This window comes from Massilia sp. MS-15, from assembly GCF_020176695.1.
In the GTDB taxonomy this organism is placed as follows: domain Bacteria; phylum Pseudomonadota; class Gammaproteobacteria; order Burkholderiales; family Burkholderiaceae_D; genus Telluria; species Telluria hydrophila.
The window spans coordinates 1-57,671 of record NZ_JAIWIA010000013.1 but is presented as its reverse complement, the minus strand read 5'-3'; the positions used below and the strand labels follow the sequence as shown (position 1 = coordinate 57,671).

Genomic DNA, 57,671 nt, shown 5'->3' with positions numbered 1-57,671 from the left:
GTCGACCTCGGCTGTACGCCCGGCAGCTGGGCCCAGTACACCCGGCGCAAGCTGGCCGGTGCGGACGGTGGCGGTATCCATGGCACCATCATCGGCCTGGACATGCTGCCGATGGAGCCGATCGCCGATGTCCAGTATATCCAGGGCGATTTTCGTGAAGAAGAGGTGCTGGACCAGCTCGACGTCCTGCTGCAGGGCCGCAAGGCCGACCTCGTCCTGTCGGACATGGCGCCCAACCTGTCGGGCATTCCGACGGCGGATGCGGCACGAATGGAACACTTGATCGATCTTGCCATTGAGTTTTCTCAACTTCACATGAAGCCGGGCGGCGCGCTGCTGGTTAAATGCTTTAAAGACATGGGATTTACCCAGATACTGGAAAAGTTTCGTACAGAATTCAAGGCAGTCAAGCAGGTCAAACCCAAGGCGAGCCGGGACAAATCGTCCGAGATCTTCCTGCTCGGGCGTGGCCTGAAGAATCCGGCGGCCTGAAAACGGAACGGAATGCGTCACGAAACCGCGATTTACCCTTGATATTCGGCGCGGCAACCGCACATCAGCCGCGTGAGGCGGGTCGCGCGCACCCTGCGTAGCCTGCCTGGCATTAAAAAATGGCATTTAAGCACTATTGCTTACGTTGCGTGGCGGCGTCGGCTTATTGCGGTTAAAATCGTCATACTGAATCAGTAGAGATGCGCTCGCATCGGAGGAGTTTTCGTGAATAATATGTTTTCCAAATCCGCCATCTGGGTGGTCGTTGCGCTGCTGTTGTTCATGCTGTTCAAGCAGTTCGACAACCACAGCGTCGCCGGCGGCAGCAAGACCATCGCTTATTCCGAGCTCCTCGACGAGGTAAAGGCACGTCGCATCAAGGACGTGGTGATCGAAGGCTCGAACATCACCGCCACCCGCCAGGACGACAGCAAGGTCCGCGCCACCGCGACCATCCTCGACCGCGGCCTGATCGGCGACCTGCGCGAGAACGGCGTGCGCTTCGACGTCAAGCCGCCCGAAGAGCCGGGTTTCCTGCAACAGGTCTTCATCTCCTGGTTCCCGATGCTGCTCCTGATCGGCGTGTGGGTGTTCTTCATGCGCCAGATGCAGGGCGGCGGCAAGGGCGGCGCTTTCTCCTTCGGCAAGTCGAAGGCGCGCATGCTCGATGAAACCAACAATACCGTCACCTTTGCCGACGTCGCCGGCTGTGACGAGGCGAAGGAAGAAGTCTCGGAAATCGTCGACTTCCTGAAAGACCCGACCAAGTTCCAGAAACTGGGCGGCCGCATTCCGCGCGGCGTGCTGATGGTCGGCCCTCCGGGTACCGGTAAGACCCTGCTGGCGCGCGCCATCGCCGGCGAAGCCAAGGTGCCGTTCTTCTCGATCTCCGGTTCCGACTTCGTCGAGATGTTCGTCGGCGTCGGTGCGTCGCGCGTGCGCGACATGTTTGAAAATGCCAAGAAGCATTCGCCTTGCATCATCTTCATCGACGAGATCGACGCCGTCGGCCGCCACCGCGGCGCCGGCATGGGCGGCGGCAACGACGAGCGTGAACAGACCCTGAACCAGCTGCTGGTCGAGATGGACGGCTTCGAGGCGCAGTCGGGCGTGATCGTGATCGCCGCCACCAACCGCGCCGACGTGCTCGATAAAGCGCTGCTGCGTCCGGGCCGCTTCGACCGCCAGGTGATGGTGGGCCTGCCGGACATCCGCGGCCGCGAGCAGATCCTGAACGTGCACATGCGCAAGGTGCCGATCGGTACCGATGTCAAGGCCGACATCCTGGCGCGCGGCACTCCAGGCTTCTCCGGTGCGGACCTGGCCAACCTGGTCAACGAGGCCGCACTGTTCGCGGCGCGCCGCAGCAAGCGCCTGGTCGAGATGATCGACTTCGAGGACGCCAAGGACAAGATCTACATGGGTCCTGAGCGCAAGTCGATGGTCATGCGCGAGGAAGAGCGCCGCAATACGGCCTACCACGAATCGGGCCACGCGGTGATCGCCAAGCTGCTCCCTAAAGCGGACCCCGTGCACAAGGTCACGATCATGCCGCGCGGCTATGCCCTCGGCCTGACCTGGCAGCTGCCGGAACATGACGCCTTGTCCGGTTACAAAGACAAGATGCTCGAAGAAATCTCGATCCTGTTCGGCGGCCGTATCGCCGAAGAGATCTTCGTCGGCCAGATGTCTACCGGCGCTTCGAACGACTTCGCCCGCGCCACCAAGCTGGCCCGTTCGATGGTGACCCGCTTCGGCATGTCCGAGAGCATGGGCGTGATGGTCTACGAAGACAGCGAGAACGAAGGTTTCTTCGGCGGCGCCACCAAGACCATCTCGGAGGCGACGCAGCAGAAGGTCGACGCCGAGATCCGCGCCATCCTCGACACCCAGTACGCCCTGGCGCGCCGCCTGCTCGAGGAAAACCGCGACAAGGTCGAGATGATGACCAAGGCGCTGCTCGACTGGGAAACCATCGATGCAGAGCAGATCAACGACATCATGGCCGGCCGCGAGCCGCGCCAGCCGAAGACCGGCCTGCTGACCAAGCGTAACCCGCCGAGCGACAGCGGCGACGGCGTGGCGCCGAACGCAACGGCACCGGCTTGATCAGCTGTCCTGCTTGAGCAAAAAGGCATCCCGACGGATGCCTTTTTCACGTTAACATTTCTCTCTCTGTCATGCCCAAGAATCTGCAGTGCGGCCAGTACAGCTTCGCGCTGGAAGGCCCAGGCGCTGACCATCCGCTCGTGATGGGCATCCTGAACGTTACCCCCGATTCGTTTTCCGACGGCGGCCGCTTCCAGGGCCTCGAGTTCGCGCTCGCACACGCCGAGGAAATGATCCGCGATGGCGCCGCCATGATCGACATCGGCGGTGAATCGACCCGTCCCGGCTCCCCAAGCGTGCCGGTGTCGGAAGAACTGGCGCGCGTCATGCCGACCCTGTATGCGCTGCGCACACTGGACGTGGCGCTGTCGGTCGATACCTGCAAGCCGGAAGTCATGCGCGAAGCGATCATCGCCGGGGCCGACATGATCAACGACATCAACGGTTTTCGCGCGCCTGGCGCCATCGAGGCGGTGCAGGATAGCGACTGCGGCCTGTGCGTGATGCACATGCAGGCCACGCCCCAGACCATGCAGCAGGCCCCGGGCTATGCCGACGTGGTGGGAGAGGTGATCGCCTTCCTGCACGAACGCGTGGACAGCCTGGTGCGTGCCGGCATCGCGCGCGAACGTCTCTGCATCGACCCAGGTTTTGGCTTCGGCAAGACGGTGGAACACAACTACGCGCTGCTGCGTCAGCTAGGGCGCATCGGCGCCGAGCTGGAGCTGCCGGTACTGGCCGGCCTGTCGCGCAAGTCGATGATTGGCGCCATCACTGGCCGTCCGGTCGAGGCCAGGGTGGCAGGCAGCCTGGGCGGGGCATTGGCTGCCGTGGCGCATGGCGCTAAAATTGTGCGTGTGCACGATGTAGCAGAAACGGTCGATGCGCTGAAGGTATGGCACGCCGGCACCCAAGATTATTCGAGAAAGTGAAGAAGAATGGCACGGAAATATTTCGGTACCGATGGAGTGCGCGGCCTGGTGGGTGAAGCACCGATTACCCCCGACTTTGTCATGCGCCTCGGCTATGCGGCCGGCACGGTGCTGGCCAAGGGGGGGAAATCGAGCAGCGGCCGTCCGGTCGTCCTGATCGGCAAGGACACCCGCATTTCGGGCTACATGCTGGAAGCCGCGCTGGAAGCTGGCTTCTCGGCCGCCGGCGTGGACGTGATGCTGGCCGGCCCGATGCCGACCCCGGCCATCGCCTACCTGACCCGCGCGCTGCGCCTGCAGGCCGGCGTGGTGATCTCGGCGTCGCACAATCCATTCCAGGATAACGGCATCAAGTTCTTCTCGGAGCACGGCACCAAGCTGCCGGATGCGGTCGAGCAGGAAATCGAAGACGCCATCGACCAGCCGATGGGCTGCGTGCACTCCGACAAGCTGGGCCGTGCGACGCGCCTGCGCGACGCCCAGGGCCGTTACATTGAATTTTGCAAGAGCACCTTCCCGAACGAACTGGATTTGCGCGGCCTGAAGATCGTGGTCGATAGCGCCCACGGCGCCGCCTACAACATCGCGCCCCACGTGTTCCACGAACTCGGCGCCGAAGTGGTGTCGATCGGCGCCCAGCCGGACGGGTTCAACATCAACGACGGTGTCGGTGCCACGGCGCCCAAGGCCCTGTCGGAAGCCGTGGTTGCCAACAAGGCCGACCTCGGCATTGCGCTGGATGGCGACGCCGACCGCCTGATCATGGTCGACGGTGCCGGGCGCGTCTATAACGGCGATGAACTGCTGTACCTGATGGTGCGGGACCGCATGGCGACCGGCCCGGTGGCGGGCGCTGTCGGCACCCTGATGACCAATATGGCGCTGGAAGTGGCGTTCAGGGAAATGGGCGTCGGCTTCGCCCGCGCCAAGGTCGGCGACCGCTACGTGCTGGAAGTGATGCAGGAACGCGGCTGGCTGTTCGGTGGCGAAAGCTCGGGCCACCTGCTGGCCCTGGACAAGCACACCACCGGCGACGGCATCGTCTCGGCCTTGCAGGTACTGTCGGCTCTGCGGCGCAGCAACAAGTCGCTGGCCGAATGCTGCAGCGACCTGAAGCTGTATCCGCAGACCCTGATCAACAAGCGCGTCACGCCCGGCTTCGACTGGACCAGCGACCAGGGCCTGGTGGCCGAGAAGGAAGCGGTCGAGCGCGAGCTGGGCGATAGCGGCCGGGTGCTGATCCGCGCCTCCGGTACCGAACCGTTGATCCGGGTGATGGTCGAAGCGAAGGAAGCCGCGGTGGCGGAAAGCATGGCGCGCCGCATCGCCGACAAGCTGGCGGCCTGAACACCGCTGCACGGACGCCGATTTGACGCCCACCGCTGGCGGGAGTATCATCGGTTCCACATCGGAGTGTAGCGCAGCCCGGTAGCGCACCTGGTTTGGGACCAGGGGGTCCAAGGTTCGAATCCTTGTACTCCGACCAAGGCTTCTTTAGCGGGCTGTCGTTCGACAGCCCGTTTCATTTGTGCGGACGCGCCACGCCTCCGCCTTCATCTGCCCATAGCTCAGTTGGATAGAGCATCAGCCTTCTAAGCTGAGGGTCGCTGGTTCGAACCCAGCTGGGCAGGCCATATTATTTCCTGTATATCAGCTCTGCCATCATGGCCTTCGGTGCAGTAAGATCATGCTCCCGGCCGGCTGACGCCCGACCCCTTGCCCCTGGATGATCGAACACGATGCTTTTCCTGACCGTTCCGTATGCCGAGAAAGATGAAGCCAAGGCGCTTGGCGCGCGCTGGAATCCCACCAGGCGCCGCTGGTATGTGCCCGACGGTGTCGCCACCGAGCCATTTGCGAGGTGGACAGGGCAGGGCGCTGCGGCAGGCACGGCGGCAGCCGGCCCAGCGCGCAGCGACGGCTACACGGGCAAGACCGTGGTGGGCACGAACTACCTGCTGCTCGAGCACGACTGCAACCCCTTCGAGCCTTGCGCGCGTTGCGGCGAGCAGCTCGCCGGCAGCGCCTGGCTGAAGGCGCGCCAGCAACTGGCCGTCCTGGTCTCCAGCCTGTAACGCGGCGCCGCCTCGGCGGCAAGCGGACGCCGTCCGCCGCGCTACCGTGTTAACGTTTCCGGCACGCGTTCCGCACCGGGAGGCGTATCTCCGGAGACCGCCCATGCCCTTCGTATGCCTGCTTCGTTCTCGATCCGCCAACCGCTTCCAGGCCGGCCTTTGCCTGCTTCTTGCGCTGCTGTGCGGCGGCGTCGCCAAGGCGCGCGCGCAGGCGCCAACGCCGCTGCCAACGGGCGAAACCTTCAGCCTGCAGCTCCCCGCGAATGCCGCGCAGGAACAGGATGCGCAAGCCGGCACGGTGCAGTTCATCGGCACGGCGACGGTCATCATCCGTTACCAGGGCTTCACCATCCTGACCGACCCGAATTTCCTGCACAAGGGCGATCATGTGCATCTCGGCTATGGGCTGACTTCCGAACGCAGGACCAATCCCGCCATCCGGTTCGAAGACCTGCCACCGATCGACCTGGTGCTGCTGTCGCACTTCCATGGCGACCACTTCGACCAGCTGGTGCAGGAAAGACTCAACCGCGCCACCCCGATCGTGAGCACCAAGGAGGCAGGCGAGCGGCTCAAGCGCCTTGGCTTCACGCGCACCTTCGGCATGAGCACCTGGGACCGTCTTGAAGTGAGGAAGGGCGGCGCCCGCCTGCGTATCACCGCCGCTCCGGGGCGCCATGGCCCGGCCGGGGTGGCGATCCTGCTGCCCACGGTGATGGGTTCGGTGCTCGACTTCGGCGCTAACCCGGATGTGCCGGATTACCGCACGTACATCAGTGGCGACACCCTGGTCTATGACGACATCCGCGCCATTGCGCAGCGCTTTCCGAACATCGACCTGGCCCTGCTGCATCTGGGCGGCACCCGCATCCTGGGCGTGTTGAAAGTCACGATGGACGGCAAGGACGGGGTGCGCATGATGCAGGTCGTGCGGCCGAAGAAGACGGTACCGATCCACTACAACGACTACGATGTGTTCAAGTCGCCGCTCGCGGACTTTGCCCGCGAAGTGAAGGCGGCTGGCCTGGAACAGGACGTGGTCTATCTCGCGCACGGCGACACCTATACCTTTGGACCTACCCAGCGCTAGCATGGCGTTCGCGACGGACCGGCCGCGCTGACGGGACGGGGCCGCCCAATCGTGCGCGCCTCGCCATACTGCTGAGTAAACGCTATGATGCCAGCCTGACAATACCCGTTCCCAGGCCACGGCATGCCACGAACGCACGACTCCAGTCCGAACGACATCCCGGCCCGGCGCGAGCGGCGGCTCGTTACCGGCATCATCGTTTCGGCACTGTTGCACGGCCTGCTGCTGTCACTGCAGTTCGGAATGCCGGGTGGCGACGGGGGCGCGGGCGGGGCGCTCCAGGTCCGTCTGGCACCACTCATGCCGGCGCCGCTGCCGGCTGCGCCAGCGGCCGTGCCTGACGCGGCCCCAGTACCGGCACCGGCACTCCCGACACCTGTCGTGTCGCCCCGGCCTCCGGCCTCCGGGATGCGCCTGCTCGATCCGCTCCCGCCACCTCCCGTGCTGGCGCAAGTGCCGCCGGCGCCGAAGCCGGGCACGAAGGACGCGCGGCCACGGCTGAAGAAACGCAGGACTCCGGCAACGACTCCCATGATCGCGTCGAACAGCGAGGAAGCGCCGTTCGCGGTGGCACCACCGCTGCCCGAGATCGAAGCCGGTAGCGATGCGGATGCCCTGGCGCGAGACACGGAGAGCAGGCCGGAAGCAGCCGAACGCGCGATCGCTGCCCACGAGGAGCAGGCAGCCAGGGAAGAGGCGGAGCAGGCGCTCCAGCTCCAGCGCGAAGCTGCGCGCCTGGCCGCCGCCGAGGAAGCGCAGCGCCAGCAGCGACAGGCACTGTTGCTGCGTGCGGCGGAAGAGCGGCTGGCAGCCGAGCGCGCCGAGCGCCAGCACCAGGCCGAGGAGCGTGAGCGGGCCGCACTGTCCCAGCGCGAAGCCGAGCGCCTGGCTGCGCAGGTGCGGGAGCAGGCCGCCGCAGAACAGCGCCTGGCCGCGCTGCGCGAGCGTGAACAGGCCCTGGCGCGCGAGGCGCAGCAGCGGGAGGCGCAACGGCTGGCTGCTGAACAGGCGAAACAGGCGGAAGAAGAAGCCGCACAAGCCGAGCGCCGCCTGGCACAAGCGCGCGAACGCCAGCATGCCGACGAGCTGAGGCAGCGCCAGGCCGCCGAAGAGGTGGCACGCCGCCTGGCCGAAGAGCGCGCCCGCGCGGAAGGCCTGGCGCGCGAGCTTGCCGAGCAGGAGGGGAGGCGCGCGGCCGCCGAACGGCTGCGCGCGCAGGCACTGCCGGGTGCGGGCAGTCCCGGGCCGGGCGGGCCGGGATCACAAGGCGCCGCGGGGGGCGGCGCGGGCGGAGCGCGCGGCCTGGCCGGCGCAGGCGAACCGGGAAGCGCCATGGCGAGCCGTGCACGCGAACTCCTGCGCGGGCTGACGCTGCCCAACATGGCGCCGCCGGCGCGTCCGGCCGATGCGGGCGGACGCCGGGTACTGGCCGATGGCGGCGAACGCGACGTGCCACTGCGCATGTACGTTGACAGCGTGCGCCAGAAACTGGAGCGTACCGCCATCCTGGGAGGCGCCCGGTTTTCAGCGCGCGAGGTGCGCATCGATCCGCTGGTCAGCCTGATCCTGCGCAGCGACGGCAGCGTGGACGATGTGACCATCGTGCGCTCAAGTGGGCGGGCCGACATGGACGACGCGGTGCGCCGCTTCGTCCAGCTCAATGCCCGCTATGCCGCCTTCCCGCCGAACGTCGCCGCACGCTTCGACATCATCGAAATTCGCCGTGTCTGGCGCTTCGCCGACGGCCTCAGATTGCTCGAAGAGATACGCTGAACGGCCATGGGCGCCGTTTGATCCGCTACAAAGCCAAGCCCGATGGACGCCGTACGCTGGACTGATCGTTCCAGTGAAGCGTCTTTTTTTGATAGGCAACAATCATGGCTTGGATTTGTTCTGATGCAACAGCCAGCTGGCTGCGCGACCTTGGCCTGCGCTGTTACACGCTGCTCTACCTGATCGCCTACCTGACCTGCTGCCTGATGCTGGGGGCGTGCACCGCCGGTGTCCAGCTTGCAGCCACTGGCACCGGGGCAGGGGGCGATGCGCCTCCCACCGAGATGATCACCGAACAACTGATCGAGAGCGAGCGCAGGCTGCAAGCCGCGCAGGCGCGGCAGGATCTGTCGCCGCTGATCGTGCCGCATCCGGCGCCGTACACCATTGGCCGGGGCGACGTGCTCTCCATCGTCGTCTGGGACCACCCGGAACTCGCCGGTGGCGGCATGACCGCAGCGGCCGCCATCGCCGATGGCGGAACGGTTGCGCCGAATGCCACCCCGCCCGGCTTCGCCGTGGACCACCTCGGACGCATCCAGTTCCCGCTCGTCGGCCTGCTGCCTGTCGAGGGGCTGACCGAGGAGCAGGCCAGGGCGATGCTCTCGAAGAAACTGGCGCGCTACCTCGCCCAACCCAGCGTGACGCTGCGCATCCAGGCGTTTCGCAGCAAGCGGGTCTACATCGATGGCGAGGTCAAGGCGCCGGGCCTGCAGGCGATCAACGACATCCCCATGACCCTGGTCGAGGCGCTGAACCGCGCTGGCGGCATGCTGCCCAGTGCAGACCAGAGCCGCATCGTTGTCGAGCGCGGCCACAGCCGCTACCTGATCAACTTGCGCGACCTGGTCCAGAAGGGTGTCAACCCCGGCGCCGTGCTGCTGGCCCATGGCGACGTCGTCCGGGTCCACTCGCGCGACGAAAGCAAGGTCTTCGTATCGGGCGAGGTGGTCACGCCGCGCGCGCTCACCATGCACAACGGGCGCCTGACGCTGAACGAGGCGCTGGGCGAAAGCGGGGGTGTCAGCCCGCTCAGCGGCGATGCGCGCCAGATCTACGTGGTGCGCAGGGCCGGGGAGCGTACCCGTGTGTTCCAGCTCGATGCACGCGTGAGCGGCGCGCTGGCGATGGCGGAGTCCTTCGAGCTGCGGCCCAAAGACGTGGTGTACGTGGCGGCCTCGCCGCTGGCGAACTGGAACCGCCACCTGAGCCTGCTGTTCCCCGGCGCGCTGACGTCCGCCGTCGGTGTGACGACCCGCCCATGAATGCCCATTCCTGAGCACCATTCGCCCCATACGATCCACGCACCCTGCGCGAGGCCCGCCACCATGAGCAATCCTGCCGATGCCCTTCCGTTGACCCATGTGCCGCACAGTCCTCCGGTGCTGTCGGTCCCCTTCGATCCGCGCCCGCCCGAGCCCTTGCCCGAAGAACCTACTGTCGACCTGAAAGGCTATTTCAATATCCTGTACGACAGCCGCTGGCTGATCGGCAGCATCACGGCTTTCATCACGGCGGTGGCGGTGCTGTATGCGTTGCTGGCTAAGCCCGTCTATGAAGCCAACCTCATGATCCACGTGGAAGAGGAAAGTCCGAACGCCTCGAAGAACATCCTCAGCGAAGCTTCCTCCCTGTTCGAAACCAAGAAGGCGGCGATCGCCGAAATGGAACTACTGCGTTCGCGCATGGTCGTGTCGCGCGCGGTCGACAACCTGCAGCTGTATATCGAAGTCCAGCCAAAGTACTTTCCGGTGGCGGGCTTCTGGTTCGCCAGCCAGAATGCCGGCGAACTGTCCAGCCCCGGCCTGCTCGGCTATGGCGGCTATGTATGGGGCGGCGAAAAGGCCGACGTGTCGGTCTTCGAGGTGCCCGAATCCTGGCTCAACCGCGAATTCGTGCTGACCGCCCGTGCAGGCAACCGCTACCGGTTTTCTGGAGGCGGGCAGCGCCTGGCTTTCGACGGCACCGTCGGCCAGCGCTACCGCGTACCGCTGCCGGACGGTCTGCTCGAAATCAAGGTCGACCGCCTGCACGCCAATCCCGGCGCGCGCTTCCGCATCAAGCGCAAGTCGCGTCTTGGCACCATCCAGGCCATCCAGCGCTCGATGGTCATCACCGAACAGGGCAAGCAGTCGGGCGTCATCGAAGTCAGGCTGCAGGGAGAGAGCGCGACGCGCATCAACGACCTGCTGAGCGAGATCGGACGCGAATACATGCGCCAGAACCTGGCGCGCAAGACCGAGGAGGCCGAGAAGTCGCTTGCCTTCCTGAACCAGCAGCTTCCCATCCTCAAGCGGCAACTGGAACAGTCGGAAGACCGGTACAACCAGTTCCGCAATGCGCACGGCACCGTCGACCTGCGCGAGGAGGCCCGCATGAGCCTCGTGCAGGCCGCGGCGGCGCGCAGCCGGCGCATGGAGCTGGTTCAGAAGAAAACCGAACTGCTGGCGCGCTTTACGGAAGACCATCCCTTGGTCATGGCGGTGAACCAGCAGCGCAGGGAAGTGGAGGCTGAAATTGAGGCGATCGCCGGCCGCATCCGCACCTTGCCGGTCATGGAACAGGACGAAGCGCGCCTGACCCGCGATATCAAGGTGAATACCGACCTGTACACGGCACTGTCCAATACCGCGCAACAGCTGCGTCTCATCTCCGTCGGCCGGGTCAGCAATGTGCGGCTGGTGGACGCCCCGATCGCACCCGAGAAACCGATCAAGCCAAACAGACCGCTGATCGTTGCGATGGCGGTCGTGACCGGCCTGTTCCTGGGCACACTGATCGCGTTTACCCGCAAGGCCATGCGTGGGGGTATCGACGATCCCCAGAAGATCGAGCGCATGTTGCGCGCGCGTGTGGTCTATGCGTCGATCCCGCACAGCAGCAACCAGGACAAGCTGATGCGCAAATCCAGACCCGGCGGCGTGCTGCCTTTGCTGGCCCAGATCCTGCCGGAAGATCCGGCCGTGGAAAGCCTGCGCAGCTTCCGTGCAGCGTTGCAGTTCTCCATGCCCCATTTCAAAAACAATGTCGTGATGATGGTGGGGCCCACCCGCGCCCTTGGGAAATCCTTCATTGCGGCGAATTTCGCCGCGGTAGCGGCCGCCAGCGGTAAGCGCGTACTGCTCATCGATGCCGACATGCGCAATGGCCACCTGCACCGCTACTTCGGCGTTGAACGCGGCAAGGGGCTTTCCCGTGCCATCGCCGGCGGCGCCTCCCTCGAGGAAGTCGTCCATCGGGACGTGCTGGAACGGCTCGACTTCATCCCGACTGGCGACCTGCCGACCAACCGGGCGGAATTTCTCCTGCACCTGAATTTCGGGAATCTGATCGACATCGTCAGCCCCTTGTACGACCTGGTACTGATCGACCCGCCACCGCTGCTGGCAGTGGCGGATTCCCTGATCATCGGTGCTCACGCCGGTGCCGTATTCCTGGTCACGCGCTCTGGCGTCACGACCGAAGGGCAGATCAACGAATCGATCAAGCGCTTGAACCACGCAGGAATATCGCCGCGCGGTGTTCTGTTTAACGATATGGCGCTGCGCCTCGGCGACTACCGCTCCCAATACGGTGGAGAACCCCAACTGGCCTATGTCGCCTGAGACCCTGGTGTAAGCCATCTCGACACACGCCACCCGGTACACGTCATTCATTTCATTCCAGCTCGGCGCACCTTGTGCACTGGCTGCAAATGCTTTGCTGGCCAGCCAGCTATGCGCCAGACCCGGCGCCGGTGGGTGCGTATCGGCATGTTGCGCGTCCCGGCTTTGCGGCGGGCCGGGCAGGGCGCACCGAGTAGGATGACTCCAGGTTCCGGTGCTGTCAAACCGCCCCTTGAGTTAGGCCCCCGTATCGTCGCTGCCTGCCTCGAACAGACAAAGCCGCTTGCGGCACATTCCAGAAAAAAGGCTAGTGGAAAAGCAGAGGCCGCAGCTGTCGGCACAGCGGCCGGCTGCGGCCAATCCAGGAACGTCCGTGCCTAGTCAGGCGACAGAATAGCCTGCACCGGCTTGGTGCGTGGCGCCAGCATCCACCTTTTCAGGATGTTGCGGATACGGGTCGTATGGCGCTCGAACATCAGGTAGAACAGATAGGCGAGCATGACAATGGCAGCAAGTATCGCGAAATACCAAACGAAGTCGATTGCCGCATGTGGATCGAGCCTGTCGCGGCCGAGGTATCGGCGTCCAAGATAGCGGATCAGCTCGATCACAGGGATGTGGATGACGTAGAGCGAAAATGAGAATTCCGAGAAGAACACTGCAACGCGGTTGCTGCGGACATAGATAATTGATGCAGTGTCGATCGGCCGCTGGAACGTGGCAAGCAGGGCCAGGAAGGGGAGGCTGCAGAGTATGTCCTGCACGAAGGAACCTGGCACGAGGTCGTCGTTGTTGCCGCTTAGCCGATAGAACACGAACAGGCCCAAAGTCAGCAGCAGCAGCGTGGCCTGCAGCAGCTTGCCGCAATCGATGCGGATGCGTGAAAACGCAGCACCTAGCAACCATAGGGTGAAGTAGAGCGAAATCATGTCGCGCAAGGTCGCCAGCAGCAGGACCAGTGCTGCAGTGGCCGCGGCCCGGCGCAGCACGCCGCCACCGGCGATCACCAGCAGCAGCAAGGGAAACTGGATGTAATACCAGGTTTCGTGCGCCAGGCTCCACAGGGGATAATTGCCGCCGAAGTCAGGCACGCTGACTGTCTGCAGCCCGAACAGGTTGCCCGCAAACGAGACGGCCGAAAACTCGTTGCGCGGATCGAAGTCAATCGGACCGGAAGCCGCGGTTCCAATGAGCAGGCCAACAGCCAATGTCAGCAGCAAGGTCGGCACCAGCACCGTCCATAGCCGGGTAATGCGGTCGATTGCATAATGCGCAAGGGCGTGTGGCTTGCCGAAACGATTCATCAGGCTGCCGCCCACCAGCCAGCCACTGATCAGGAAAAACACGACCACGGCCTGGTGTGCGAAACCCGTGAGAAAGGCCAGTCCCTTGTAGGCCAGGGTCGGATCTTCTAGGGTACGCAAGCCGGGATAGATCTCGGCGCGCAGGTGCGAAGCCACAACCTGCAGGGCTGCGAGGCCACGTAGCGCGGAGATCAGGAGCGATTGCGCAGGGTTCTCGCCCAAGGGCGCTCGGGCTTGCCAATGTACTGAAGGAAAGGAAACCATGGTGTTCTCCATTGGTCGAAAAAGCTAGCATGTGTCCCACGAATATGGCTGGGCATTGCCGGACAAGGCCAGCGCAAGCTTCACCATCCAGTAACCCACATGCGCTGATTGCATCAGGTGGGCAGATGCAACGAATACCGCCACCGCGCAAGCGGCGGAAGCTGGCCCGGGTACGATGCCACGCGGCTCAAGCAGGTACACGGTGCCGATGCTGGCGCAGGCTCCCAGCATCCAGCCTGCCACTGCTTCCGCGGCCGTATGTTCGGCGCGACCGACCAGCACCGCGGCCAGGACCAGACCCAGCGTCAGGCCCGTGCAGGCAGCCGCAAATGCGGCGCCACGCCCCATCGGGCGGCAGAGCAGGTAGCCGAGTACCGGGTAGACCGCCGTGACACCGGCGGCGTGGCCACTGAAGGCCTTGAACGCGATCGGATCGAGCATAGCGCCCCAGGCCAGATAGGCGATCTTGCTGGCGCCAACCAGGAAAATCGCGCCGGCGTACAGGACAGTCCAGGCCGCTACTGCCCGCCATTCCCTGGCACCCAGCAGCCAGGCGCCAGCCGCCGCCGCAAGGGGCGCGGTCAACTCGAGATCGCCAAGGTGGATCAGTTGCATCGCCAGGTTCGCCAGTCAACGTATCAGTGCCGCGAGTGTATGGGCCAGGATGCGCATGTCGCCCCAGAAGCTCCGTTCGTGCACGTAGCGCACGTAATACTCGAGCTTGGCGGGCAGCACGGTGTCGACGTAGGCGCGCTCGGGATCGGCGGACCGCGCCAGGATTGCGTTTTCATCCTTGTAGCGGATCGCCGCCCAGTCGGTAATGCCGGGTGCAACCGACAGCACGAGGCGCCGCTGTTCAGGTGGATAGCGGTCGACATAGCGCGGCACTTCGGGACGTGGTCCCACCAGGCTCATGCTGCCCTGGACGACGTTCCACAACTGGGGCAATTCGTCCAGCTTGTAGTAGCGCAGGAAGCGTCCGGCACGAGTCACGCGTGGGTCGGCACCGACGGTGAGCTGGGACCCGTCGCCGGCGTTGTGCCGCATGGTGCGGAACTTGTAGATCGTGAATAGTTCCCCTTGACGCCCGACGCGTTGCTGACGGTACAGTACCGGGCCGGAGGAGTCGAGCCGGATCCAGAGCGCGACCAGGAGCAGTACCGGTGCCAGCAGGAGCAGTCCCGCAAGCGCGCCCAGCAGGTCGAAAACACGCTTGCTCATGACAGCAGTGCACGTAGTTCGGCGATCACGCGGTCCTGGTCAGCGTCGCGCATGCGGGTGTACAGCGGTAGCGTGAGCATGGAGGCGAAGCTGGCTTCGGCCACCGGGAAGACCTCCGGGCTCAGGCCAAAGCTGTCGCGCCAGTAGGGCTGGCGATGCAGCGGGATGAAGTGCACGCTGGTGCCAATGCCACGCTCGGCCAGATCCTGGATCAGTTTGTCGCGTCCGATGGCGGCACCGTCAAGCAGGCGCACCACGTACAAGTGCCAGGCATGGGTGCTGCCCGGCGCCGGATGGGCGGGCAGGCGCAGTGGCAGGCCTGCCAGGCCCTCGTCGTAGCGCTCGGCCATGCGGCTGCGGCGCTGCTGGAAACGGTCGATCTTGCGCAGTTGTTCGATGCCGATCGATGCGGCGATGTCGGTGAGGTTGTACTTGAATCCAGCGGCAATCACTTCGTAGAACCAGGCTGGCACACGCGAGGTGTAGCGGTCGAACGCGTCCTGGCTGATGCCGTGCAGGCGCATGCAGCGGATCCGCTTGGCCAATTCCCGATCACGGGTCACGACCATGCCACCTTCGCCGGTGGTCATGGTCTTGTTGGCATAGAAGCTGAAGACCGTGATGTCGCTGTCCAGTGTGCCGACCAGTTCGCCGTCGAGCCGGGTCGGGAAGGCATGGGCCGCATCGTCGATGACACGCAGCCGGTGGCGCGCGGCCAGCGCCAGGATGGCATCCATGTCGCATGCCAGGCCCGCGTAGTGGACCGGCATGACCGCGCGCGTGCGTGGCGTGATGGCCGCCGCCACTGCCGCGGGCGCGATGTTCAGCGTGACAGGGTCGACATCCACGAAGACGGGCCGAGCGCCGAGGTAACGCACCACTTCGGCCGTGGCCGTGAAGGTCATGGTGGGCACGATGACTTCGTCGCCGGGACCAATGCCGATGCACTCGAGTGCAAGGTGCAGGCCGGCCGTGGCGGAATTGACCGAAATGGTTTCCACATCCGCGGCGAGGTAGTCCCGGAAGGCCTGTTCGAAACGGCGTGTTACTGGCCCCGTGGTCACCCAGCCGGAACGCAGGCAGGCCTCGACGGCGCGAATTTCTTCGTCGCCGATATCGGGCAGCGCAAAGGGAAGGAAACCTGACGAGCTGGAACCGAATCCAGGTGCGTTGGCGTGCGCGGCAGCCTGTTCATCCATGAGAAACCTCCTGTGTGAAAGTGCTCAGGAAGCGTTGTCCAAGCACCGGATAGGTCAGATGGGCGAGCGCATAGCTGCGCCCGCGCTCCCCCAGCGCCCGCCGTTCTAGGCGCGGCATGGCCAGCAGACTGGCCAGCGCGCGGGCGACTGCTTGCGGGTCTTCGGGCGCGACAGTCAGGCCGCACCCGGCTTCACGCACCGGATCGTTACCCGCCTCCACTGCATGCAGGACCGGACAGCCACCCATCATGTAGTCAATCAGCTTGTTCGGGGCGATGCCGAATCGGTAAAGCGGCTGGCGCTGCCAGCCCAGGTAGGCAATGTCGAGCCTGGCCATCAGGGCGGGAATCTGGGACTTGGGAATCGCGGGCATGAAATACAGGTGGTCGAGCCGCAATTGGCGCGCACGCCGCTCCAGCCTGGCCTTCTCGGGTCCATCCCCCACCAGCACAAAGGCGAGCATGCGGTCCTTCATGAGGCTAGCGGCATCGAGCAGGGTGTCAAGTGCATTCGCCAGGCCATGGCTGCCGGCATAGCCGACTACGGTACGCCCCTGTGTGCACAACCCGGCGAGCAGGCCGTCGAGCGCTTCCGGCAGGGCAGTCGGCGCGGCCAGCCATTCGGCCGGATCGGCCCCGTTCGGGATCACGTGCAGCTTGTGCGGCGCCATGCCGCGCGCTTCCAGGTGCTCGCGGACCTTGGGCAGGATGGATACGATGCCATCGGCGCGGCGGCAGGCATAGTCTTCGGCTGCCTGCAGTAGCCGGATAAAGGGGTGGCGGCGTGAGAACCCGCCGAGCTCGATCGGCGAAAGTGGCCATAGGTCATGCACTTCGTGCAGCAGCCGCGCTCCAGCAAGGCGTGCAATGCGATGGGCTGGCCAGATATCGAGCGGATAGGTGCTCGACGCGATGACAACATGCGGCCGCGCCTCGTGCGCGATGCGCACAGCCTCGCGCCACAGGCGCCAGACGAAGGCCGCCATGTTGCGTACCCGGCCCGGTCCATTGCCGCGGTAAGGGGGCGTTGCGTACCAGCGGTAGTCGATGCCGTCGATGTTTTCGTCACGCTGGTTCCGGCCTTCCATCTCCGGTGCGCGGGCACGCACATGCGCTTCGCTGGCGGCGAGGATGCGCACCCGGTGGCCGGACCGGACCCACTCGCGCGCAAGGTAATAGGGCCGGTATTCCATGCCGTGATGGATCGAGCCGGCGTAATGGTTAATCAGGAGGATGTTCATGCACGCCGTCCAGCGGGCACGCGCCATGCCATTTCTTCGACCAGGCGGCGCAGGTTGCAGCGCGAATTCTCGAGCCAGTTGGTTTCCCATTGCACCGGGTGGGTCAGCAGGCAGATGTGCTGGTGCTTGCCGAGCGCATCGAACGGTGTGATCGGATGGTAGTACACCGGGTATTTGCGGTCGCTGATGTAGACATCGAAGCAGCGCAGCAGCTCGGCGTCGTAGGATTCGCACTCGATGCCGCAGCGCCGGCGCAGGGCCTCGTCGCGCAGCAGCTCATGGTTGATTACCTTGAGGCGCCGGTTGACGAAGTCGCCGTGGCTGGCCACGGTGGCGATGGGGAAGCCGAGGCGATCGACGATCTGGCCAAGGTTGCGGACGAACAGTTCGCGAATCTCGGGGAAGTGCTGGCGTACTGCTTCAGCACTGCGCAGGTGGTGCCGCTTGGCGAAATCCGCGACTTCCTCGTAGTGGTAGCTGGCTTCGCTGCCCGCCGCTTCTATTTCACGCATGAAGCCATAATCCAGCGTGCAGAGGCGGAAGTAATAGCTGGCACGCACGCCGTGGCGAGATTCGATGGCGAACATTTTCTTGGCCGTACGCAGGTCGCTGTCGATGTCGTGCCGGTGCACGAAGAGACGTTCGGCAGACGGGGAACCGGGCTGCTGGCCGCGACGTAGCCGGCGAAAAAAATCGCGTACCGAAAGCTGGGTGTAGCCTGCCGCGGTAGCGGCGTGCAGCAGGGATTCGTACTCGCCGAGGCGGCTCGGCATCAGGTAATCGGCATAGACACGGTTGAACATGATAGTCATTGCAGCGTGTAGGTGGCACGATAGGGGCGAAAGCCCAGGATCGTCTTGAAGTGCCGGAGCCCGGGCTGGGCCCCGAAAAACGTGTCGTACATCACGTAGCGGACCTGGGCAGCGTCGATGAGCTGGCAAACCGCTTCGCTCAGCAGCAGGTGCATGATGCCGTCGTTATTCCTCACTCCCATCAGGTGAGAAAAGGAAGCGAAATTTCCATAAACGCCAAGGCTTGCATAAGCCACGAGTTTTTCCTCGGGACTGATAACGCCCCAATAGCGGAAATGTTGTAGATTCTTGAATTCCGCCTGCTTGACAAGGTATTTGCCATCCATTGGCCGACCCTGTCGCATGTCGAGACTGGTATTAATTTCGTGTATTTCGTCGATATGATCATTGCGATCGATACTGCGTACGATATAACCTCGATTTCTCGCCCGTTTCGCGTGGTAGGCGCCCTGGTTTTTACCCCTGATATACGCCAGATAGGCATCGCGGTCGGGAAACTGCGAGAGGTCGATCAAGGCAGCGCCAATGGTTTTATGCCTGATGATTTTGTAGCGCGGATGCGGCTTTGTATAAATGCGATATGTGGCCTTTATATCGACAGGATCGATCTTTTGAGAAAATGCGAGCTGCGCACGCGGCAATCTAATTGCCTCGAGAAATGTATTGTAATGTTGCAAGAACATGGTGGTCTCGTGAATTCCTAGTGGGCATACAATACGATTTGTGGTCCCGGCGCCATTTGAAGTAACGTAAGTCGCGCTTTTTCAGTTCGATCGATCAGCGAATTGAATGCGTAATAAAACTGTCCTTATCGCCGGGATGTTCTGGAAATGTTCGCGGAGCCAATAGGTCGGTATAAAAGGCAGCCAGCTTGCCAGCTTCGTTTTCCCAGTTGTAGCGTTCGAGGACGGCACGGCGGCCTCTTGCACCCATTTCCCGGGCCAGCGCTGGCTTGTCGGCCAGGAAGTCGATGGCGGCCGCGATGGCCGCTGGATCATGCGGATCCACACACAAGCCGCAGCGATTGCCTTCGACGATGTTGCGCCAGAGAGGGAAATCGGAGGCGATGACAGGAATGCCTGCGGCCATGTACTCGAACATCTTGACCGGCAGTGCATCGCGGTAGCTGGCGGTCGGCAGCAGCGTGACCAGACCGGCGAAGGCGCCCGACATGACTGCCGCAACGCCTTGGCGGTCGAGATGGCCGAGCGCGTCGACTCGGTTCCAGCCGGGGTAGCGCGCGACCTCGGCCTCAAGCTCGGGCTCGGCGAAGCTGCCCGCCAGCGACAGCCGCGCAGGCGCGCGCAGCAGGGCGCATGCCTTGACCAGTTCGCGCACCCCCCTGATTGCCGAGATGCTGCCAACGTAGCAGAAGTGCTCGCGCGGGCCAGTGTCCGACGCCACGCAAAATTCTTCAGTGCAGGGAAAGTTATTCACTTCGATCGTGCGGGGATGAATTCGTGACAGGCGGTCCCGGATCAGCGCTGTCGCCGCCAGTACACCGTCGAAGCGTCTCAGGGCCGCCTTTTCCAGCAGACCGTAGCTGGCGGCAAGCAGGCGCGCGCCGAATGGGGACAGGTAGGGCTTGTCGAGCAGCTGGGTTGGAACGTCTTCATGGGCATCGAACACTACTTTCCTCCCCGCGAAACGCAGGCGCAGCCCGACCGGAAGCAGTTCGGGATCGTGCAGCTGATAGACGTCGGCGTCCAGCGCCATTGCCGCGCGCCCGACGCGCCAGGTGCTGCGCAGCATGCGTTCGCGCCGCCCACGGGAGCGGCCCACGTCCGTGATCGGGATGCCGTCGACGTAAGCATCACCCAGCCCATCCGCGACCACCAGCGATACCTCATGGCCCTGGCTGGCGAGACTGCGGCACTGCTTCACGAAGATCCGCGTATCGGAGCGGGGATGGGCGGAGCTCAGGTGCACGATGCGGGCCATGTTTTCTCTCATAGGTGTAACGCGCGCATGCGCCGAGCGTGGCGCTGAGCAGCATGTCGGTGAAATAGTGGGACGTCAGCAAGAGCAGGACGGTGACACAGGCGAAGGCGAAAGCGCACATGAACAGACCACGGGCGCGCGCCGCAAAATACTCGTGAAAGAACATCGGTGCGATCGGTACGATCGCCAGTGCAGTCAGGTAAACCATGCCGAACAGCCCAAGATCGACCCAGGCCGAGAGCGCGTTATGCGCGTAGTAGCCCGGCGTGTAGCTGGCATAGTCGCCGAAGATTGGATGAGCGGCGATGGTTTGCAAGGCATGCACGGTCAGCTGGTGACGCTTGTTGGCCGAGGTGGAGTGCGGCAGGTCAAGCAGTTCCAGGATCCGGTTGGAGGGTAGGGATGCCAGGATCTGGTCGAAATACAAGCCAAGCAGGGCCGCCAGCATGGCGGCAGCGAGCAGGAAGAACAGCTTGTAGCGCGAATAGTAGAACTCGACCAGGGGAATCGTGAACATCAGCGCCGCGAACTCGCTGCGCGCCGTATTGAGAAACAGCGTAGCGGCGCCAAGCATGTGTAAAACCAGGCGCAAGGACAAGCTGCGGGTGAAAGTGACGACTGCCAGATAGGTAAACAGGTAGGAGCGGGAAAATCCCTGGTATGTGGCAAGCGCTTCGGCATCCTTGGCGATGCCCAGCGCTCCCAGGTAGAACACGCCATCGACGGAGTTGGAAAAGGTGATCGCGGACATTGTGCCCAGGCTGAGCAGGCCGATGACGCGGAAGCGGCGGCTGTCGAATTCGATGAAGCTGAACTGGATGTAGACCAGCACCATGAACAGCACGGCGAGTATGTGGTTGGTCACGATCGTCCGGTTGGCGCCAGCGGCGCCGTTGACTGTCGTGACGATCAGGAAGTAGATGAAGAACAGGCCATAGTGTAGGTCGACCATCGTCAGCCGGCGCGGATCGCGCCGCAGCCGCGCCAGGTAGATCAGGCACACCGGAGCGGCAAAGGCGAGTGCGGACGGTGCGAAATAGCCGCCCAGGAATGCGCCAGTCATGCCAGTGCCAAGCATGGTGTGATAGAAGAAAAAACCCGGAAAAAGCGTGAAGAAGCAGGCGACCAAGACCAGCTGGTCGCGCCGCTCCCTTCCGCATATTGCGACCGTGCCTGTGGACGACGTGCTCATGCCGGCGCCACCACATTACGTGAACATTGCCAGGACATGTGCAGGTAGACTAGGTAGAGAATGGAATATCCAGCGGTATACAGCAGCACGTTCCGGGCGATGCCGCCCGGCGTCAGGAAGGCTGCCAGGGTCATGAAGAACAGGATCACTTGCCACCACAGATCGGCTTTCTGGCGTCCGGCAACGAAGAATACGTAGCTCAGCGGACTGGCGATGAAATTCAACAGGAACAGCGGCGCCATCAGGCGCGCCAGCTCCCCAGAGGAACGCCAGCTTTCGCCGAATATCAGGGAAAACAGGAAGGGAGCGAACAGCAGCAGCACGAGCGCCGGCCCGGCGCCGAGCAAGGTCAGCGCCTTGAAGGTGTGTCGGTAGGCCCGTGCGCAGTTCCCGCGCTCTTCGAACTCGCGTACGGACTCGCGCTTGAACACTTCCAGCACGGAGGCGGCAAGCAGTGATATCGGTGCCGACAGCACCCGCTGGGTGAGGGCATACAGGCCCGCAGCCATGGCCCCATGGCGCATGCCGATCAGGAACAGGGGAAGCTGGCTGACCGCGCCGTTGAGCAGGTTGGATGGCAGGGAGTAGCGCCAGAATTTCTGGTGCCGCCAGAGATATTCTCGCTGTTCGTTGTCGAGGCGCCAGCCGATCCGCACGCGCGGAGGGCACAACAGCTGGCGCGCGGTAGCGTAGCCGACTGCCGTGCCGATCAGGTGTCCGAGCACCAGGCCGATTCCGCCCAGGCCGGCGTACAGCAGCGCAAGCTGCGATACGACGATGACGGCGGCAGTGGCGACTTTGGCGCGCGCCGCTTTGCCGAAGGCGTTATGCGAGGTCGCAAAGGCGAGCGTGGTTTGCATGCAGCCTGTGAGCCAGGCGCCGGTGCCCATCGTCAGCAGGGCGGTCCAGGAGAGCCGGGCGGTGGCTTCGAGGCCGGCCAGGCGCGTGGCCAGGGCAAGCAGGGTCAGCCCCACTGCCGTAACGCTGGTACTGTAGAACACGACCCGGAAGCAAGCACGCTGCCGTTCCGGCTCATGGTCGAGGATCATCGCGGCTTCCATGCGCAGGGTGGCGCCGATTGCGGCGATGGCGATGATGCCGAGCCAGACGCTATATGCCCCCAGCTCGTCCGGGGTGCACAGCCGGGTCAGGAGGGGGGCCGCCAGAAGCGGCAGGGCCTGGGCGCCGACCGCGCCACCCAGCACCGTCGCGACGTTACGCCAGAACGGAGCTGCATGGCCCAGTCGCTGTTTCAGGTATCGGCGCAGGCGCTGAATCATGTGCCGCATCATGATGTCGGTTCAGGCCGCCCTCGCTCCGTCCAGCGAAGGCGCCAGCGCTTCCGCCAGGGCCATTGCCACGCGATTCGCCGCAGGACGGTCGAGATAGGGACCCATTGGTAGGCTGAGTACTTCCTGGGCGAGGCTGGCGGCCACCGGGCAACCCCCGGTGCTGGCCCAATGCGCATAGGCGGGCTGGCGGTCGATCGGCACCGGGTAGTGGACCGCGGTCGGAATGCCGGCCGCGTGCAGGGCATCCTGTACACGTTGGCGCTGCGCTACCCGCAGCGTGTACTGGGCATAGACGCTGGTGCGATCCGGCAGGCAGGCGACCGGGTCAAAGCGCTCGCCAAGCGAGGCGCTGAACAGGGCGTCGTAGCAGGCTGCGGCACGCTGACGCTGTTCGATTTCCCACTCGAAGCGCTCCAGCTTGGCCAGTACCACCGCACATTGCAGGGTGTCCATGCGTCCGCCCACCCCGATCCGGGTGTGCACGTAGCGGCGCGACTGGCCATGCACGCGGATCTCGCGCATGGCTGCGGCGAGCCCGTCGTCGCTGGTGAACAGGGCGCCGCCATCGCCATAGCAGCCAAGCGGCTTGCTGGGAAAGAAGCTGGTACAGCCGATGCGCGACAGGTTGCAGCTCCTGCTGCCGCGATACGTGGCACCGAAGCTCTGCGCCGCATCCTCGATCACGGCCAGGCCGGCACGTCCGGCGATGACATTGATTTCATCCATGTCCGCCGGCTGACCGTACAGCGATACCGGGATGATGGCCCGGGTGCGTGGCGTGATACTGGCTGCGATCAGGCGGTGGTCGAGGTTGCAGGTGGCGGCGTCGACGTCCACAAACACGGGGGTGGCTCCGGCCAGCACGATCGCTTCGGCGGTGGCGATGAACGAGAATGGCGTCGTGATGACTTCGTCGCCGGGTTTGATACCGAGTGCCAAGAGGGCGATCAACAGGGCTTCGGTACCGGAAGACACCGTGATGCAGTGGCGCGCGCCGGTAAACGCGGCAAGCCGCCCTTCGAGTTCGGCTACTTCGGGGCCCATGATGTACTGCCCGTGGTCGAGCACGGCCTGGATGCGTGCATTGATCAGCTCTCGGGAGGCAAGGTATTGAGACTTGAGGTCGATGAATTCCATGAGCTTTCTCGTCAGGTCAGGGGGCAGCACGTTCGAGATGGCAGCTGCCCTCGTGCAGCACGTACAGGTCACCGGTGTGCGGACAGCGCGCTTGCGCACCGGGGTCAGTAACAGGCCAGGGAAGGTCGAGCCTGTCGCCGAAGCGGCTCATCCATCCGATCTGGCGTGCCGGTACCCCGGCTACCAGGGCAAAGGCAGGAACATCCCGGTTGACAACGGCGCCGGCAGCGACAAAGGCATATTCACCCACCGTCACGCCACACACGATGGTCGCGTTGGCGCCGATGGTGGCACCGCGCCGCACCAGGGTGCGCCGGTACTCGTGCTTGCGCATCACCGCGGCGCGCGGATTGTAGACGTTGGTAAATACCATGCTGGGGCCGCAGAAGACCTGGTCCTCGATGGTGACGGCGTCATAGATCGAGACGTTGTTCTGGACCTTGACCTGGTTGCCCAGTAACACATCGTTGCCGACATAGACGTTCTGGCCCAGCGAGCAGTCCTTGCCGATGCGGGCGCCGGCGCACACGTGAGCGAAATGCCAGACCCGGGTACCGTCGCCGAGTGCTGCGCCGTGGTCGATAATGGCGCTGGAGTGGATGACAATGGCCATGTTCAGTACTCCAGCGGCAGGGCGACGCGCTTGCCGTCGCGCGCCGAGCGGTAGGCGGCGACCAGCACCTCGAGCGACTTCAAGCCCTCGCGCCCATCGGTCTCGGGTTCGGCTTCGCCGCGCAAGACCTTGATCACATTGTCGTAGTAGAGCGGGTGGCCGAAGCCGTATACTGAGCTGGTCTGGTAACTCGCTTCCCGGACACGCTCGTCGTCCGGATCCGGCGTGGCGAATTCCCATTGCTGTACCTCGTTGACGGCGACGCCGCCGATGCGCACAGTGCCATGTTCGCCAAGGATGGTGATCGAACCCTCCATGTTGTGCGGGTAGGTCAGCATCGTGACGTTCATCGACCCGAGTGCGCCGTTGCGCCAGCGCAGGCTGATTACACCGGTATCCTCGACCTCGATGTCGCGTGCCAGTGTGGCGGTATAGGCTTGCAGGCTCTCCACCGGTCCGACGATCCAGTCGATCAGGTCGACGTAGTGGCTGGCCTGATTCATGAAGGCGCCGCCATCGAATTCCCAGGTGCCGCGCCAGCGGGCGCTGTTGTAATAGGCGTCGGGACGGGTCCAGAACACATTCAGGTTCACCATGTAGATGCGTCCGAAGCGCTTTTTCTCGACCGCACGCTTGAGTAGTTGCAAGGTTGCGTTGCGGCGGTTCTGCTTGACCACGAACAGATGTACGCCGGCGGCGTCTGCCGCAGCGACCATCGCCTTGCCGTCCTCCCAGCGCGTGGCCATCGGTTTTTCCGTAACGACGTGACGCCCGGCGCCCGCCACCTGGATGGCCTGCTGTGGGTGCAGTCCTGACGGGGTACAGAGCACGAAGGCATCGGCTTCGCATTCGGACAGCATGCGGTCCAGGCGCCGCCAGGCGCGCGCACCGGTTTCCGCAGCGGCTACTTCCAGCGCGCGCGGGTCGACGTCGCACACGCCGACCAGTTCGCTGCGGGCGCCGTGTGTGCGAATGGCGTTCATGTGGTTGCTGGCGATGCGGCCGCAGCCGACGAGGGCGAATCGGATCTTGCGGTCGACGATGGCAGCGGGATAGGAGCGCATCATGTTCTCCGGGAGGGTTGGGGCGTTCATGCGTAGCAACCGGGCTCAAGCCTTGACCACGTTCGGCAGGCGTTCGGCATAGACGCCGCGCGTGTCGACGATCAGATTCGCGTACTGGCGGATGAGTTCGTAGTCGAAGGCGCTGTGCGCGGTGGCCAGCAGCAGCAGGTCGTAGGAGGCGATCGTGTTCGGGTCCAAGGGCACACTGCTGAGCTCGAAGCGGTGTTCGCGCATGCGCGGGAAGCGGGGTACGTGCGGGTCGGAATAGTCGACACTGGCACCCTTGCGGCGCAGGATCTCCATCATGACCACCGAGGGCGACTCGCGCATGTCCTCGACGTCCTGCTTGTAGGCGATGCCGAGCACCAGGACCCGGCTGCCCATGATCGAGCGGCCGCGCTCGTTCAGGGCGTCGGCTACCTTGCCGACCACCCAGTTGGGCATGTCGCTGTTGATCTCGCCGGCCAGTTCGATGAAGCGTGTATGCACGCCGTACTCTCGCGCTTTCCAGGTGAGGTAGAAAGGGTCGATCGGGATGCAATGTCCGCCCAGGCCCGGGCCCGGATAGTAGGGCGTGAAACCGAAAGGCTTGGTAGCGGCCGCGCGGATGACCTCGTGGATGTCGAGGTCCATGCGGTCGGCAATGATCTTCATCTCGTTGACCAGGCCGATGTTCACGGCCCGATGGATGTTCTCGAGCAGTTTGGTGAGCTCGGCGGCGCGGGTCGAGCTCACCGGCACGACCCGCTCCACGGCTGCCTGGTACAGCGCCACGCCAGCTTCCAGGCAGGATGGCGTGCAGCCGCCACAGACCTTGGGAATGTCGCCTGTGCGGAACCGGGGATTTCCCGGATCTTCGCGCTCGGGAGAGAACACGAGGAACAGGTCGCTACCAATGGTGAAACCGCGCGACTCGAGCCGTGGGCGCAGCTCTTCCTCGGTGGTGCCGGGGTAGGTCGTGCTTTCCAGCGACACGACCTGGCCCTCCCGCACGTAGGGCAGCAAGGCATTCACGGTACCGAGCACATAGGACAGGTCGGGCTCGCGGAATGCGTTCAGCGGGGTCGGGACGCAGATGATCAGGGCATCCGCCTCGCCCGCGCGGGTGAAATCGGCGGTGGCTTCGAAGCCTTGTTCGCGCGCTGCGCAAATCGCCTTGGGCTCGATATGACGGATATAACTTTCCCCCCGATTCAGGCACTCGACCTTGTCGGTATCGATCTCGATGCCAAGCACCTTGAAACCCTGCGTCGCATAGCAGAGGGTCAGTGGCAGGCCCACGTAGCCGAGGCCGACAATGCCGATGATGGCACGTCGGTCCTGCAAGTTCGCCAGCAGCCGGACCAGATGAGGGGAGGTGTTTGCGTCGCGCATGTGTTTCCTCGTCGGTGAGTAACTATGGGGATAGGGCCTAGATACGGAAGGGCACGAACTTCTTGATCAGACTGGGCGCCGGGGCCTCCACCACGATATCCGGCGGCGCGATCGGCGAAGTCGGTACGTACTCGGCGACGATGGCCTTGACCATCGATTCGATCGTTCCGCGCTCGTGGGTTTCGCAGGCCATCATCAGGCAGGTGATGCAGGTCTCCAGCACGCTGGGACGCAATGCGCTTTCCTTCATCCGCATGATGCGTGGATGCTCGCTCGGAAACACGGTGCCCTCGGTGAGCAGTTCCTCATGCAATTTCTCGCCAGGGAACAAGCCGACGAACTGGATCTCGATGTCGCCCCGGGGGTTCTGGGGCGTGCGTTCCGTTAAGCCCGACATGGCGATCATGGTGCGGGCAAGATCGACGATCCTGACCGGCTCCCCCATGTCGAGGACGAACACGTCACCGCCCTTGGCCATGGCACCCGCCTGTATAACGAGCTGGGCCGCTTCAGCGATCAGCATGAAGTAGCGCGACACTTCCGGATGCGTGATCGTCAATGGACCGCCACGGGCGATCTGGCGCTGGAACAGCGGAATCACCGATCCGGAAGAGCCGAGGACATTGCCAAAGCGGACCATGCAGAAGGTGGTCTGGGCGCCATGACGCACGGATGCCGCCTGGAAGATCAGCTCGGCGATGCGCTTGCTGGCGCCCATGATATTGGTCGGCCGCACCGCCTTGTCGCTCGAAATCAGTACACAGGTTTCGACCTGGTGGCGGGCGGCGGCGCTGGCGACGACCTGGGCTCCCAGCACGTTGTTGCGTAATCCCTCGACGATATTCGTTTCCACCAGTGGCACGTGCTTGTAGGCGGCCGCGTGGTAAACCGTCTTGATCGTTCCTTCGCGAAGGATGCGTTCAACCAGGTCGCCGTTGCACACCGACCCGAGGTGGGCGTGGATTGCCAGGCCTGGAAAGCGCGCGCACAGTTCCTGGCGCACGGTGTAGAGGGCGTACTCCGAGTGGTCGAGCAGATGCAGCTGCTGGGGACTCAGGGTAACGATCTGGCGGCAAAGCTCACTGCCGATCGAGCCGCCGGCACCGGTCACGAGCACATTCTTGCCGCGCACGCAGCGTGCGAACAGGTCGAGCCTGGGCGGCACGGGTGGGCGCCCGAGCAGGTCTTCGAACCTGAGTTCGCGGATCGAACCGCGGCCCGGCGGACGGTCGTCGTGCAGGTCGACCAGGCGGCTCAGGATCTTGACCGCGACGCCGGCCTGGCCAAGGCGCTGCATGATGTCGCGCAGTCGCTCCGGCGGGGCGGTAGGCAGGGCGATGACGATGCTGCGAATGCCCTGGGACTTGACCACGTCGGCCAGGCGCATGGTGTCGAATACGCGCAGGCCTGCGATGGTGCGTTCATTCAGGGCGCGCTTGTCGTCGAAGAAGCATACCGGGCGGTATTCATCGCTGTGGCGCATCGCCTGCACCAGGCGGGCGCCGGCGTCTCCGGCACCATAGACCGCAACGGCGTCGGAGCTGGCGGTGCGTCGTCCCGCCTGTGCCCGCAGCAGGTTACGCAGACCGATGCGGGAAATGACGACATAGGAAAACACGACAAACCAGTAAATGGCCAGTGCGCTGCGGGGAAAGCGCGGTTCGTTCATTACCATTAATACGATATACACGCACAATATGGCGAATGCGAGCGCCGCGCCGGTAAAACTCAGCAGGCGCTGGTCGATAAAACGGATCACCGCCCGATATAGGTCGGATACCGAAAATGCGGCGATCGTGACGACCGTGACCAATGCATAGGAGGCGGGCCCGAAACTCCTTGCCAGCTGCAGGTCGCCGCCCCGCAGGATCATCGCGATCAGGAAGCAGGCAGGCAATGCCAGCAAATCGCAGACAACCATCAAGGTGATCTTGCTGATGCGGCTCATCGAGACCATTCGTGCGCACAGCTGGCCGGAACGGCCGGGTCGGAAGTTTGGCATGGCATCCGCTGCTGTCTGGAATTGAAATGAAGTGAAATTACTTAGTAATGGAAAGGCGCCCGTTAAATGCATAAACGGATTAATGCAAAAGAAAATGCATTTGGAATCGATGGGATTTATTGAATTTATTATCTGGCGCGCACTTCCAGATGCGCTTGACCTGACTCAACGGCCGGAATTGAATCATTTTGAAAAGCGAAAAATGGAGTATGGGGATACTGAGAAGAAATTGATTTGAAAATCTTTTTCTACCAATAATTGATTGGCGAAAAACGAGAATGGTGACCGGCGAGTGCCGGCCAGCGCGGGGGAGGAGGAGGTGCCCGGCGTACGCTGTGTCACGCCTGGGAACATGGCTGCCGGCCGATGCCGGCAGTGGGGATCAGTAGGCTGGACGTCCCGGCCGTGGCTGCGGCGCCATGGGCGGCACCACGATTTGTTCATTGAGTCGCAGGAACTTGAATCCGGCCAGGACCTGACCAGGCTTGCCGTCGCGCGCATTGCGCGCTTCCCGTTCGGCGGCGCGCGCGATGAAGGCGTCGAAGCTTTCCTCGCGTACCAGGGGCGCCTGCGAGTGGAGCAGGCGCCGTTCGCCATCCGGGCCAAGCACCACCAGGCCCACGTGCGAGGCCCAGTATTCGCCGTTGCGGGTCGAGATGACGTTGACGAAATCGCCTTCCTGCAGGCGACCGGCGACCGCCGCCACGCCTTCCTTCGCGACGTAGGGCTGGCGGCTGCTCTCGACCGGGAGCTCGCGCACCGTGTTGTGGCGCGTCCGCAGGAAGCGTGCGCGGTCCACTGTCATCGCATACGACGGCCCACCGGGGCCGGCCAGTTCGGCGCTGACATCGGTTACCAACCAGCGGTTGGCCACGTTCCAGTCCATCTCCGTGTAGTGGTTACGGGTGGCGACGCCGATCACGCCGTCTCGGTAGCGGATGCGCTGCAGCATCCAGAAGAATTCCTCCCACGACTGCGACAAGGCCATCGCATAAGTATGTTCCACGAATACAACACAGTCGCTTTCCTTCAAGCTGAACAGCGGTAGCATGTCGTGTATCTCGTAGGGAAACTCGCCCAGCAGGTGCAGCGAATAAGGCTGGCCCAGGTTCTTGCGGCCAATGGCCGCGATACGCTTGCGCAGGTCGGGCTCGCTAGCATGCATGTGGGCGATATAGCGGCCTGCTTCCTGCGGGCTCATCTGATAGATCTGCTTCTGCAGCACGGCAGCGAGCGGTGTCTCGGGAAGTGCGGCGGCAGGCGTGCCGGGGACGGTACTGGCACAGCCAACGAGGCAGGCGCCAGCGAGCAGCAGGCCGCTGAAGCGCAGGGTGAATGGCAGGGAATAGGGCATGGCAGGCAATGGCTCGCTGGCGTGGTCAACGCCTCGACCCTAGCATCGCCGGACGAGCCGGACCAATGAAATTTCGTTGATTCACCATAACTATCCCGGCAGGGCGGAACATGCATTCCTCGAAGTTATATAGGCTCGAAAACAAGTGATTATTCAGCAATGTTGACTTCATCAATACTCCCGGCATGGCGGCGTCCGCGTCCCGCTCATTCCTATTCCAATTGATTCACATCGCAGCGACAAACCAGGAGAAACCCATGTTCAAACAAAAGCCGCTCGCCGCGGCGGTATCGTTGGCGGTCTGGAGCCTGGCCACCGTGCCAGCCATTGCCCAGGACGCCCAGCCCGTCCCGATGCAGACCGTCGAGGTGACCGGCATCCGGGCCTCGATGGCCAAGTCGCTGGCCGTCAAGCGTGACGCGACCGCCAACGTCGAGGTCATCACGGCCGAGGACGTCGGCAAGATGCCGGACAAGAACCTGGCCGATTCGCTGCAGCGCCTTGCCGGCGTGGCCGTGCGCACCGACTACGACGAGGCCGAGAAGGTCTCGATGCGCGGCACCAACCCGGACATGTCGCTGATCATCTTCAATGGACATGCGGTCTCCAGCGCCGACTGGTACGTGGCCGACCAGGGCTCGAGCTCGCGCTCGACCAGCCTTTCCTTGATGCCGTCGCATGTGCTGAACCAGGCCATCGTGTACAAGACCTCGCAGGCCAACATCGTCGACGGCGGCCTGGCCGGCACCATCAACGTCACCACCCGCAAGCCGCTGTCGCAGAAGGAACGCGTGTCGGGCGTGATCAGCGTCGGCGGCAGCTATGTCGAACTGGCCGACAAGTACGCGCCGGACATGAATGGTTCGGTCACGTGGAAGAACGAAGCCAATACCTTCGGCGTGATCGCCTCGCTGTTCTCGGAAAAGCGCTTCGTGCGGCGCGACTCGGTGTCGCGCTTCGCCTACGGCACCAGCAGCGGCTGGGACGTGATCAATACCACGACCATGCTCGGCATTACCGATGCCTCCCTGGCCGGTACCGGCTACAAGGCCTCGGACCTGAATGGCGTGCGCCTGCCGGGTTCGATGAGCTCGGAGTTCGTGGAATCGGTGCGCGACCGCAAGGGCGGCATGATCGCGCTGCAGTACAAGCCGAACAACCAGCTTGACGTCAATCTCACCGGCTTCCATTCCTCGCTGGACGCGGACAACCACGGCCGCCTGACCTCGAGCGCGATCTACTCCATGCTGCTGGGTAAGAACCACCCGCTTGGCAACACCGGTGCCGCCGCGATCAATACCGCGGGTGTCGACGGCCAGCGCGTCTACGCCCAGATTCGCAACCCGGTGATCGTCAACGAGACCACCGTCTATGGCCACCAGCTGAAGGTGCTGAAGGCCGCCGACATCGTGTTCCCGGACGGGACCCCGCCGCAATACGTCGGCAACTCGGAAGGCTTCTTCCGCGACGGCGCCAACGCCACCAGTTCCTTCCTCGACCTGGATGCGAAATACCGTGTCAACGACGACCTCACCGTGAAAACCCTGCTGTCGGCCAGCCGCGGCGTCGGCAGGACCGATCTCGACCAGGGTCTGACCCTGGCCCGCTACGGCACCGGCATCTCGTACGCGCTGGGCGGCCTGCACGATGCGCCTTACGTCAAGTACCAGGGCGCCGGCAGCAACCAGCCGGGCCTGAATGCGGACGGCAGCGGCTACCGCATCGTGGACCGCGCCGCCTCCGGCATCCGCACCGAAGACAAGGAGTGGAGCGCCCAGTTCGACGCCGAGTACAAGCTCGGGCGTGGCGTGCTGCAGTCGCTGGAGAGCGGCGTGCGCATCGCGGAGCACAAGCGCACCAGCGGCCGCCGGGGCCCGGCCTTCCGCGCCGGCCTGATCGACGGCACCACGGGCGCCCTGACCCCGAGTGCGATCACCCCGACCACCGGCTGGGCGCCGTATCCGGGCGACTTCGGCGACGGCCTGGGCGGCGGCTTCTGGGACAACAGCGGCTTCACCTATACCCGCGAAGCGACCAAGGCCTACATCGCGGCCAATACCAAGGTCACCAGTCCGGAATGGGAGCGCCGCGTCAGTTCCGAGATCGACATGCGCGAGCGCCAGAGCGCCGGCTACCTGATGGCCAACCTGGAAGGCGAACGCTGGTCCGGCAACGTCGGCCTGCGCTTCGTGCGCACCAATGTCAAGGCCAACATCGTGACGCCGGTGGCGCCGCGCACCGCGTGCCTGCGGGTCGAGCCGGGCAAGCCTGCCGTGACCTGCGCCGCCTTCCCGGGCACCATCACCACCGCGGGCGACGCCGTTGCCTACTACGACGGCGTGCCGTTCAACCCGTCGTCGGGCACGATGTACTACAAGACTCCGACCGACCGCGACTTCGACAACTGGCTGCCGAGCGTGAACCTGCGCTACGAAATCACCAAGGACATGATCGGCCGCTTCGGCGCCAGCCGCACCATCGGTCGCCAGAACTACAACATCCTTGGCAGCGGCTTCGGCACGCCGACCTGCGACGCCAATGGCTGCCGCGTGACCGGCCCGAACCCTGACCTGGAGCCGATGACCGCGGATAACCTCGACCTGTCGTGGGGCTGGTACTTCGCCCCGCGTTCGGCGGTGACGGTGAGCGTGTTCCATTCGCGCCTGAAAGGTTATCCGAAGACTGGCGCCACCGCCGGATCGACGGTCGAACTGACCGACCCGCGCGACAACCAGGTCAAGACCTTCGCCATCAACACCGCCTCGCAGCAGGGCGCGAAGATCAGCGGCATCGAGCTGTCGTACGAACAGCCGTTCGGCAAGACCAATTTCGGCTTCACCTCGAACGTCAGCCGCGCCAAGACCAAGGTCGACGACGGCCGTCCGATGGTGGGGGCGTCCGAATGGGCCGGCAACCTGGGCCTGTACTACGAGGACGACAAGCTGTCGACGCGCCTGGTGGCGAACTACCGCGGCGACTACGTCAACAGCAGCACCGCGCCTTCGCCGACCGCCAACAGCCAGGGCCTGTCGACCATCAACGGCGTCCTGATGCCGACGGCGCCGACCTATGCCGATGGCGTGACCACGCTCGCGTTCAACCTGAACTACTACATCACGCAGAACATCGAGCTGGCCTTCAGCGCGACCAACCTGACCAACGCCAAGCGCGCCCAGTATCGCTACAGCGAACAGGAGCAGCAGAAGCTGGATGTCAGCGGCCGCCAGTACTTCCTGAACCTGCGCTACAAGTTCTGAGCGCTGGTGTAGTCCAGACCAGGGGAGCTTCGGCTCCCCTTTTTTCATGCAGCCGCCACGGCTTTCCATCCCGGCTCGCGCTTCTGTAGGAGAGGGCCTATCGAAAAGTGTGCGGCAGCTAACGGTGCTCAGCGCGCCGCAGCGCTACCATGGAGTCGTCCAAGTGAGGCACCTGTGCGGCAAACGCACGGTACCAACAGCTTGACAGGTTAGCCGGTCGCCTCGAGGACCGGCACCAACTCCGGCTGGCGCGTTGCGCCGGCCAAACGGGAGCGGAGGCCACCATGTCCGAGATCAAGCAGCCACCCAAGCACCTGGTACGCGAATACCTTGAGCGCCGTGCGCGCGACAGCGCGCCCCCGCCGACGCCGGAAGAAATCCGCCGCCAGCTGGGATGGGGCATGCTGATGCCGTCCGATCTCAAGATGGGCAGCAGCCGTTCCTGATTCATCCCTGATCCCTGCGCCAGGACGGCGCGGAACCTCACCGTGCAGACGGTGTCAACGAGGAGACCTTCATGACCAAGAGTATCGGCAACAAACACGAAGCACAACACCGCGGCAAGAAGGAGCGGCTCGAGATCCGCCGCACCAACATCGCGCGCGAAGCCGTCAAGATGGCCGAGGCCCGTGCCAAGTACCGCAACCAGGTCAAGGGCCGCCCGCAGATGGAACTGTCCGCCCAGGCCTGAAGCCTGCCTGTCGAGGCCGTCAACTCAGCCCAAACGGCCCGCCCTTCGAGCGGGCTTTTTTTCGCCATCGCCGTCCGCCGACTTCTTCGCCATTCACCGGCGCTGCGCCGCCGTTCGCCGAAAGGCGCTTTCACGCTCCCCGGCGCTCCGGTATCGTGTGTCCATTCCAACGACACATGAGGAGTCGCGCAATGCACACCGATGAAGACGCATACCGCTCGCGCAAGCAGGCGGTCTGGGGAATCCTGATGATCGTGATCGGCACGGTCATCCTGCTCGACCGGCTCGACTACATCGATGCCGGCGCCTACTGGCGCTACACCCCGCTGCTGCTGGTGATCGTGGGGATCAACCAGGCGATCGGCTCTCCAGCCGTGCGCGAATTCGGCAACGGCCTGTGGACCATCTTCATCGGCCTGTGGCTGTTCGCCTGCTTCACGCACCTGTTCGGCCTGAACTTCCGTAACAGCTGGCCGCTGTTCCTGCTGGCCTGGGGCGTCAAGCTGCTGTGCCAGCCGTTGCTGGAACGGCGTCTCGCGCCGCCTTCCGGCGCACATCGCCCGGAGCACAAGCATGAAGGATAATCTCAAGTCGCGCGGCGTGACCGCGCAAGTGGTGCTCGGCCTGTCCGTGATCGTGCTGGGGGTGCTGTTCCTGCTCGGGAACCTCGACATCATCGAGACGCGCCGCGTCCTGGGCTTCTGGCCCGCCGTGTTCGTCATCGCCGGCATCGTCAAGCTGTACGACACGCAGTCGCGCGGCGGCCAGCTGCTGGGAGGCGGTCTGGTGGCGCTCGGGATCCTGCTGACCCTGGACCGGATGGACATCATCGATTTCAACGTGCATACCATGTGGCCGCTGTTCTTCATCGGCTTCGGCGCCTACACGCTGTACACTGCGCGTACCGGACGGCGCCGCATCATGATCGACGGCGTCAAGGGCGAGAACGACCTGGGGGACGAGGGCGTGGTGGATATCACGGCGATCCTGGGCGGCTTCGAGCGGCGCGTGTTCACCCCGGACTTCCGCGGCGGCGAAGTCACCGCCTTCATGGGCGGCTGCTCGCTCGACCTGCGTGCATCCTCGATCCAGGGCGAGGCGGTGCTGAACGTGTTCGCCTTCTGGGGCGGCGTGACCCTGAAGGTGCCGCCCGACTGGACCGTGATCCTGAATGGCACGCCGATCATGGGCGGCTTCGAGGAAAAGACCATCGCGCCGCCCGACAACAGCAAGCGCCTGATCGTCCGTGGCTACGCGATCATGGGTGGCGTCGAGGTGCGCAACTGATGGCGGGGACGCGGTGAGCGGTGGCTCCTGGACGCGTCGCGGCGTCGCACTCTACCTGCTGGCCTGGCTGCTGCTGGGCCTTCTGCTGGCAGGCCTGATTGTCGCCGGCGCCGGCCCCGGACCGGTGGCCGCCCTCCTGTTCGCGCTCCCGTTGGCGCTGTTCTATGCCTGTGCCTGCGGCTTCTCGGCCTACTACCTGTGCCGTGCCTATCCGCTGGCCCAGCGCTCGTTGTGGGCGGTGCTGTCTGTGTTCTTCTGCGGCGGCCTGGGCGCGGCGCTGCTGTGGTGCGCGGCCGGCAGCGCCTGGGCCGCGCTGTGCGCCCTGGTCCTGCCGCAGGGCGCGGCGCTGGTGATCACGCGGCCCTTCGCCGTCATCATGCTGGGTATCGGCATGCTGCTGTACTGGATGACTGCGGTGGCGCACTACCTGGTACTGGAATTCGAGCGCACGCGCCGCGCCGAGACGCGCGAGCTGGAATCGCGCCTGCTGGCGCAGGATGCGGAACTGCGCATGCTGCGCACCCAGGTCGATCCGCACTTCCTGTTCAACAGCCTGAACTCGATCAGCGCGCTGACCGCGATCGATGCCGGCGGGGCGCGCGACATGACGCTGCAACTGGCCGGATTCTTCCGCCAGACGCTGGGACTGGAGGCGCACCGCAAGGTCAGCCTGGAGGAGGAACTCGCACTGCTCGGGTGCTTCGTCGAGATCGAACAGGTGCGCTTCGGTCCGCGCCTGGCCTTCGAGCAGCAGGTGGGGGAGGGCGCAGGCAGCTGCCTGCTGCCGCCGATGATCCTGCAGCCGCTGGTGGAAAACGCGGTCAAGCACGGCATCGGCCAGCGGCTGGAGGGCGGCAGCATCCGTGTCTGCGCCGAGCGCGCCGGTTCGCTGCTGCGGATCCGTGTCGAGAACGACGCCGATCCGGAAGAGGGCGCAGCTCCCGCCGGAAGAGGCATCGGGCTGGTCAACGTACGCCAGCGCCTGGCGGCGGCCTATGGCAGGGAAGCCAGCGTGCACTGGGCACGCATGGACGATCGATTCCGGGTGGACCTGGTGCTGCCCGCCGAGACGGAAAGAGAGTAGAAGATGCGCGTACTGATCGTTGACGATGAACACCTGGCGCGCGCCCTGTTGCGCGAATACCTGTCCGCCCATCCCGATCTCGAGATCGTGGGCGAATGCGCGAACGGATTCGAAGCCGTCAAGGCGATCGGCGAGCTGGCGCCGGAACTCGTCTTCCTCGACATCCAGATGCCCAAGCTGGATGGCTTCGAGGTGGTCGAACTGGCCGGGAACACGGCGCCCGGCGCGCCGCACTACATCTTCGCCACCGCCTACGACCAGTTCGCGCTGAAGGCCTTCGAGGTGCATGCGATCGACTACCTGCTCAAGCCCTTCAGCCGCGAGCGCCTGGCCCAGGCGCTGGCGCATGCGCGGGCGCGGCGGCCGCAGGCGCAACTGGATGCAGTGGTCAGCGAGGCGGCAGTGCGCCGCGGTTACCTGGAGCGGGTGCTGATCAAGGAGGGCGCGCGGGTGCACGTGGTGGCAAGCGCCGGTATCGACTACATCGAGGCGCAGGACGACTACGTGCAGGTGATGGCAGGCGGGCGCGCCCATCTCAAGAACCAGCGCATGTCCGAGCTCGAGGCCCAGCTCGACCCGCAGGTCTTCATCCGCATCCACCGCTCCTACATCGTCAACGTGGGCACGATCGCACGCATCGAACCGGCCAGCAAGGACAACTACTGCGCGGTGCTCAAGGACGGCACCCGGCTGCCGATCAGCCGCAGCGGCTACCAGAGAGTGCGCGAGCTGATGCGCTAGGTGGCAATGGTGGATCCGGCGGGACGGTTGTCCACGTCCCACCACGCGGGCAGCAGGGCGCGCACTTCAGCGCGCGCGAAGCGGTCGTCGATCAGCCACACTACCCCATGGTCGGTTTCGGTCCGGATCACCCGGCCGGCGGCCTGCACCACCTTCTGCATGCCGGGATACAGGTAAGTGTAGTCGTAGCCGGCGCCGAACATCGCTCCCATCCGTTCGCGCAGCTGCTCGTTCACCGGATTCACCTGCGGCAGGCCGAGCGTCGCCACGAAGGCGCCGATCAGGCGTTCGCCGGGCAGGTCGATGCCTTCGCCAAAAGAGCCGCCCAGCACCGCGAAGCCGACCCCGCGCCCGCCGGGCACGAAGCGCGCCAGGAACCCGGCGCGCTCCGCCTCGCTCATGCGCCGTTCCTGGCGCCAGGCGGGCACCTGCGGATGGCGCGCCGCCAGCTGCGCCAGTACCTGTTCCAGGTAGTCGAAGCTGCTGAAGAAGGCCAGGTAGTTGCCTTCGCGCGCCAGGTACTGGCGTGCGATCAGGTCGGCGATCGGCACCAGCGAGGCGGCGCGCTGCTGGTAGCGGGTCGAGATGCCGGTGGCAACGTGGACCTCGAGCTGGCTGGCACTGAAAGGCGAGGCGACATCGGCCCAGGCGGTGTCGGGCGGCATGCCAAGCAGGTCGCAAAAATAATGCCAGGGACCGAGGGTGGCCGAGAACAGGGTCGCCGAATGCGCCCCGGCGAAGCGCGGCGCCAGGAAGGGTGCCGGCACGACGTTGCGGATGCTGATGGTCGAATCGCGCACCCCGGCACGCGCCAGGTCGCACAGGGAATGGTCGCCGAAGGATTCCGCCAGGCGGATGAACCCGAGGGCGTCGAAGTAAAAACGCTGCAGCTCCGGATCAAGCGGTCCGGGGAACTCGGCCAGGAAATCGTTGACGGTGCTGGTCGCGCTCTGGAGCGCGTCCAGCAGCTTGCCCGGCAGCGCGGGCAGCACCTGGTAGGGCGCCGGGGCGTCCTTGTCGACGCCGGTCCAGGCACGGCCGACACGCTCCAGCGCCTTCCTGACCGGCTCCGGCGCATTCGCCCGCGCCGCGCGCAGGCCGGTGCGATCCAGCTCCACGCTGTACATGGCGCGTGCGCGGGCGACCATGTTGTGGGCTTCGTCCACCAGCACGCTGGCACGCCAGCCGTTGGACTGCGCCAGCGCGAACAGCATGGCGCCGCCGTCGAAATAGTAGTTGTAGTCGCCCACCACCATGTCGCTCCAGCGCGCCATCTCGCCGCCAAGGTAATAGGGACAGACGTCGTGCGCCAGCGCCAGCGCGCGCAGCGCTTCGCGGTCCAGCAAGGTCGTAGCGGCGGCCTGCGCTGCAGCCGCGCGTGCCGCCGGCAGGCGGTCATAGAAGCCCCTGGCAAGGGGGCAGGACTCGCCCTGGCAGGCCTTGTCCGGATGCTCGCAGGCCTTGTCGCGGGCGCTCAGTTCGAGCACCCGCAGCGCAATCGTGCGGCCCGCACCCAGGCTGGCCGCCGCGTCCAGCGCCAGACGCCGCCCCGGTGTCTTGGCCGCCAGGAAGAACAGCTTGTCCAGTCCCTGCTCAGGCAGCGCCTTCAGCGCCGGGAACAGGCTGCCGACCGTCTTGCCGATTCCGGTCGGCGCCTGCGCCAGCAGGCAGCGTCCGCTGGCATTGGCGCGATAGACGTTCTCGGCCAGCTGGCGCTGGCCGGGACGGAAATCGGCATGCGGAAAGCGCAGGGCGGCCAGGGAGCTGTCTCGTTTTGCGCGGTGTGCCGCTTCGCTGCGGGCCCAGTCCGAGAAGCGCTCGCACAACCCGGCGAACAGGGCGGCCAGTGCCGGCGCGTCCTGTGTTTCGCGCAGCACCGTTTCCTGGCCGCTGCCGATCTCGTAGTAGACCAGCGCCAGGTGGATCCGGTCCAGGCCCAGCTGGCGGCACAGCAGGTGGCCATAGACGCGCACCTGGGCCCAGTGCAGGTGGCGGTGGTTGTCGGGAATGGAGGCGAACTTGCCGCGGTAGGTCTTGATCTCCTCGACCAGGTTCTGGTCAGGATCGTAGCCGTCGGCCCGTCCGCGCACCTGCAGATCGCCCCAGCCGCCCTCGAGCGCCACTTCGCTGCGGTAGCCCGCACCGCGCCGGGCTTGTACCGCCGCATGGCCGGCGATGCCTTCCTGGGCGCTGGGCGAAGGCGTGAATCGCTGGTCGAGGTCGCCCTGCTTGGCGGTGAACTCGCACAGGGCGCGCACCGCCACCGTGTACGTCACGCGCGCGCCTTCATGCGGCCTGCTCCCACTGCAGGTAGCACACCGCGACCGGCATCCCGTGCGCGGCGCAGTAGTCGATCCAGCGCAGCTGGTTGTCCTGCAGGCGGTCGCCCGGGCCCTTCACCTCGATCATGATATAGCGTCCTTCGGCCGGCCAGAACTGGATCAGGTCGGGGAAGCCGGTATGGTTGGCCCGCACGTCAGCCAGGATCCGTTCGCACCACTTGCGCAGGTGGGCGGCCGGGATGCAGGCCAGGGCCAGCTCCAGCAGTTCCTCATTCAGGGCGCCCCAGTAGACGAAGGGCGATGCAATGCCGGCCTTCTCGCGGTAGGTGCGGCGGATGCTGTCGCGGTAGCTGCCATCGTCCAGCTCGGCCAGGCAGGCCCCGAACTCGGCGCTGCGGCGCTGGTGGAAATCCGGGCTGTAGAGGTCGGCAGGGCCGCGGTGAAAAGGGTGGAAGAAGGCGCCCGGGATGGCGGCGAACACGGCGCGCCAGCACAGCAGGCCGAACAGGGAGTTGGCGAGCGCGTTTTCCACATAGAACACGGGCGCCTCGCCGCGTTCCAGGTGCGCGCGCACGACCCCTTCGACCCACCATTCACCGCTTGGCATCGGCAGGCGCAGGTCGAGGCGTTCGATAGGCGCGGCGCGGCGCGCCGGTAGCCTGGCATGGCCCAGGCGGCGCGCCAGGCGCGGGCCGATGCGCGCCAGGTGCTGGCGTTCGGCCTCGCTCTCCGGCGCGGCCTGGGCCAGCTGGAACAGCGCATAGGCCTCGTCGAACCGCTCGTGTTTTTCGAGCACGCGGATGGCGCGCCCGCGCGCGCCTGGAAAGCGGCAGCGCGTGTAGAGGGCATGTGCGTTGTCCCAGTCCTTCAGTTTTTCGTAGCCCTGGGCGAGCTGGAACAGGAGTTTTTCGCGGCGGCCGGCCAGCCAGTCATTGTCGAACGCGTGCGCGGGCAGGTCGCGCACGACGTCGTCGAGCGCTTCGCCGGCGCGGAAGCGCTCCTTGCAGGCATGCAGGCGCAGGTAGTGGTCGACGTCGGCGCGTGAACGGAATCCACGCGAGGCCTGCGAGATGTCGACCTGCTCGAAACGGAACATGCCTAGGTCGGACAGCACGAATTCGGTCCAGTCCTGGCTCAGGTTGCCGAAGAAAATCAGGCGCAGGCGCTCGCACAGCGGTTTGACCAGGATGCGCACGAGCGGCTCCGGGCTGTCCGGGCGCCAGGCCGAGTAGGGGCGGCTGTCGCCGAGTGTCGGGCGCAGGGCTTCCAGCTGCTCGGCCTTGCGCGCGTTTTTCAGCTGGGGCGTTGCCAGGTGCGCGCGGAAGGCTGCGGCAAGCTCGGGCTTGGACAGGAGGTCGAACAGCTCGTCGAGTGCCAAGACCGGGTCGGACTCGACCCAGCCCGCCGCCAGTAGTGGGGTGAAGGCTTCGACCGGACAGCCGATCTCGGGATAGTCCAGCTTGCTGGCGCGGAAGAGGTCGCCCTTGCGCATCACCATCCGCACGAACAGGGCGCGTGCGTTTCGCGGCTGGGCTGGAAAAGCGCCGATAAAGGCCAGCTCCTTCTCGTCGAGCAGGTCGCGATATCGTTCACCAATCCAGTCAAGAACGCGCTGGAAATTGTCCAGATAATAAAAATCGTTTTCCAGAACCCTGATCATCTCGTATTGCCATACTGTGCTTATGTACAGTATACGCCTTGATGATGGCAATAGCCCAGCAGTATCAGGTTTTTTCGCCTGCTTTTCCCTTGCGTTGCGTGATTTTCACCACGCTAGCGGCGTGGCGTACGCGGGCGACACGCGCCGTTCGGGCACAGCAGTTCGGTCGCCGCCGAACCTGGCGCGGCGTGGCCGTTGGCGTGGGTGATGACGGCCGAGATCAGGAGCACGTCCGGGTCGGGCGCTTCGGCAGCCCGGCCGGGAATCGCGCTGCGCAGTGGCCTGGACGGACGCGGGCGCACCGTGTTGCTGGCCAGTGACAGGGGGCTTGGCCTGGCGACCGGTGCGGGCGGGCAGGCGGCCGGATCCGAACTGGCCTGGATCAGCGGCCGGGAGGGCAGGAGGTCGGTGATGACGGCGGGCGCCGGCGGCTCGGCCGCAGCCATGGCCGGCTTGAGCAGGCGCAGCGGTGGCGCGCCATCATCATGGAGCGGCTGGTCCACGATAGCAGCGCCGGCCGGCCGGACAGGCGGCACGACGGGAGCTTGCCGCAGGTGCGCGGGCGCGGCCTTGGCGAGGTCCGGGTGACCGGCGCGTTGGCCCTGCCTGTCGGCAGCCATCCACGCCAGCGTGCCAGCCACGGCCAGCACCAGCGCGGCCCCCGCGCCGTAGCGAGCCAGGCGTGGATGCGCCACGCCAACGCCGCGCCCGCCGCCACGCTCGCGTTCGAGCATCGCCAGGATGCTGTCTTCGCCGCGGGTACCGGCGCGGCGCACCGCCATCAGGTTCGGACGCATGGGCTCGGCTTGATTTTGGTCTGTGGGCTGCACGGCAATACTCCTAAGATGGGATGCTGTCTACGCTGATTAGAAGCAATCCTGGAGCAAGCGATGCTGATTTTTCTCGCCCTTCTGTACTTTTGTCTGGCGACGGCCGCGATCGGACTGGCCCTGTTCCCGTACGGCCGCGGCTTGCTGGCACGCGGGCTGAGTGCACTGTTCAGGAAGACGGCACGCGGCATGTCGGAGCGCGTCCTTGGCTGGCGCATCGCTGCCAGCCAGCGTGGACAGCGGCTGCGCGCCGGGATGCCGCAAGCTTTCCGGCAGGGGGCCCTCGATTCTCTTCGGCGTCACCGCGTCGCCTGCGCGATCGGGCTGCCGGCAGTACTGATTCCCTCGCTGCTGGCGCTGGTTCTCAGCAGCCCAGCCATGCTGCCCGGCTACGAGGAAGCCTATGTCGCACCCGATGCCCAGGTGGCCGCATTGCTGCAGGGCGAACGGCTGGTCCCGCCGGTGGCGCTGCCGCCGATGGCATTCACCACCGCGGAGGTGGAACTGGTGCGGCCAATGCTGGTAGGCGCGAGCCGCAACTGGGGCCTGCTGCATCCTGATTTCAGCCAGCGCCTGCTGTTGGCTTTCAAGATCATGAAGGAACGGCATGGCTATGACATGGCATTGCTGGAAGGCTACCGCAGCCCGGCACGCCAGGACGCACTGGCGAGGGCCGGCAGCCACGTCACCAATGCGCGCGCCTACCAAAGCTGGCACCAGTACGGACTGGCGGCCGATTGCGCCTTCTGGCGCGATGGAAAGCTGGTGATATCCGAGAAGGACCCCTGGGCCATGCGCGGCTACCAGCTGTACGGCGAGGTGGCAGAATCGCTCGGCCTGACCTGGGGCGGACACTGGAAGCTGCGGGACTTTGGTCACACGGAACTGCGGCTGCGCGGGGTCATGCGGCGCTGACAGCCGAACCCGACCGGGCAAGGTTTGCGGCGCCGCAAACGTGGCCGGCTGGCGGCATGCGAGCATTTCCGCTGAACATTCCTACAACGAGCATCCATTCCCGCCATGGCACGAATCTGGCATTTTCTGACCGGCCGCCGCATGCTGGTCACGGTGGGCATCGCCGCGCTGGCAGCTTGCCTGTTCATTGGCGCCGAGCTGGCCGGCATCGACCCGGTCTGGGTCCTCATCGTCGCGCTCGCCCTGCTCGCCTGCTGGGGCATCTGGCACGTGCTCAGGCGCATCCTGCGCGCGCGCGCCGCCCGGCGGATGGCCAGCGCCATCGTCGAGGGCGAAAGCCGCGACGCCGCCACGGCCGAGACAGCGGTGCTGCGCAAGAACATGCTCGAAGCGATCGCTACCATCAAGGGGTCCAAGCTCGGACTCACACGCGGCGCCGCAGCCCTCTACGAACTGCCGTGGTACATGATCATCGGCAACCCGGCGGCTGGCAAAAGCAGCGCCATCGCGCGCTCCGGTCTGCGCTTCCCTATTCCAGGAAACCACGCGCTGCAGGGCGTGGGCGGTACCCGCCACTGCGACTGGTTCTTTACCACCGATGGCATCCTGCTCGATACGGCGGGCCGCTATTCGGTTCAGGACCAGACCCAGGAGAGCGACCGCAGCGAGTGGTTCGGCTTTCTCGACCTGCTGAAGAAGCACCGCGCGCGCGCGCCGATCAACGGTATCCTGATCGCGGTCAGCGTGGCCGAACTGGTGGCGGGGCCGATCAGCGCCACCCACGAACTGGCCAAGAGCCTGCGCACCCGGGTCCAGGAGCTCACCGAGCGATTGGGCGTGTATGCGCCGGTCTACGTGGTGTTCACCAAGACCGACCTGGTGGCCGGCTTCACCGATTTCTTCGCCGATACCGAACGGACCGAACGCGAGCGCATCTGGGGCGCTACGCTGCGCTACAACCGCCGCAGCACGCCGCAGGACGTGCTGGCCTTCTTCGACGAGCACTTCGACGAACTGTGCGATGGGCTCAAGGAGATGAGCCTGGCGACCATGGGGGCCAACCGTAGTCCCCGGATGCGTCCGGGGGTCTTCACCTTTCCGCTCGAGTTCGCCGCAATCAAGACACCGCTGCGCGCCTTCCTGTCGACCCTGTTCGAAGAAAACACCTACCAGTTCAAGCCGGTTTTTCGCGGCTTTTACTTCACCAGCGCCCTGCAGGAGGGCCATGTGCAGGACCTGTCGAGCAAGCGCGTCGCCAGGCGCTTCGACCTGGTGCTGGGCGAACGGCAGGACGGCGAGGTGGCGGAGCAGTCCGGCTACTTCCTGTCCGAGCTGTTTCGCCAGGTGATCTTCGCCGACAAGGACCTGGTCAGGCGCTATACGCGTCCGGCCAGCTCGCGCTGGCGGATGGCGGCCTTTGCCGGCGCCACCATCCTGATGGGCGCGCTGCTGGGCGGCTGGAGCTGGTCCGCCATCGGCAACCGCCAGCTGATCGCCAATGTCCAGTCCGACCTCGACAAAGTCGCCAGGCTCCAGGCCAGCCGCGCCGACCTGCAATCGCGCCTGGAAGCGCTCGACATCCTGCAGGACCGTATCGAACAGCTCGAGCGCTACCGCCAGGATCCTCCGTGGGCACTCGGCTTTGGCCTCTACCAGGGCGAGGCGCTGGAACGCAAGCTGCGTGACGAGTATTTTGCGGGCGTGCGGGCGGTGATGCTGGAACCGGTGGCGGCGGCACTGGAGAGCATGCTGACGGAAGTAAACGCCAACGCGGCCCGGCTGGCACCCTCGGCCGCGCCTGCTGCGGCCAGCGCGCATCTGGTGTCCATATCGGCAGCAAGTCCGGCAGCGGCGCCGGCGGCGAATGGCCAGTACCAGGACGTGTCCGCCGCCAGCGTGGCGGATGCCTACAATGCGCTCAAGACCTACCTCATGCTGGGCGACAAGCAGTATGCCGAGCCGGCTCACCTGAACGACCAGCTGACCCGCTACTGGCGTGGCTGGCTCGAAGCCAACCGCGGTGCCATGCCGCGTGAGCAGATGATCCGCAGCGCAGAGCGGCTGCTGACCTTTCACCTGTCGCAGGTGCAGGATCCGGCCTGGCCCCAGGTGCAGCTGAAACTCGGCCTGCTCGACAGCACGCGCGAGAACCTGCGCCGCGTGGTGCGCGGCACGCCGGCGCGCGAGCGCGTCTACAATGACATCAAGACCCGCGCTGCGACGCGCTTCCCGGCAGTGACGGTAGCACGCATTGTCGGCGAGCCGGACCAGAACCTGGTCCTCGGAAGCCATGCGGTGAGCGGCGCCTTTACCCGCCAGGCATGGAACGGATACGTGCTGGCCGCCATCCGCGATGCGTCCAGCAGCGAGGCCAGCAACAAGGACTGGGTACTCAAGACCGTGTCGCATGATGACCTTACGCTGGAAGGCAGTCCGGAGCAGATCCAGAAGGCGCTCACCGACATGTACAAGGCCGAGTATGCGCGTGAATGGCTGAAGTTCGTGCAGGGCGTCAGCATCGCCGAGCTGAAGGGCTTCGAGGGCAGCGTGCAGGCCATGAACCGCCTGGGCGACCCGCAGGCCTCGCCGATCGCCAAGCTGCTGCGCGCGATCCATGAGGAGACCGTGTGGGACAACCCGGTCGCCGCCAGTGCCGGCCTGAGCAAGACCGAGCGTACCTTTGTCGAGTGGTTCAAGGAAGTCATCCTGCGGCGTGCCCCTTCGGATGCGCGCACGCTCGCCAATACCGTGGACCCGGTGGTGCTGCTGGCCGGGCAGGGCGGCACCGGCGCCGGCCCGATCGGACGCGAGTTCGCCGGCGTGGCTCGCCTGGTCGGCACCAGGGAGAGCAATGCCTCGCTGATGAGCGGCTACCTGGACGCGCTGTCGAAATTGCGCACCCGCCTGAACGCGCTCAAGAACCAGGGCGACCCCGGTCCTGGCGCCCGGCAGTTCATGCAGCAGACACTGGGAGGCAATGGTTCCGAGCTGGCCGACGCGCTGCGCTACGTGGACGAGCAGATGCTGACTGGAATGAGCGATACCCAGAAGGCCGCGCTGCGCCCCCTGCTGGTGCGGCCCCTGGTCCAGACCTTCGCCATGATCGTGCTGCCGTCAGAAGCCGAGCTGAACAAGACTTGGCGGGTGCAGGTGGTCGAGCCCTTCCAGCGTAGCCTGGCCGGCAAGTATCCATTCGCGCCAGGCAGCAGCGTCGAGGCGACGGCAGCCGAGATCGGGCAGATCTTCGGCCCGGAGGGACAGGTTGCAAAGTTCGTGAATACCGCGATGGGGCCGCTCGTGGTCAGGCGCGGCGATGTGCTGTCGGCGCGCACCTGGGCCGATATCGGCATCACCCTGGCACCGCAGGTGGTGACGGGTTTCCCGGGCTGGGTGGCACCGCTGTCGGCCAATGGGGTGGCGGGCAATGGAGGCCCGCAAACGGTATTCCAGATCCTGCCGCAGGCTGCCCCAGGCACGCTCGAGTACATGCTCGACATCGACGGCCAGCAGTTGCGCTACAAGAATGCCCAGCCGGCCTGGACCAACATGGTGCATCCGGGGCCGCAGGGCACGGCCGGGGTACGGATCAGCGCGGTCACCTACGACGGTCGCAGCGTCGAGCTGCTCAACGAGCCTGGGCAGGAGGGCCTGGGGCGCATGATCCACGCGGCCAGGAAGCGGCGCAAGGAGGGCGGAATACACGAGCTGAGCTGGAGTGCGCACAACGTCACGGTCACGGTCGACCTGCGCATCGTCAGCAGCGCCTCGGCCAACGGCAGCGGCGAACAGAGCCAGGGCTTCCGCGGCTTGCGCCTGCCTGCCATGATCGTCGGGCGCGCCGTCGGGAACGGTCTGGATGCGGCGCCGGAGCAGGCTAGGCTGGCAAGCGCGGGCGGAGCACAGTGATGCGCACGGCGCCTGCGCAGCGGATCGGCTACTTCGGCAAGCTGCCGGCACGGGCGGATTTCGTCAAGCTGGCGGGCGACCCGGCCGTGATCGACATGCTCGACCGCTGGCTGGCCCAGACCATGCGCCTGCTGAGCGCAGACGCGCGCTGGCGCATCAACTACGACGCCATGCCGCCAGCCAGCTTCGCACTGGTCGGGCCACGGCGCCGCCATGCGATCGCCGGCCACCTGCTGCCCAGCCATGACTTGTCGGGACGGCGCTTTCCTTTCCTGGCCGCGCGTACCCATGTGGTGCCTGATCCGGCCAGGTTCGTGAACGACTGTCCGCTGGCATTCGCACCCTTGTGGACTTTCCTCGAAGCGTATTGCCCGCGCGTCCTGCTTGACGCCGATCCTGCCGCCGGCCTGCAGGCAATCGCCGATGCCAGCATTCCCTTGGGCGATGCCGGGCCGTGCTTGTCGCAACTACTCGCCCGGGGCACGGTCGGTTCGCTTGGCGCGATGCTGGACGAACCCGAGTTTCCGCGCATGGTCCTGGCGCTTGGACTGCTGTTGCAACCGGTGATCCGCAAGCAGCCGGCCGAGCTGCACAAGAGCCTGGTATTCCCACTACCGGACGATGCCAATGCGCGCTATCCGGTTGCCGCATTCTGGCTTCAGCTGCTGCTGCCCTTCCTGCGCGGCGCCGACTTCGACCTGGCAATCTTCGTTACCCGTCAACAGGACCGGCCGGCGATGGTGGTGGGTTTTGGCGGCGCGCTTGCCGAGACCCTGTGCGCGCTGGCCGATCCGATCGCTGCCGCCGAACAGCAGGTCAACCTGGGTGACAACGCCTGGGTCGACGAGCAGCTGCCGACCGATGTCGACTTGCGTTCGCTGGCCAGCTACCTCGCGCAAGCCGATCTGCCCCTGGGCCTGGCTCGCGACATGTTCATCAAGACTTTCATTGGAGCGCCAACGTGAAACAAGGTCGGTATCCGAGCGCGCTGCTGCTCGCCTGCCTGCTCGCCGGTTCGGTGCAGGCCCAACAGGAGGCCCCGGTCGTCGTCAGCGGTACGGTGCCCGACGAGGCGACCCGGGCGACACTGCTGGAACGCTTGCGTAGCCTGTATGGCCCGGCGCGCGTGGTCGACCAGCTCGCGGTCGGTCCGGTAACGGCGCCGGCCGGATGGAACGCACATGTGGTCGGGCTCATCAATTCGAACCTGAAACTGGTCAGCCGCGGCCAGCTGGCGATCGACGGAAGCAAGGTGAGCTTGCGCGGCGAGGTTGCCAGCGAAGGGCAACGCCAGCAGGTTGCGGGCAACATCGCCGCCAGCCTGAACCCGGGCTACACCGTCAACAATGGCCTGCGGGTGACGGCGTCGCGCCAGGCTGTCCTGGATGCTGCATTGGCCGATCGCATCATCGAATTCGAGACAGGCAGCGCGACGCTGACCGAATCAGGCACCAGGATCCTGGACCAGATGCACGCGGCGATGCAAAAGCTGCAAGGCGTGAAGGTGGCCGTGATCGGCCATACGGACAATGCCGGCTCGCGTACCCGCAACCTGGTGCTGAGCCAGGCGCGGGCGGAATCGGTCAAGCGCTACCTTGTCGCGAAAGGCGTTCCGGCGGAATCAGTTGCGGTATCGGGGGAAGGACCGGACCGACCGGTGGCGGACAACCGTCACCCCGAGGGCAGGGCGCGCAACCGGCGGATCGAGTTCAAGGTTGTCCAGTAAGCATACTGTCTTGCGATCGTGGCCGATCACATCAGGAGCGCGGCAGCCATCGTTTGCCAGTGGCGGTCCGGCTTTCCATTTACAAGGAGTCATACCATGCTTGAACATCCAGTGGCGGCGGAGCACCGCGTGCCGGTCGGCGGCGCGCAAGGCATGCATTGTCCGTATGCGCAGCCCCATGCCAACTTCATGTATAACCTGCTCTTTTGCGACGACATCACGCTGTTCATGCATGGCCGTGCCGAACAGGATGCGGGCATGTGGGGACCGCTGTTGGCGGATGCCCCGGACCAGGCGGTCCTGCGGCAAATCGCCAAGGACGAAGCGAACGATAGCCGGGTACGCGTACTGGCCTGCAATCGCCTGCGCATGGCCGGGGCGGCACTCCCTCCCAAACAATTGCTCGGGGTGATAGTCGAGGTGGCGCTTGAGGACGGGCTGGACGTGCTGGCCGCCTTCAGCGATGGCGGGGTCCGCTATCTGAACCAATCGGGAAAGCTTGCAGTCTTCGAAGGCCTTGATACGCCCGTGGCGCCGCTCGCCCATGCCGTGGTCGCCGTCTCCGAATCCGTGGTGGACCGGATCGGCCCGTGGGAAGAGGCGCGCTTGCCGCCTCCGTCATGTGGGCGTGTGCGGCTCAGCTTCCTGGTATCGGATGGCTTGTATTTTGGCGAAGGACCATTTGCCGGGATGCAAGGGGATCCGATGGCGGGACCGATCCTGTCCGCGGCGGCGCGGTTGCTCGAGAAGACAGTGGATACGTCCCTGGCAAGCATCGGGTGAGGCAAGACCGGCAGGCCATCCGCTGTGAGCCGAAGGTGGCACGCCGGCCGGCGCCCCTGCTGCGCTCACGGCAAGGTAATCGTCACGTGCGCCGCTTTCGGCGGGAGTTTGACCAGGCTGTCGTACTTCGCCATTCGCGTCGCCGCCTCCGTCGACAACACTGTGCGGAATCCCAGGTAAGCGCCGAGCCCGGCTACCAGAAACACTGTTCCCAGCATCCATACCGACAGGTCGCGCCGTAGCGGGTTGACTACCCGGTCAGGCCGCTCGGCATGCGGGGCAAAGCCACGGCCGCGCCCGCGCATGCGGGCAATCTCGTCGCCCAGGCGGGCCACCAGGTAGTCCAGCTTGTCGCGGCCTTCAAGGGCATAGCGGCCCTGGAAACCGAGCAGCAGGCACATATGGAAGACTTCCAGCGCTTCCAGGTGAGCCTGGCCGCGTGCGCGCAGGTCTTCGAGGCGATTGAAGAAATGCTCGCCGGCCAGCTGGTCGCCAAAAACCCGCAACTGCAGGGGCCGCCTCTCCCAGGCATCCCGAATTTCAAAGCTCGAGCGCAGGATGATCTCGTCAACCGCTGAGCAGAACGCATATTTGGCGGCGCCGACGTCGTCGGCCGCGATCCCGAGCATTTTGGCATGGCGGTCGACGTCGGCCAGGAAAGCGGTCATGTTGTCGGCAAACGAAGCCTGGGCCTGGGGCCCGCAGCCGCTCTTGAGCAGGAACAGGGCATAGAACCCCTCGTACATGATGTCCACCAGGCGCTGGGGTGGACGAGCCTTGCCCTGTCCGGGCTGGGGCGTGACGCGCCGCTCGACGAAGACGCTCATGCGTCCGCCACGATTGGTGTGGGCGCGGTAGGTCCCGACGATGGCCTTGCGGGATGCTTCATTCGACTGTTCTCCTTGCTACGGAAATTTTTTAGCTTGGCGGAACTACTGAAATGTTCATTGACAGCGCACAGAGGAAAGCATGGCGGCCTGTCCCCGAGCATCGACACTCAGGGCGCAGGCGTGCAGGCCCACGACCAGGCCTTTTCGCTCGGCATCCGGCGCGGCCAGCGCGACCCGCCAGCGCTGCTCCGCCGGGCGCTGGAACAGGGCGACCAGGGCCAGGTAGCCGGTTTCGCGGCCCAGCTTCTCGTTGACCTCGTAGCGCTGGCCCGGCACCAGCATGATTTCACGTACTTCAATCAAGTCGGCTCCCAGCCCCCGGCGCTCGGCCTGGGGATCGAGAAAGGCCGCATAGGGCATGTGTTCGAAGGCTTCCTTGTCGCGCAGTTGGTACAGCCGCACCGCCAGCGCGAGCGGCTGGCCGCGGACGTCGAGATTGAGCTTGTGGGAAGCGTGCAGACGCAGGGGAACGCCGCGCGGCGCCTGGTTGTCGGACACGGCCCGCGGCTTGCGCAATCCGGCAGCCTCTAGGGCGGCGCTTGCAAGTCCCTTGCTACCGCAGCCGGCCTGGGTGGCGACCAGGACTGCTGCCGCGACCCCTGCCACCGACATTCTGAACGCGCTCATCGTATTCATTTCCTCATGCTGGAGACAATGACCGATTGAACCGGACTGGCGCTGGCTTGCAGTGATCGCGCGCAACTTCAAGCCACTGCAAGTCACTGAGGCGCGCACGAGCCTAACCACGGGTTCGCTTGACAGCGCACAACTGCCCCCGTATGGGCTCGCGAATAATGGTGACTGTTTCAACAGTCGTGGAGAGCCCCTCATGAGGTATGAACGCTGGATGCCCCTGGCCGCTGTCGTTGCGGTCCTGGCCGGCTGCGCCACCGCTCCGCAGCCCGTGGCCAGCAAGCCGGCCGGCCCGGTGGGAGAACAAGTGTTTGCGGAAGCGGACGCCGCGCTTGCGGCCAGGCAGGAAGAAAAGGCGTACGCCATGCTCAAGGCAGCGGGCGAGGCGCATCCTGTCGACAAGCGGCCCTGGGTCAAGATGGCCCAGATCCGCTTCAACGCAGGCATCTATGGCGAAGCCATCACGCATGCCCAGGAGGCGCTCGAGCGCGACCCGGACGACATGGTCGCGCACAGCATCGTTGCGGTGAGCGGCCTGCGCGTGGCCAGCAAGGCATTGTCCGACCTCACCCGCAAGAACAACCTGAATGGAGACGTGAAGAGCGAGGCCCAGGACCTGGCCAAACTGCTGCGTGCCAGCCTCGGTGAAACCGAGCTGTTCAAGCGGGGCGAGCCACCCAGGGTGCCGGGGGCGAGGTCGCGCCCGGTGACCGCCGGTTCCGGCGCCGCAGCCGCAGGCAGCACCCGGTCGGCTTCGAGGAGCAACGACCCGTTCGAAGGTCTGAGGTAACCCCCACATGGCCGGCGTCGCCGGCCGTTTCAACCCGTCACCTGGAGTCGACAGGGCCAAGAATGAGAGCGTGCAGAAGCGCTTGCAAAAGGTGCGCGCGCCACGCGTGCAGATGACGTATGACGTCGAGATCGGCGACGCCATCGAAAACAAGGAACTGCCCTTCGTCGTTGGCGTGCTGGGCGACTTCGGGAACGATCCCGAACAGGAGAAGAAGCGCTTGAAGGACAAGAAGTTCGTCAATGTCGATGCCGGCAATTTCGACGAAGTGCTCGGCGCTGTCGCTCCCAGCCTCAATTTCCGGGTGGAGAACCACCTGTCGGCCGAGGGCGGTGAGTTCGCGGTTCAGCTGCAGTTCCGGGAAATGGAAGACTTCCGCCCCGAGTCGGTCGTGCGCCAGGTAGCCCCGCTCAAGGGCCTGCTGGACGCGCGCACCAAGCTGGCCGACCTGCGCAACAAGCTGGCCGGCAACGACAAGCTCGATGACCTTCTCAGTGAAGTGCTGGGCAATACCGAACGGCTGGCAGGCATGCGCAAGCAGAGCAAACCCGAAGGGGAGGCATGATGGCGGCCGTCCTCGATACCGCAAGCCAGGCGCAGACCACCGGTCCGGTGGAGCTCGACACCTCCCTGCTCGACCAGATCGTCGAGCAGAGCCGGGTCGCGAAATCCAGCAGCGAACACGAACGCGCGCGCGACATCATCTCGGAACTGGTGCACCAGGTCATGCAGGGCACCATGGTCATGACGAGCAACCTGTCGGCCATGATCGACGTGCGCCTGGCAGAACTCGACCGCATGATTTCAGCCCAGCTCTCGGCCGTCATGCATGCACCGGAATTCCAGAAGCTCGAGCGCAGCTGGACTGGCCTGCACTACCTGGTCAAGAACAGCGTCACCAGTGCCAACCTGCAGATCCGCATGCTCAACGTCAGCAAGCGCGAACTGGTGAAGGACTTCCAGTCGGCGCTGGAATTCGACCAGAGCAATATGTTCAAGAAGGTCTACGAAGAAGAATTCGGTAGTTTCGGCGGCGCGCCTTATGGCGCCCTGATCGGCGACTTCGAGATCTCGCGCCAGCCGGAAGACATGTATTTCCTCGAGCAGATGTCGCATGTGGCTGCTGCCAGCCATGCGCCCTTCATCGCCTCGGCCGCGCCGGAACTGTTCGGAATCGACAGCTTCGGCGACCTCGGCAAGCCGCGCGACCTGGCCAAGGTGTTCGACACGGTCGAATACGCTAAGTGGAAGAGCTTCCGCGAATCCGAGGATGCGCGCTACGTCGGCCTGACCCTGCCACGCTTCCTGGGCCGCCTGCCATACCACCCGCAGGATGGCATGACCACCGAGGGTTTCAATTATGTCGAGGACGTGGACGGGAGCGACCACCAGAAATACCTGTGGTGCAATGCCGCCTATGCCTTTGCCTCCAAGCTGACCAAGGCCTTTGAAGACTATGGCTGGTGCGCCGCGATCCGCGGTGTCGAGGGCGGTGGCCTGGTCGAGAACCTGCCGGCCCATACCTTCAAGACTGACGAAGGCGAAGTGGCGCTGAAGTGTCCCACCGAGCTGGCGATCACCGACCGCCGCGAAAAAGAACTGTCGGACCTCGGCTTCATCTCGCTGGTCCACTGCAAGAACACCGATTATGCGGCCTTCTTCGGCGCCCAGTCGGTCCAGAAGGCCAAGAAGTACAACACCGACGCCGCCAACGCGAATGCCGTGCTGTCCTCGCAGCTGCAATACATCTTCGCGGTCTCGCGCATCGCCCACTACATGAAAGCCATGATGCGCGACAAAATCGGCAGCTTTGCCGCCGCGTCCAACGTCGAAGACTACCTGAACCGCTGGCTGACCCAGTATGTCCTGCTTGACGACAGCGCGAGCCAGGACCAGAAGGCCCAGTTCCCGCTGCGCGAGGCCAGCGTGCAGGTGTCCGAGGTACCGGGCCGTCCTGGCGTCTACCGCGCCGTGTCCTTCTTGCGCCCGCATTTCCAGCTCGACGAGCTGTCCGTTTCGCTCCGACTGGTCGCGGAGCTGCCGCAGTCGACCAAAGGCTAAGTAGTTTTTTTCAACTTAAATGGAGTAGAACATGGCAATTGACGTATACCTGCAGATCGACGGGATCAAGGGTGAATCGATGGACGACAAGCACAAGGACTGGATCGAGTGCCTGGCCGTGAACTGGGGCGTGTCGCAGCCGCGCTCGGCAACCGCTTCCACCAGCGGCGGCCATACGGCCGAGCGTTGCGAACACCAGGAGATCACCCTGTCCAAGCTGGCCGACCTGTCGTCGCCGATCCTGCTGCAGACCTGCTCGGCCGGTAAGACCATTCCCAAGGCCAAGCTGGAATTCATGCGGGCCGATGGCCAGGGCGAGCGCGTCAAGTACTTCGAGATCGAACTGGAAAACGTGCTGATCGGCGCGGTGGCACCGAGCGTCATGGAAGGCTCGATCATCCAGGAAACCGTCGGACTGAAGTTCTCGAAGATCAAGTGGAAGTACACCCAGCAGAAGATTAGCGGTGGTTCGGGCGGTAACACCTCGGGCGGCTGGGACCTGGCGGCCAACAAGGTCGCCTGACGCATCCACGGCCGCCGACTCGCCAGAGCCTGGCGGCCATCCGAACGCGGCGTCCGCGATGCACTCGCGGCGCCGCGCATCCATTTGCGGCAGCAGGCATGCGCGCTTGCGCCGGCGCAGCTCGACTACAAGGACGCGATACGATGGAGATCAATCTCAAGACCCTGATCGGGAAGCTGAACGACACCACCCGGACCGCCGCCAGCCGCGCCGCGTCGATCTGCGTCGGCCTGGGACAGTACGAGGTCGAGATCGAGCACCTGATGCTGGGGTTGATCGAGCAGCCCGCCAGCGACCTGTGCGTGATCGCGCAGGCATGCGAGATCAGCCTCACGGGCCTGGAGACCGACTTGCGCCGGGAAATCGAAGGTTTCGCCACTGGCAGCGGACGCACGCCGGTGTTCTCGCGCCACCTGCCGGTACTGTTCGAGCATGCCTGGCTGATTGCCTCTCTGGCCACGCCCACGGCGGGGCAGGGCAACCAGATCCGCAGCGGCCACTTGCTGCTGGCTTTGCTGACGCATGCCTCGCTATCGCAGCTGGCACTACGCGCTTCGCCCCTGTTCAGCCAGTTCCCGCTCGAGCGCCTGAAGCACGATTTTGAGCGGATCACCCGCGGCTCACAGGAAACGCCGCCAGTCTCTACCGGACAGCCTGTGCCCCCGGACGAACCATTGCGGGAGATGGCGGCCGACCCTGGGCGCGGCACGCCCGCGCTCGACCAGTACACGACCTGCCTGACCGCGCGTGCGCGCGCAGGCCGGGTCGACCCCGTGATCGGGCGCGACCCCGAGATCCGCCAGGCGATCGACATCCTGATGCGGCGCCGCCAGAACAACCCGATCCTGACCGGCGAGGCGGGCGTCGGCAAGACCGCCGTGGTCGAAGGCCTGGCGCTGCGGATCGCGCAGCAGGACGTGCCGGATGTCCTGAAGGGCGTCGAGATCCACACCCTCGACATGGGCCTGCTGCAGGCCGGGGCCTCGGTCAAGGGCGAGTTCGAGAACCGCCTGAAAAACGTGATCGAGGAAGTCAAGAAGAGCCCGCATCCGATCGTCCTGTTCATCGACGAAGCCCATACGATGATCGGGGCCGGGGGGCAGGCCGGCCAGAGCGATGCCGCCAACCTGCTGAAACCGGCGCTGGCGCGCGGCGAACTGCGCACCATCGCGGCGACCACCTGGGGCGAATACAAGAAATACTTCGAGAAGGATGCCGCACTGGCACGCCGTTTCCAGGTGATCAAGATCGAGGAGCCAGACGAAGCGACGGCCTGCGCCATGCTACGCGCGATGGCGCCGCTGATGGAGGCGCATTTCAGGGTGCGCATCTACGACGATGCGGTCACCGAGGCCGTGCGCCTGTCGCACCGCTACATCAGCGGGCGCCAGTTGCCGGACAAGGCGATCAGCGTGCTCGACACCGCCTGCGCCAAGGTGGCGCTGGGCAGCAGCGCCACGCCGGCCCGGCTGGAAGACTGCATCCGCGACATCGAATGCATCGACGCCCAGCTGGCCGCCCTGCAGCGCGAGGCCAAGGCCGGCGCCGGCCACGAGGAAGCCGTGGCCGGGCTGCGCCAGCGCCGCGCCGCGCGCGACGATGAACGTGCCGGCCTGCTGCTGCGCTGGAACGAGGAACAGCGTCTGGCGCGCGAGATCGGCGAGATGCGCGCGGCGCTCGAGCAGGGCCGTGCCCAGGACGCCGGCGAACTGCGCGCCAGCGTCGAGCGCCTGCGCGGGCTGCAGGGCGAGGCACCGCTGGTCCCCCTGCAGGTCGATGGCCATACGGTGGCCGAGATCGTCGCTGGCTGGACCGGCATCCCGCTCGGACGGATGGTCAAGGACGAACTGCACACGGTAATGAAACTGCAGTCGCTGCTGAACCAGCGCATCCTGGGCCAGCCGAATGCCAGCCATGCGGTGGCGCAGCGGGTGCGCACCGCACGCGCCAGCCTGGACGACCCCAACAAACCGAAGGGCGTGTTCCTGTTCGTCGGCAGTTCGGGCGTGGGCAAGACCGAGACGGCGCTGGCGCTGGCCGACATCCTGTACGGCGGCGAGCGCAAGCTCATCACGATCAACATGAGCGAATACCAGGAAGCGCACAGCGTCTCCGGCCTGAAGGGCTCGCCCCCCGGCTACGTCGGCTATGGCGAAGGCGGGGTGCTGACCGAGGCGGTGCGCCGCAATCCCTACAGCGTGGTGCTGCTGGACGAAGTCGAGAAAGCGCACCCCGACGTGCTGGAACTGTTCTTCCAGGTATTCGACAAGGGCGTGCTCGACGACGCGGAAGGCCGCCAGATCGACTTCCGCAACACCATCATCATCCTGACCTCGAACATCGGCTCGGCCCAGCTGATGCAGGCCTGCCTGAACAAGCCGGCCAGTGAACTGCCCGAGCCGGCGCAACTGGCCGAGATGCTGCGGCCCCTGCTCATGAAGCACTTCAAGCCGGCCTTCCTGGGCCGGCTCACGGTGGTGCCCTTCTATCCGATCCGCGACGAGGTGCTGGCCAACATCATCCGCCTCAAGCTCGACCGCATCAAGGCCAGGGTGCTGGACAACCACCGTGCCCGCTTCGAGTACGACGATGCGCTGGTGAACGCGGTGCTGAACCGCTGTACCGAGGTCGATTCCGGCGCGCGCAATGTCGACCATATCCTGAACGGCACCCTGCTGCCCGAGATCGCCGACAGCGTGCTGGCGCGGATGGCCGAGGGCGGCAAGCTCACCCGGGTCAAGGTGGGCGCCACCAGGGCCGGCAAGTTCAAGTACGCCATCGAATAAGAGGAGACAGCCCATGCACGACATGGAAGCCCTGCTGGCGCCGATCAGCGCCGGCCAGCCCTGCGGGGAAGACCTGGCCTTCTCGCCCGAATTCGATGCGATCAGCCGCGCGCGCGAAGCCGACGACCCGTCGATCGACCAGGGCGCATGGGTGACGAACCTGAAGGAGGCCGACTGGAAGTTCGTGGCGAAACGCTGCGCGGAACTGATCGAAACCCGCAGCAAGGACTTGCAACTCGCGGTCTGGCTGGCCGAAGCAAGCGCCAGGACCGGCGGCCTCGCGGGTCTGGCCTATGGCTTGCGCCTGCTGGCCGCCTTGTGCGAGCGCTTCTGGGATGCGCTGCACCCGCTGCCTGACGAAGACGGGCAGGAACGCCGCGTCGGCAACCTTGCCTGGATCGCCGCGCGCATCGCGCCGCTGGTGAAGGAGGTGCCGCTGGCCAACGGCGTGACGATGCTGGCGCGCGAAGCGGCGCGCGCGCGCGGCGCCGAGGGCATGGCCGAGCTCGACACCGCCTGGGCGCGGGTCACGCCGGCGGCACGCCAGGTCCTGGCAGACGCCGCCCAGGACTGCCTCGCCGCGCTGCAGGAGCTGGAACGGGTGGCCGATGCGCGCCTCGGCGCCGATGGCCCCGGCTTCGGCGCAGGGAGCGCGGCGCTACGCGATCTGATCGACATGGTGACGCCGCCGCTGGCAGCGGTGGCGCCGCCGCAGGGGCTGGCCATGACGGCTCCCGGTAC

48 protein-coding genes and 2 tRNA genes (1 of these 50 running past the window's edge) are annotated in these 57,671 nt (G+C 65.1%); 29 read left to right on the top strand and 21 right to left on the bottom strand.

Going from position 1 to position 57,671, the window contains the following annotated elements:
- The 11 genes from LCI23_RS06670 to LCI23_RS06620 form a co-directional block, all read left to right on the top strand.
- A protein-coding gene (locus LCI23_RS06670) for an RlmE family RNA methyltransferase (RefSeq protein WP_224945624.1) crosses the window boundary here: on the top strand, positions 1-492 show its 3' portion. It extends 156 nt beyond the left edge of the window; 492 of the gene's 648 nt are visible here — the last part of the coding sequence; its start codon lies beyond the left edge, outside the window; its stop codon occupies positions 490-492.
- Between the two features lie 225 nt (positions 493-717).
- Positions 718-2,601, top strand: coding sequence for an ATP-dependent zinc metalloprotease FtsH (gene ftsH, locus LCI23_RS06665; protein ID WP_224945622.1), 1,884 nt, complete (start codon positions 718-720; stop codon positions 2,599-2,601).
- A gap of 71 nt (positions 2,602-2,672) precedes the next feature.
- A complete protein-coding gene (gene folP / locus LCI23_RS06660; protein ID WP_224945618.1) occupies positions 2,673-3,533 on the top strand; it encodes a dihydropteroate synthase in 861 nt (286 codons plus the stop codon).
- Between the two features lie 6 nt (positions 3,534-3,539).
- Positions 3,540-4,880 (top strand): phosphoglucosamine mutase, encoded by a 1,341-nt coding sequence (gene glmM, locus LCI23_RS06655; protein WP_224945616.1) that lies wholly within the window; start codon positions 3,540-3,542, stop codon positions 4,878-4,880.
- A gap of 62 nt (positions 4,881-4,942) precedes the next feature.
- Positions 4,943-5,019 (top strand) — tRNA-Pro (locus LCI23_RS06650).
- Between the two features lie 71 nt (positions 5,020-5,090).
- Positions 5,091-5,167 (top strand) — tRNA-Arg (locus tag LCI23_RS06645).
- Between the two features lie 105 nt (positions 5,168-5,272).
- Positions 5,273-5,608, top strand: a complete 336-nt coding sequence (locus LCI23_RS06640; RefSeq protein WP_224945614.1) for a DUF5710 domain-containing protein — start codon at positions 5,273-5,275, stop codon at positions 5,606-5,608.
- Between the two features lie 103 nt (positions 5,609-5,711).
- A complete protein-coding gene (locus LCI23_RS06635; protein ID WP_224945611.1) occupies positions 5,712-6,698 on the top strand; it encodes an MBL fold metallo-hydrolase in 987 nt (328 codons plus the stop codon).
- Positions 6,699-6,821: 123 nt separating this feature from the next.
- A complete protein-coding gene (locus LCI23_RS06630) occupies positions 6,822-8,471 on the top strand; it encodes an energy transducer TonB (protein ID WP_224945609.1) in 1,650 nt (549 codons plus the stop codon).
- 104 nt (positions 8,472-8,575) lie between these two features.
- A complete protein-coding gene (locus LCI23_RS06625) occupies positions 8,576-9,736 on the top strand; it encodes a polysaccharide biosynthesis/export family protein (protein WP_224945601.1) in 1,161 nt (386 codons plus the stop codon).
- 63 nt (positions 9,737-9,799) lie between these two features.
- Positions 9,800-12,076, top strand: coding sequence for a polysaccharide biosynthesis tyrosine autokinase (locus tag LCI23_RS06620; RefSeq protein ID WP_224945591.1), 2,277 nt, complete (start codon positions 9,800-9,802; stop codon positions 12,074-12,076).
- 377 nt (positions 12,077-12,453) lie between these two features.
- Here the strand turns inward: LCI23_RS06620 and LCI23_RS06615 are convergent, their stop codons facing one another.
- From LCI23_RS06615 to LCI23_RS06540, 16 genes are all read right to left on the bottom strand, one after another.
- Entirely contained in the window at positions 12,454-13,644 is a 1,191-nt protein-coding gene (locus LCI23_RS06615) for an acyltransferase (RefSeq protein ID WP_224945586.1), read from the bottom strand.
- 24 nt (positions 13,645-13,668) lie between these two features.
- Complete coding sequence (locus LCI23_RS06610; protein ID WP_224945583.1) at positions 13,669-14,259, bottom strand: hypothetical protein; 591 nt, start codon at positions 14,257-14,259, stop codon at positions 13,669-13,671.
- 15 nt (positions 14,260-14,274) lie between these two features.
- On the bottom strand, positions 14,275-14,865 hold the full coding sequence (locus LCI23_RS06605) for a sugar transferase (RefSeq protein WP_224945581.1): 591 nt from the start codon (positions 14,863-14,865) through the stop codon (positions 14,275-14,277).
- Positions 14,862-16,064, bottom strand: coding sequence for a DegT/DnrJ/EryC1/StrS aminotransferase family protein (locus LCI23_RS06600; RefSeq protein ID WP_224945579.1), 1,203 nt, complete (start codon positions 16,062-16,064; stop codon positions 14,862-14,864). The genes LCI23_RS06605 and LCI23_RS06600 overlap by 4 nt, the downstream gene beginning before the upstream one ends.
- Positions 16,057-17,304, bottom strand: a complete 1,248-nt coding sequence (locus LCI23_RS06595) for a glycosyltransferase family 4 protein (RefSeq protein WP_224945577.1) — start codon at positions 17,302-17,304, stop codon at positions 16,057-16,059. The genes LCI23_RS06600 and LCI23_RS06595 overlap by 8 nt, the downstream gene beginning before the upstream one ends.
- Positions 17,301-18,107, bottom strand: a complete 807-nt coding sequence (locus tag LCI23_RS06590) for a hypothetical protein (protein WP_224945574.1) — start codon at positions 18,105-18,107, stop codon at positions 17,301-17,303. Before LCI23_RS06590 ends, LCI23_RS06595 begins: the two co-directional genes overlap by 4 nt.
- A 5-nt stretch (positions 18,108-18,112) precedes the next feature.
- Complete coding sequence (locus tag LCI23_RS06585) at positions 18,113-18,799, bottom strand: hypothetical protein (protein ID WP_224945572.1); 687 nt, start codon at positions 18,797-18,799, stop codon at positions 18,113-18,115.
- Between the two features lie 94 nt (positions 18,800-18,893).
- On the bottom strand, positions 18,894-20,057 hold the full coding sequence (locus tag LCI23_RS06580) for a glycosyltransferase family 4 protein (RefSeq protein ID WP_224945570.1): 1,164 nt from the start codon (positions 20,055-20,057) through the stop codon (positions 18,894-18,896).
- On the bottom strand, positions 19,963-21,249 hold the full coding sequence (locus LCI23_RS06575; protein WP_224945568.1) for a hypothetical protein: 1,287 nt from the start codon (positions 21,247-21,249) through the stop codon (positions 19,963-19,965). Before LCI23_RS06575 ends, LCI23_RS06580 begins: the two co-directional genes overlap by 95 nt.
- Positions 21,246-22,529 (bottom strand): oligosaccharide flippase family protein, encoded by a 1,284-nt coding sequence (locus tag LCI23_RS06570; protein ID WP_224945565.1) that lies wholly within the window; start codon positions 22,527-22,529, stop codon positions 21,246-21,248. Before LCI23_RS06570 ends, LCI23_RS06575 begins: the two co-directional genes overlap by 4 nt.
- A gap of 21 nt (positions 22,530-22,550) precedes the next feature.
- Positions 22,551-23,678: a DegT/DnrJ/EryC1/StrS aminotransferase family protein gene (locus LCI23_RS06565; RefSeq protein ID WP_224945561.1), complete on the bottom strand. Its 1,128-nt coding sequence runs from the start codon at positions 23,676-23,678 to the stop codon at positions 22,551-22,553.
- 16 nt (positions 23,679-23,694) lie between these two features.
- Entirely contained in the window at positions 23,695-24,291 is a 597-nt protein-coding gene (locus tag LCI23_RS06560; RefSeq protein WP_224945560.1) for an acyltransferase, read from the bottom strand.
- Between the two features lie 2 nt (positions 24,292-24,293).
- A complete protein-coding gene (locus LCI23_RS06555; protein WP_224945830.1) occupies positions 24,294-25,355 on the bottom strand; it encodes a Gfo/Idh/MocA family protein in 1,062 nt (353 codons plus the stop codon).
- Between the two features lie 45 nt (positions 25,356-25,400).
- Complete coding sequence (locus tag LCI23_RS06550; RefSeq protein WP_224945559.1) at positions 25,401-26,729, bottom strand: nucleotide sugar dehydrogenase; 1,329 nt, start codon at positions 26,727-26,729, stop codon at positions 25,401-25,403.
- 37 nt (positions 26,730-26,766) lie between these two features.
- Positions 26,767-28,677, bottom strand: a complete 1,911-nt coding sequence (locus LCI23_RS06545) for a nucleoside-diphosphate sugar epimerase/dehydratase (protein ID WP_224945552.1) — start codon at positions 28,675-28,677, stop codon at positions 26,767-26,769.
- A 436-nt stretch (positions 28,678-29,113) separates the two neighbouring features.
- Positions 29,114-30,085, bottom strand: coding sequence for an N-acetylmuramoyl-L-alanine amidase-like domain-containing protein (locus tag LCI23_RS06540; protein WP_224945550.1), 972 nt, complete (start codon positions 30,083-30,085; stop codon positions 29,114-29,116).
- Positions 30,086-30,342: 257 nt separating this feature from the next.
- On the opposite strand from LCI23_RS06540, the gene LCI23_RS06535 reads away from it, so the two are divergent.
- From LCI23_RS06535 to LCI23_RS06505, 7 genes are all read left to right on the top strand, one after another.
- Positions 30,343-33,342 (top strand): TonB-dependent receptor, encoded by a 3,000-nt coding sequence (locus LCI23_RS06535; protein WP_224945549.1) that lies wholly within the window; start codon positions 30,343-30,345, stop codon positions 33,340-33,342.
- A gap of 284 nt (positions 33,343-33,626) precedes the next feature.
- Positions 33,627-33,788, top strand: coding sequence for a hypothetical protein (locus LCI23_RS06530; RefSeq protein WP_224945545.1), 162 nt, complete (start codon positions 33,627-33,629; stop codon positions 33,786-33,788).
- Positions 33,789-33,859: 71 nt separating this feature from the next.
- On the top strand, positions 33,860-34,033 hold the full coding sequence (locus LCI23_RS06525) for a hypothetical protein (RefSeq protein WP_224945543.1): 174 nt from the start codon (positions 33,860-33,862) through the stop codon (positions 34,031-34,033).
- A gap of 191 nt (positions 34,034-34,224) precedes the next feature.
- A complete protein-coding gene (locus LCI23_RS06520; protein WP_224945541.1) occupies positions 34,225-34,617 on the top strand; it encodes a LiaI-LiaF-like domain-containing protein in 393 nt (130 codons plus the stop codon).
- Positions 34,607-35,320, top strand: a complete 714-nt coding sequence (locus tag LCI23_RS06515; RefSeq protein WP_224945539.1) for a LiaI-LiaF-like domain-containing protein — start codon at positions 34,607-34,609, stop codon at positions 35,318-35,320. Before LCI23_RS06520 ends, LCI23_RS06515 begins: the two co-directional genes overlap by 11 nt.
- Before the next feature lie 13 nt (positions 35,321-35,333).
- Positions 35,334-36,404 (top strand): histidine kinase, encoded by a 1,071-nt coding sequence (locus tag LCI23_RS06510; RefSeq protein ID WP_224945537.1) that lies wholly within the window; start codon positions 35,334-35,336, stop codon positions 36,402-36,404.
- Positions 36,405-36,407: 3 nt separating this feature from the next.
- On the top strand, positions 36,408-37,145 hold the full coding sequence (locus tag LCI23_RS06505; protein ID WP_224945536.1) for a LytTR family DNA-binding domain-containing protein: 738 nt from the start codon (positions 36,408-36,410) through the stop codon (positions 37,143-37,145).
- On the opposite strand, the gene LCI23_RS06500 is transcribed toward LCI23_RS06505, so the two are convergent.
- From LCI23_RS06500 to LCI23_RS06490, 3 genes are all read right to left on the bottom strand, one after another.
- Positions 37,142-39,421 (bottom strand): ATP-dependent DNA helicase, encoded by a 2,280-nt coding sequence (locus tag LCI23_RS06500; RefSeq protein WP_224945535.1) that lies wholly within the window; start codon positions 39,419-39,421, stop codon positions 37,142-37,144. The genes LCI23_RS06505 and LCI23_RS06500 overlap by 4 nt on opposite strands.
- 10 nt (positions 39,422-39,431) lie before the next feature.
- Positions 39,432-41,087: a VRR-NUC domain-containing protein gene (locus LCI23_RS06495; protein WP_224945534.1), complete on the bottom strand. Its 1,656-nt coding sequence runs from the start codon at positions 41,085-41,087 to the stop codon at positions 39,432-39,434.
- Positions 41,088-41,200: 113 nt separating this feature from the next.
- The gene (locus tag LCI23_RS06490) at positions 41,201-41,884 is read right to left on the bottom strand and encodes a hypothetical protein (RefSeq protein WP_224945533.1); all 684 of its coding nucleotides are present in this window, start codon (positions 41,882-41,884) and stop codon (positions 41,201-41,203) included.
- A gap of 93 nt (positions 41,885-41,977) precedes the next feature.
- Here LCI23_RS06490 and LCI23_RS06485 point away from each other — a divergent pair, with 93 nt between their 5' ends.
- From LCI23_RS06485 to LCI23_RS06465, 5 genes are all read left to right on the top strand, one after another.
- Positions 41,978-42,832 carry a M15 family metallopeptidase gene (locus LCI23_RS06485; RefSeq protein ID WP_224945532.1) on the top strand — a complete coding sequence of 285 codons (855 nt, stop codon included), beginning with the start codon at positions 41,978-41,980 and terminating at the stop codon, positions 42,830-42,832.
- Positions 42,833-42,937: 105 nt separating this feature from the next.
- Complete coding sequence (tssM, locus tag LCI23_RS06480) at positions 42,938-46,738, top strand: type VI secretion system membrane subunit TssM (protein WP_224945531.1); 3,801 nt, start codon at positions 42,938-42,940, stop codon at positions 46,736-46,738.
- Positions 46,738-47,703: a type VI secretion system-associated protein TagF gene (tagF, locus tag LCI23_RS06475; RefSeq protein ID WP_224945529.1), complete on the top strand. Its 966-nt coding sequence runs from the start codon at positions 46,738-46,740 to the stop codon at positions 47,701-47,703. Before tssM ends, tagF begins: the two co-directional genes overlap by 1 nt.
- Complete coding sequence (locus LCI23_RS06470) at positions 47,700-48,464, top strand: OmpA family protein (RefSeq protein WP_374041150.1); 765 nt, start codon at positions 47,700-47,702, stop codon at positions 48,462-48,464. Before tagF ends, LCI23_RS06470 begins: the two co-directional genes overlap by 4 nt.
- A 96-nt stretch (positions 48,465-48,560) precedes the next feature.
- Positions 48,561-49,247: a hypothetical protein gene (locus LCI23_RS06465; protein ID WP_224945527.1), complete on the top strand. Its 687-nt coding sequence runs from the start codon at positions 48,561-48,563 to the stop codon at positions 49,245-49,247.
- 65 nt (positions 49,248-49,312) lie between these two features.
- On the opposite strand, the gene icmH is transcribed toward LCI23_RS06465, so the two are convergent.
- Complete coding sequence (icmH, locus tag LCI23_RS06460; protein WP_224945524.1) at positions 49,313-50,074, bottom strand: type IVB secretion system protein IcmH/DotU; 762 nt, start codon at positions 50,072-50,074, stop codon at positions 49,313-49,315.
- A gap of 117 nt (positions 50,075-50,191) precedes the next feature.
- Positions 50,192-50,764: a type VI secretion system lipoprotein TssJ gene (gene tssJ / locus LCI23_RS06455; RefSeq protein WP_224945522.1), complete on the bottom strand. Its 573-nt coding sequence runs from the start codon at positions 50,762-50,764 to the stop codon at positions 50,192-50,194.
- Between the two features lie 220 nt (positions 50,765-50,984).
- Between tssJ and LCI23_RS06450 the strand changes: the two genes are divergently transcribed.
- The 6 genes from LCI23_RS06450 to tssA all read left to right on the top strand — a co-directional run.
- Positions 50,985-51,560, top strand: coding sequence for a M48 family metallopeptidase (locus LCI23_RS06450; RefSeq protein ID WP_224945514.1), 576 nt, complete (start codon positions 50,985-50,987; stop codon positions 51,558-51,560).
- A gap of 7 nt (positions 51,561-51,567) precedes the next feature.
- On the top strand, positions 51,568-52,125 hold the full coding sequence (gene tssB / locus LCI23_RS06445; RefSeq protein WP_224945512.1) for a type VI secretion system contractile sheath small subunit: 558 nt from the start codon (positions 51,568-51,570) through the stop codon (positions 52,123-52,125).
- On the top strand, positions 52,125-53,621 hold the full coding sequence (gene tssC / locus LCI23_RS06440) for a type VI secretion system contractile sheath large subunit (protein WP_224945828.1): 1,497 nt from the start codon (positions 52,125-52,127) through the stop codon (positions 53,619-53,621). Before tssB ends, tssC begins: the two co-directional genes overlap by 1 nt.
- Positions 53,622-53,652: 31 nt before the next feature.
- Positions 53,653-54,144, top strand: coding sequence for a type VI secretion system tube protein Hcp (locus LCI23_RS06435; RefSeq protein WP_224945503.1), 492 nt, complete (start codon positions 53,653-53,655; stop codon positions 54,142-54,144).
- Between the two features lie 143 nt (positions 54,145-54,287).
- The gene (gene tssH / locus LCI23_RS06430; protein ID WP_224945500.1) at positions 54,288-56,930 is read left to right on the top strand and encodes a type VI secretion system ATPase TssH; all 2,643 of its coding nucleotides are present in this window, start codon (positions 54,288-54,290) and stop codon (positions 56,928-56,930) included.
- A gap of 13 nt (positions 56,931-56,943) precedes the next feature.
- The coding region (gene tssA, locus LCI23_RS06425; protein ID WP_224945498.1) for a type VI secretion system protein TssA at positions 56,944-57,671 on the top strand (728 nt) is incomplete at its 3' end.

Excerpts from the sequence above, each read along its gene's own strand:
- folP (WP_224945618.1), top strand. The coding sequence starts at position 2,673 with ATGCCCAAGAATCTGCAGTGCGGCCAGTACAGCTTCGCGCTGGAAGGC.
- glmM (WP_224945616.1), top strand. The coding sequence starts at position 3,540 with ATGGCACGGAAATATTTCGGTACCGATGGAGTGCGCGGCCTGGTGGGT.
- LCI23_RS06640 (WP_224945614.1), top strand. The coding sequence starts at position 5,273 with ATGCTTTTCCTGACCGTTCCGTATGCCGAGAAAGATGAAGCCAAGGCG.
- LCI23_RS06635 (WP_224945611.1), top strand. The coding sequence starts at position 5,712 with ATGCCCTTCGTATGCCTGCTTCGTTCTCGATCCGCCAACCGCTTCCAG.
- LCI23_RS06630 (WP_224945609.1), top strand. The coding sequence starts at position 6,822 with ATGCCACGAACGCACGACTCCAGTCCGAACGACATCCCGGCCCGGCGC.
- LCI23_RS06625 (WP_224945601.1), top strand. The coding sequence starts at position 8,576 with ATGGCTTGGATTTGTTCTGATGCAACAGCCAGCTGGCTGCGCGACCTT.
- LCI23_RS06620 (WP_224945591.1), top strand. The coding sequence starts at position 9,800 with ATGAGCAATCCTGCCGATGCCCTTCCGTTGACCCATGTGCCGCACAGT.
- LCI23_RS06615 (WP_224945586.1), bottom strand. The coding sequence starts at position 13,644 with ATGGTTTCCTTTCCTTCAGTACATTGGCAAGCCCGAGCGCCCTTGGGC.
- LCI23_RS06610 (WP_224945583.1), bottom strand. The coding sequence starts at position 14,259 with ATGCAACTGATCCACCTTGGCGATCTCGAGTTGACCGCGCCCCTTGCG.
- LCI23_RS06605 (WP_224945581.1), bottom strand. The coding sequence starts at position 14,865 with ATGAGCAAGCGTGTTTTCGACCTGCTGGGCGCGCTTGCGGGACTGCTC.
- LCI23_RS06600 (WP_224945579.1), bottom strand. The coding sequence starts at position 16,064 with ATGGATGAACAGGCTGCCGCGCACGCCAACGCACCTGGATTCGGTTCC.
- LCI23_RS06595 (WP_224945577.1), bottom strand. The coding sequence starts at position 17,304 with ATGAACATCCTCCTGATTAACCATTACGCCGGCTCGATCCATCACGGC.
- LCI23_RS06590 (WP_224945574.1), bottom strand. The coding sequence starts at position 18,107 with ATGTTCAACCGTGTCTATGCCGATTACCTGATGCCGAGCCGCCTCGGC.
- LCI23_RS06585 (WP_224945572.1), bottom strand. The coding sequence starts at position 18,799 with ATGTTCTTGCAACATTACAATACATTTCTCGAGGCAATTAGATTGCCG.
- LCI23_RS06580 (WP_224945570.1), bottom strand. The coding sequence starts at position 20,057 with ATGGCCCGCATCGTGCACCTGAGCTCCGCCCATCCCCGCTCCGATACG.
- LCI23_RS06575 (WP_224945568.1), bottom strand. The coding sequence starts at position 21,249 with ATGAGCACGTCGTCCACAGGCACGGTCGCAATATGCGGAAGGGAGCGG.
- LCI23_RS06570 (WP_224945565.1), bottom strand. The coding sequence starts at position 22,529 with ATGATTCAGCGCCTGCGCCGATACCTGAAACAGCGACTGGGCCATGCA.
- LCI23_RS06565 (WP_224945561.1), bottom strand. The coding sequence starts at position 23,678 with ATGGAATTCATCGACCTCAAGTCTCAATACCTTGCCTCCCGAGAGCTG.
- LCI23_RS06560 (WP_224945560.1), bottom strand. The coding sequence starts at position 24,291 with ATGGCCATTGTCATCCACTCCAGCGCCATTATCGACCACGGCGCAGCA.
- LCI23_RS06555 (WP_224945830.1), bottom strand. The coding sequence starts at position 25,355 with ATGCGCTCCTATCCCGCTGCCATCGTCGACCGCAAGATCCGATTCGCC.
- LCI23_RS06550 (WP_224945559.1), bottom strand. The coding sequence starts at position 26,729 with ATGCGCGACGCAAACACCTCCCCTCATCTGGTCCGGCTGCTGGCGAAC.
- LCI23_RS06545 (WP_224945552.1), bottom strand. The coding sequence starts at position 28,677 with ATGAGCCGCATCAGCAAGATCACCTTGATGGTTGTCTGCGATTTGCTG.
- LCI23_RS06540 (WP_224945550.1), bottom strand. The coding sequence starts at position 30,085 with ATGCCCTATTCCCTGCCATTCACCCTGCGCTTCAGCGGCCTGCTGCTC.
- LCI23_RS06535 (WP_224945549.1), top strand. The coding sequence starts at position 30,343 with ATGTTCAAACAAAAGCCGCTCGCCGCGGCGGTATCGTTGGCGGTCTGG.
- LCI23_RS06530 (WP_224945545.1), top strand. The coding sequence starts at position 33,627 with ATGTCCGAGATCAAGCAGCCACCCAAGCACCTGGTACGCGAATACCTT.
- LCI23_RS06525 (WP_224945543.1), top strand. The coding sequence starts at position 33,860 with ATGACCAAGAGTATCGGCAACAAACACGAAGCACAACACCGCGGCAAG.
- LCI23_RS06520 (WP_224945541.1), top strand. The coding sequence starts at position 34,225 with ATGCACACCGATGAAGACGCATACCGCTCGCGCAAGCAGGCGGTCTGG.
- LCI23_RS06515 (WP_224945539.1), top strand. The coding sequence starts at position 34,607 with ATGAAGGATAATCTCAAGTCGCGCGGCGTGACCGCGCAAGTGGTGCTC.
- LCI23_RS06505 (WP_224945536.1), top strand. The coding sequence starts at position 36,408 with ATGCGCGTACTGATCGTTGACGATGAACACCTGGCGCGCGCCCTGTTG.
- LCI23_RS06495 (WP_224945534.1), bottom strand. The coding sequence starts at position 41,087 with ATGATCAGGGTTCTGGAAAACGATTTTTATTATCTGGACAATTTCCAG.
- LCI23_RS06490 (WP_224945533.1), bottom strand. The coding sequence starts at position 41,884 with ATGCGTCCGAACCTGATGGCGGTGCGCCGCGCCGGTACCCGCGGCGAA.
- LCI23_RS06485 (WP_224945532.1), top strand. The coding sequence starts at position 41,978 with ATGCTGATTTTTCTCGCCCTTCTGTACTTTTGTCTGGCGACGGCCGCG.
- tssM (WP_224945531.1), top strand. The coding sequence starts at position 42,938 with ATGGCACGAATCTGGCATTTTCTGACCGGCCGCCGCATGCTGGTCACG.
- tagF (WP_224945529.1), top strand. The coding sequence starts at position 46,738 with ATGCGCACGGCGCCTGCGCAGCGGATCGGCTACTTCGGCAAGCTGCCG.
- LCI23_RS06465 (WP_224945527.1), top strand. The coding sequence starts at position 48,561 with ATGCTTGAACATCCAGTGGCGGCGGAGCACCGCGTGCCGGTCGGCGGC.
- icmH (WP_224945524.1), bottom strand. The coding sequence starts at position 50,074 with ATGAGCGTCTTCGTCGAGCGGCGCGTCACGCCCCAGCCCGGACAGGGC.
- tssJ (WP_224945522.1), bottom strand. The coding sequence starts at position 50,764 with ATGAGCGCGTTCAGAATGTCGGTGGCAGGGGTCGCGGCAGCAGTCCTG.
- LCI23_RS06450 (WP_224945514.1), top strand. The coding sequence starts at position 50,985 with ATGCCCCTGGCCGCTGTCGTTGCGGTCCTGGCCGGCTGCGCCACCGCT.
- tssB (WP_224945512.1), top strand. The coding sequence starts at position 51,568 with ATGGCCGGCGTCGCCGGCCGTTTCAACCCGTCACCTGGAGTCGACAGG.
- tssC (WP_224945828.1), top strand. The coding sequence starts at position 52,125 with ATGGCGGCCGTCCTCGATACCGCAAGCCAGGCGCAGACCACCGGTCCG.
- LCI23_RS06435 (WP_224945503.1), top strand. The coding sequence starts at position 53,653 with ATGGCAATTGACGTATACCTGCAGATCGACGGGATCAAGGGTGAATCG.
- tssH (WP_224945500.1), top strand. The coding sequence starts at position 54,288 with ATGGAGATCAATCTCAAGACCCTGATCGGGAAGCTGAACGACACCACC.